Consider the following 57,671-nt stretch of genomic DNA (forward strand, 5'->3'; position numbering starts at 1 on the left):
GCCATTATTGTCTTTGCTGAATTTCTTTAACTTCGCATTGGCTTCTTTCACGACATCTACTGTGTTGGCATCATCTGCTTTCACTATAGATACACCGATAGACTCTTGTCCATTTGTTCGGGAAATGGATTCCGCTTTTTTATCAAGTTGAAGTTTCGCCACATCTTTTAGTGTAATTGTTGGTAATTGTGCAGGTTTTACTTGAGTTTGCGGCGCAGCTTGTCCTTGCATTTGACCTTGGCCTGCACTCTGTTGCATTTGGCTTTGTACAGGTATTTCAATATTTTCTAAATCATGGAGCGTTTTAATGTCTCCATTTACAGCGACCGATTGTTCTTGATTTCCAATGGTATACAAACCAAGCGGCATGGATACATTGGCCCCCTTAATCATGTTGGTCACTGTATCTTGAGTTAAACCATAGTGTTTTAATTTCTTATCGTCGAAAGTTAAAAGAATCTGACGTTGCTCTTGACCTGAAACGGTAACCGTTGAGATTCCATCTATGCCTTCAAGAGTAGGGACCAAATCATCTTCTACTTTAGACGTCAATTCTGAAAGTGATGCATTTTCATTAGAAACACTGACACTTAAAACAGGAAAAGCATTAAAATTAATTTTAGAGACATTTGGCGTCTCCACATTATCTGGTAAATCGATTTTATCAACAGCTTCTTTTACTTCTGTAACGGCTTTATCCATGTCTTTGTCGTAGTTATATTCGACTTGGATGGACGAGACATTGGCATTCGTTGTAGAGCTTACATTTTCAACCCCTGATAAATGACTGATCCTCTGTTCGATGGGTGTCGTAATTTTATCATTAATGTCTGTTGGTGTTCCTCCAGGATACATCGTGGTTATTGTAAGGACTGGAAAACTCATATTTGGCATGGTTTCCATCTTCATCTTAGAACCAGAATATAATCCAGCAACCACTACAATAATGGTGAGTAGCCAAAGGGCATACTTATTCTTTGTCGAAAAATTAATAATAGACTTCAATCTCTTCACCTCGGTAATAGAATCTAAATTTTCATATTAACAACTAAAATGTTGGTAACGAACATATTAATATAGCTATGTATTCACTTTTACTCATCTCATTACGTTTCTCCTCCTAAAAAAGTTTCATATTATTTAACTAAACGTGAGAATCATTACTTCATCATTATCTATAATAGAGTTAAATGACGTATGCAACTGTCGATTTAATTCAACATACAACTTAAGTCGTATTTTTATTTGTACTCTAGAGAACTTTGAAAAATAAGCATTCAACCACTATATATTTACTTAATCGATCGTAAGTCAGGTACATTTTTGGGTTGGTCCATATGCTTTTCTAAATGTTGACGTATTGAATCAGATAATGGTACCGACTCCCTACTTATAAAATCAAAACCAAGTAACGTCACACGTCCACGAGCACGACATTCACCATTTTTATCTATGATGGCATGTTCAGCATCAAAACTTGAACGACCTAGTCTACCAATCCATGTTAATACAGTCACTGTTTCTCCATATTTTATTTCTTGAATATAGTCACAATGAGTTGAAGCAACAATAATATTCCACTCGTCAAAATTTAAATTTGGATTAAACAATTCAAATATAGCCCTTTTCCCCTCTTCAAAATAGGTATAATACACGGCATTATTGACATGTCCCAACGAATCACAATCATTAAACCTAACAGTGATTTCTGTCGATATCATCTAAATTTCCTCCTAATTATTAGTCAAATTCCACGACTCTTAAAAATATATCAAAATAATCATAACACTTTTCATAGTTAATATCTCTTGCAGCTTTTTTCATAGAAAACGTAAAAAAATACCACAGATCCTATCATTGTGGTATTTTCGCAAGGTTTAAGATTATTTTTGTAAAAGAAGTTCTGGGGTAAGTTCTGGTTGAGTTTCTTTTTTTGTGTGATCTTCAACAACGTCACTCGCCAATGCCTCTGCTTGTTTCTTAGCTGCCAACGTTTCTCCTTTTGCGAGGTAGTAATACACTGCACCTACAAATAATCCTCCACCCAAAATATTACCTAACGTGACTGGGAGAATATTATAAAGAGCACCTTGTAATGTGATAGACGTTGGATGAGCAATAGATAACGCCAATGAGAATAAGGATAGGTTAGCAATAGAGTGTTCATAACCCGATGCAAAGAAAGTAAATACGAGTAAAATGATGGCAATAAGTTTAGCTGCATCACCTTTTAATCGCATTGGAATCCAGATTGCTAAACAAACGAGCCAGTTACAGAATATGGCACGAACAAATAATTGATCAACTGGGAGATACATTTTTTTGTTAACAACTTCAAACAAAAGATGATTGGATGCCAATTGATCAAAGATCCCAGTTCTCGAAAAGACGAGTGCAAATAGAACAGCACCTATGGCATTTCCTCCAAAACAAAATACCCAGTTTTTTATTAAATCACGAATTTGTGTTTCTTTTTTCAATGTACTAATGGTAAAAAACATCGTATTTCCTGTAAATAGTTCTCCACCACCATAAACGATAAGAATAAGGGCAATACCAAAGAAAATACCGCTCATAAGGGTGGTTGCTGGTGATTGAACAACGTTAAAACTGTCTCCTATTTTGAAACATAGAACAATGGCAAGACCTATGAACACACCTGCTAGACTAGCCCGAACAATATATTGTAACAACGAAGAATCAAGAATATTTTTTTTGAGCACTGCGGATTGAACTGCTTTTTCTAACGATTCATGCATTTTATTTCCCCTTTTCATTTTTGTGAATTATTTCACGTTTGATAGTAAAATATAACTTTGTGAATTTTTTCACATTTGATAGCAAAAATATTACTTTGTGATTATTTTCACATATGAAACTAATTAATATCGACCCTAGATTATTCATACATAAATACTAAGAAACTCTACCAAATCAATAATAAACCAATCTGTGGCTTTTCATTTAATAAATTAAAAGGAGCCCTTCCTTTAATATCGTATAAGTAACCACACAAACAAAATTCAAGGAGGACTCCATAATGAAATGTGTAATGGAACAAATTAGAAGGGTTACTGGCTAAGTACGCTGGCATCCTGCCAGAACGCCAGTACTAGCCCGTCCTGGGCGTCGGAGGGCTAAGAGCGGCGCCGTTTTGAGGACCAGAAAAACAAGTGGCCTCCAAGATTCGTAGCTTCTCATTTGGTGAACAACCTCTATAAGGAATTTGATGAACAGATTGGTTTAAGTAAGTCCCATGAAACCCTTCAAGTCAATGATGAAGTTAATCACCGGAATCACCCCAATCATGAGGTTGTCATCCATAAGGTTATCATCACATTACTGGTTATCATACGGATGACCATGCCGATGAGTTAAAGCATGAACCGATGTTCACCACGATTCTTAATAAGGATCGATTAGCTTCTCAGCCTTTCTTGTCACGTTTAAATAAGACGATGAAGTTGCTTCAACAAGTTAATCAGAGGTTAAATGACCGTATTCAACCATTAAGCCAAGCGTTCACTTTGTTTTTGATTTAGATTCGGCCAATTTCACCACCTGTGGTGATCAATATGAAACGAACTACAATGCCCACTATACGGGTGTAGTATGCCTTTTTTTGACCGTTTGGTATTAAATGGACTACCTAAGTGTAGGAGTTAGAATTAACTTTCGAGTTTATCTATTTTTGAAATTGGTTTTTGTAAATTAACTTTATTTTTGATAATAAACGGTTGAATTGTCCGTTCAAAAGTCAAACTATGAATAATTCAGGATCAAATACATTTCAACTAAATGTACCATCTATATTGTGTTAGTCATGTGATCTATCATAAATTAATCTGAGATCTGGTTTATGTGATTTGTTTCACATACCGTATGTATAGAAAATACTCCATTTCACTCTGATTTTCAATACCCTTTTCATGATGTTACGATTACTGTCAAATTTAACTTTATTAAACGGTTTCAAATGGTTGTATTTTTAAGTTTAGGTGTTCTTTTTATAAATTCAAAAGAAATCTAGAGTATATATTTCATTATTTTTTCCTATATTAAGCATAAAAACAATTTTTTATATTGGATATGCTATGTATTAAGTCCATATTTTTCCTATATAAATGTTGTCTATTTCTTAAAAGTAGGTGTTAAGGGGTTTGAGTAATCGGTTCTTATCTAAATTAGCAAATAATGAAAAAATTATTTTACTAATATCCTTTTGTATTATTGCAATCTATCTATTACCTTTGTACATATTCGGTGAAAATACGCACGTTCGAGTTCATGATAATTTAGATTCCAATGTAGCTTGGTATAAAACACTTATTAACAGTGGTCAACTCTTTGGCCCATTAGATGCTACCATTCCACAAATTATGAATGGAAACTTGCCGCGCGGGGCATTAGAATCGGAATTTAGTCTCATTGTTTGGTTATATGTCTTGTTTCCAACAATGGTGGCCTACGCAATCAGTCAAACCTTAACGCGTGTCTTTGCTTTTATCGGGATGTATCTACTTCTAAAGACACATGTCCTAAAAGATAAAAAATGGCTCATGATTAATGCCTTGGTCTCCGTTTGCTTTGCTTTAACACCATTTTGGCCATCAGGTATGCTCAGTACACTAGGGATGCCACTCGCTTTATGGGCCTTTTTAAGCATTCGTTCAGGAAAAGGGACGTGGAAACATTGGATCACCCTTATTTTACTTCCCTTTTATTCTAGTTTTGTGCTTGGTTTCTTCTTCTTTTTAACCGCTATAGGGATACTATGGCTCTATGATTTGATCACTAAAAAACGATTTAATATTCCGTTCTTTGGAAGTCTTTGTTTGATGACGGCTCTTTATCTCATTGTTGGCTATCGCCTTATGTCTTCACTCGTCATTAAAGGTGTCCCTAATAGTCGTCAGGAGTTTGTCTCTTCACGCTTGAGCTTAGCGAGTACTGTACGATTAACGTTTAAAAATTTCATCATTGGGCATACACATGACTTAACCATGCATACCTTTATTATCTTGCCTTTAACATTGATCATTCTCGGGCTCATTATTATCAATAAAAAATGGAAAGAAGAAAAAAGCTTCATCCTTTTATTTATACTCAATTTTGCTTTATCAACTTGGTATGCCTTTTGGTTTTTTAAAGGTTGGAGACCCATTAAAGAAAACATTACCTTCTTAAGAACTTTTAACTTTGCACGATTTCATTTTCTTAGACCATTAGTTATTTATGTAAGTTTTGCGATGGGATTGGGAATACTGTGGAAAATGGGAAGGTTTGGACGACAACTTGTTGTCCTCCTCCTCATCGCTCAGTTGGGAGTTCTCTTTTATTTCAATGATGCTTTTTTATACAAAAATCAACCAACAGTGAAACAATTTTTCGCCGTGAACCAATTTCAAGACATTAAAAAATACATAGGAAAAAACCCGTCGTCCTATCGCGTCATTAGTCTTGGGCTTCACCCATCCATCGCTCAATATAATGGGTTCTATACGTTAGATTCGTATAACAACTACTATCCACTAAGCTACAAATATGAATTTAGACAAATTATAGCGAGTGAGCTAGATAAAAAAGCATCATTGAAAAAATACTATGATACTTGGGGTAATCGTGTCTATCTTTTTTCATCCGAGTTAGGTAAAAAATACGATTACAGAAGTTATTCGAAAAAGAAAGTTAAACACTTGGAATTGAATTCGAGAGCCTTATGGCGTATGGGAGGGCGCTATGTCCTATCATCAGTCCCTATTTTAAATGCAAAGCAAAATAATCTTAGTTTATTAAAAACGTTTCACGATGCAGCCTCATCCACAGCTTGGAAAATTTATTTGTATCAGGTTCATCCAGAATAGGAGGTTAACATACTATGAATAAACCATTATTAACCATCGCAGTCCCTTGTTGCAATGAGGAAGAAGTTCTACAAGACACATCAACTCAGCTGATGAGAGTCCTTACCTCATTAATTAAAGATAATCTGATTCAGCCAGATAGTAAGATACTATTCATTGACGATGGAAGCCGTGACCACACTTGGGCTCTCATAGAAGCTTTGATCAAAAAGTCGACCTACTTTACGGGGTTGAAGTTGACACGTAATTTTGGGCATCAAAATGCCCTATTAGCTGGACTGCAAGTGGCTGGTAAATATTCAGACTGCATTATTACAATCGACGCAGATCTTCAAGATGATATTCAAGTTATACGGACATTTATCGAACGTTATCAAGAGGGATATGATATTGTTTATGGTGTACGAAGAAGCAGGAAAACCGATTCCTTCTTCAAACGAAACACAGCACAAGGATTTTATCGTTTTATGACGAAGCTCGGTATTAAAATGGTCTACAACCATGCAGACTTTCGTCTACTTAGCAAAAAGGCTCTAAAAGAACTCTCGCGTTACGGTGAACAAAACATGTTCTTACGTGGCATTATCCCTCTTCTTGGTCTAACTTCAACTGAAGTTCTATATGATCGAAAAGAGCGCATGGCAGGTGAAACAAAGTATCCTCTTAAAAAAATGCTATCGTTCGCTTTTAATGGCATTACGTCTTTTAGCATTGTGCCGATTCGTTTAATTATGACCGTTGGCATTATGGCCTTTTTCTTAAGTAGTCTCTTTGGCGTCTATGCCTTGTTTGCCAAATTCTTTGGCCATGCTGATTCAGGATGGACCTCCATTATGATCTCATTATGGTTCTTAGGCGGGCTTCTCCTTATTAGTGTAGGGCTCATTGGTGAATATATCGGGAAAATCTATGAAGAAACCAAGCATCGGCCGCGATTTTCTGTAGAGAATGATCTGTTTAGTACTTCTTTTAAAGAACGAAAAATACCAACGCCGATCGTAAAGAAAACAAGAATAAGGTAAATCAACTGCACGTTCATTTTGATGAACGTGTTTTTTTGTGCCGGCTTAGACAAAAGTTAATCCACCACATACTCCAAAAGCCGATCTGGTCGAATCGTTCAGACGGCACGTTTATTTTTTCAAATCCGCCCGCAGCCCTAGTTAATGCAAAAGCACGTTCTTGGTTTAAAGAGGCCATGAATGGAAGACGTTATGTCTCTGATCCCTATATTTCTGTTTTAACTAAGAGAAATTGCGTCACCCTATCCGTTCCAATTAAAGAGAACAATCAAATTATTGGAGTTCTAGGAGCTGATATTACGGTCTAATAACGAATGGATGAAGAGAGTTATAACAATAAAAAACCTAGGAGATAAGATTCTCCTAGGCCAAAATGATGACACATCCTCATTATTTTAAAACATTTGTTAATACAGGAACAATTTGTTTTTTACGTGAGACAACACCTTTTAGGACGGCAAGGTTTTGGTCTAATTTAACGTCATAAGCCTTTTCAACTGCTTGTGCTTCTTTACCAAGGACTAGAGCCGTTGAGTCATTCGTTAAAATATCCGTAATGGCAAACAAAAAGAGATCAAGACCTTTTTCTTTTACCGCATTGCCAATGACATCTTCGAGTTCAGCTTGACGTGAAAGAATATCTGCTGTATCTACCGTGTTCACTTGAGCGATTTCGACTTTGTGATCACCCATTTTGAATTCTTTTGCATCAAGTTTAATCCATTCGTCCGTTGGTTTACTGCTGAGATCGGCCCCTGCTTTTAACATATCTAAACCATATTCTTTAGGCTCAACTTCTGCAATAGCCGCCAATTCTTTTGCTGCTTGTACGTCTTCTTCGGTGCATGTAGGTGATTTGAATAATAACGAGTCTGAAATAATCGCTGAAAGCATAAGCCCCGCTATAGGTTTCGTTATTTCAACACCCTGTTCTTTATATAACTTGTTCAAGATTGTCGCTGTACAACCAACTGGTTCTGCACGATAATATAAAGGATCGCTTGTCTCAAAATTAGCAATACGGTGATGATCAATCACTTCTAATACACGAACTTCGTTAATATCGTCGGCGCTTTGTTGACGTTCATTATGATCGACTAAGATAACTTCATCCACTTCACTAGCCACTTTTTCTACAAATCGAGGAGTGGCGACTTTAAACGTATCTAAAGCAAATAACGTTTCGCCATTAACTTCTCCTAAACGCACAGGCTCGACATCGAGACCTAATTGTTGTTTTAAATGAGCATATGCTATAGCTGAACAAATTGTATCCGTATCTGGATTTTTATGTCCAAAAACAAGAACTTTTCCCATGACACTTCTCCTTTATCATTTTAATAAATGGTATCTCTACACTAGATTCTATTCTATCATAAATGACAAATCAATTTGTTTCTAACAAGATGATGACTTTTATATTAAGAACTTATTATATTCCTAAAATCAGTCAAAACCTCTTTATTTATTTTCCAAATCGATATATCATTTATAATGGTCAACTTTTTGTTACTGACCGGAAAAAAGCTGGTTGCAAGGTGGTGTTTATATCGTCTAAAAAACATAAAAACTACAAAGTACGTAAAGGTCGCTATGTTTTACAAAGCCTGATCTTTCTATTCGCTGTATGCATAGTATTTATGTGGTCCCTAATAGGCCCAAATCGAATCCTCTCACTCCTACCTGGCCATGAACCAGTAAGCCAAAATCAACTTCTTAAATATGAACCAACTATTTCACAAGAATTGAACAGTTATGGATTAAAATCGTATACACCTCTACTTCTTGCCATTATGTTACAGGAAAGTAAAGGAGAAGGAAGCGATCCCATGCAGGCATCGGAATCAGCCGGATTAAAAAGAAATCAAATCAAAAATCCTGAAACTAGTATAAAACAAGGTGTCTATCATTTTTCTGAAATGTATAAGTTTGGTAAACAAAAGCATGTTGACTTAGATACCATTATCCAAAGTTATAATATGGGACCTGGCTATATATCTTATGTAGCAGAACGAGGCCAGGAACATAAAGAAACGCTAGCCAAATCATATTCTAAGATGAAAGTCGAAAAGTCGCCTAATACGTATACCTGTGGAATTCGTGATACCTTTCGGGAGCCTTACTGTTATGGTGATTTCACGTATGCTGAAAAAGTGAATAAGCAACTAGCATTAGTTCAAACTATACTAAAAGACAAAGACTCTACGAAAAATGATTCAAAAGCGAAAACAAGTTTTGTTTCAAAGTAATACATTAATTTGATATGAATCAATGAAAAAAGCCATCACACTATAAAATGCCATTATAGGACCATTTTAATATGTGGCTGGCTTTTTTTGATAACACATCGATTATTTTATTTTTTCTTCTACAATCTCAATACGTTTTCTAGGTTTATGATGACTAATCAAACGTTTGTTTAAACTTTTCAAGAGCTACTCCATCCATTTGCAAACGTTTTCTTTGACCCCGCAACAATAAATGATATTATTTAAATATCTGCCTGTTTAAGTCATCGTCTCTAAAGACATCTTTACATTCATATTTAGGAAATGACTGACATTCTATAAATAAAATGAATTCATACATATTTAATTTTTCTTAGGTTCATTCCTTGAAAGTATGTTCTTACATTTATTTCATATATAATGATATCAACGACTGTTCATTTGTTAACTTTACAAATAAAAATAAATCAACATACTATTTACTTGTTCATATTAATAAATATATTCTTGAGTCCTCTTATCTTTTATCCCGCCTTAACGGGCAAGTAAAGACCCCCACCTCAAGATTCTGAGTATTCAAGGAAGATAGGGGGGATCAACTGCCCGTAAAGGCCCGATTGGTTCAGCTAACCATCAGTGGGGGATGAAGATAACCCCCACTGATGGAAGCTTCACTTTATTGTTTAACCAGAATATATATGACCATTCATCTTTCAATGGAAAGAAGGTTGTTTTATGAATATTGGTATTTTTACAGACACGTATTATCCACAAGTCAGTGGGGTATCGACTTCAATCATGATTCTTAAGAAAGAATTAGAAAAATTGGGTCATTGCGTTTATATTTTTACTTCTTCAGATTCAAAGGCTGATTTAACACAAGAAAAAGGATTCGTTTTTCGGTTTACAAGCTTCTCAGCCCTCATTGTCCCTGAGAGACGGCTCGCTATCTCTGGGTTTATTAAGGCTACCCAACTTGCTCAACGCCTTCAATTAGACGTTATTCATACACAAACGGAATTTTCAATGGGGTTAATTGGAAAACACGTTGCCAAAAAGTGCAACATTCCACTCATTCACACGTACCATACCATGTATGAAGATTACTTACATTATATTGCAAATGGGTGGATCATAACACCTAAGTTAGTTGAAAAATTAACCTGTCGCTTTTGTAAACAGGCGCATACCATTATCGCTCCTTCAGAAAAAGTATCTAATAAACTACGAACCTATGGGGTACAAAATCAGATTGAAATTGTTCCTACAGGCATTGACTTCTCAGTTTTTCAAACATCCGCAGATCAAGTTGAAAAACAAAGGCATCTGCGCAAACAAATAGGCCTAAAATTAGATGATATTGTGATTCTTTCTATTGGTAGACTTGCTGAAGAAAAAAATATAGACACCGTTATAAAAGCGATGCCTGAAGTTAAAAAGAATCATCGAGAAGCAAAACTTGTGATTGTTGGAGATGGGCCCTCGCGTTCAAAACTTGAACGTTTGACCCGAATTTTACATATTGAGGATACTGTCTTTTTTGTTGGAGAAAAAGAGTGGAAGGACATTCCTGCCTATTATCATCTTGGTGATGTCTTTGTCAGTGCATCGACGTCTGAAACGCAAGGACTCACTTATATTGAAGCCATGGCATCCGAAATACCTGTTATCGCAAAGAAAGATTCTAGTATTACCCCCCTCATTGAGACTCAAGTGACAGGATTTTTATTTAATGAGGATGATCAGTTGGCTCAAGCTATTATAAAGACATTAGATGCTCGTCAAAACTGGACTTCGGTCGTCGATAGAGCCAAATTACGCATTCATTCACTTTCAGCAGAACAATTTGGCAAACACATAGAGGCTATCTATTTAAACAGTCGGAATCAGGAACTCAGCCCAGCACAACCCCTATTAAGAAAAACAATCAATGGAATGACTGCCATTCATTCGTTGACCAAACTTAAGGGCAAATGGCTTAGAAGAGAGAGCCGGCATCATGATTAGACTCAATATGTTCTCATCAGCTGAAAAAGTCAAAGGGCAAGGTGTTGCCTCTGCTTACCGTGAGTTGGTTAATGTTATCCAATCACATTTAACGTCTATCAACATGACAATGAACAAATTTAGAAAGGCGGACATTACACTTTACCATACCATTGATTTTCGATTCTTCCTCTCGACTTTTTTAAGACATCGCTTAGGAATCAAAATAGGGTATGTCCACTTTCTTCCAGAGACCATCGATGACAGCTTATCTTTACCAAAACCTGTTCAAAAATTATTTTATCGTTATATCATTCTCTTTTATAAACGTATGGATGAATTAATTGTGGTAAATCCATCTTTTATACCCAAATTAATCGCTTATGGTATAGAAGACGATCGTATTCACTATATTCCTAACTTTGTATCGAATAAATCATTTTATCCGGTGAATGATAAAAAAGAAAAACAAGCCCTTCGTAAAGAACACGGATGGTCTATTGATTCATTTATCGTTATTGGTGTTGGACAAGTTCAATATCGAAAGGGCGTTCTTGATTTTATTGAGACAGCCAAAAGACTTCCACATCTAACGTTCATTTGGGCTGGTGGTTTTTCTTTTGGAAAAATCACAGCAGGATATGAGGAATTGAAACAAATCTATGATCATCCACCGAAAAATGTGCACTTTATCGGTATTGTTGATCGTGATAAAATGAATACCTATTACCAAATGGCTGATATGTTATTTTTACCTTCTTATAATGAACTCTTTCCAATGACGGTACTTGAGGCGATGAATTGTCAAATCCCGATACTCTTGCGTGATCTAGATCTATATCAATCTATATTAGATGGGTATTATCTAAAGGCATCTAATGTAGATGAATTTGTATCTTTAATTAGGCGGTTAGAAGGAGAATCAGCTGTCTACAAAGAGGCTGTTCACCGATCAAAGAGCGGGGCTGCTTATTATAGTGAAGAAAGAGTGGTCAAACTATGGAAAGATATGTATCTAACGTTGCATAACAGGAGACAACAGCATGACCAAACAAAACCGTAATATAGTCCTTCATATTCTAATTATTATCGTGATCAGCGCCCTATTTTTCTACTTTAAATTTCGTCATATTAATCTAGCTGATTTCTGGACAAGTATGAAAGAGATCAACGATGTATGGATTAGCCTATCTATGCTGGTCATGTTTTTGTATTGGTTATGTGAAGCAATAATCCTCTACCAAATGACAAAATCAATTGATCCAAGGTTCCGCTTTCGTTCTGCTTTGCAAATAACGATGGTTGGCCAGTTTTTCAACACCTTAACTCCACTACAAACGGGCGGGGGACCTGCACAATTATATATGCTAAAACAAAAAGGAACAGATATCGGCTCTGCAAGTTCCGTTTTATTAATTAAATTTATTATCTATCAGCTTGTTCTAGTGGTGAACTTCATTGTTATTTTATTCTTTAGTTATGACAATTTAATCAAACACTTTCCTCGTTTGTCTTACTTAGTCTTATTGGGTTTTATTTTTCATTTGTTTGTCATTATTGGATTACTCATTGTCGCCATCAGCAAAAAAACTGCTCATTTTCTAGCCCACCTTATTCTGAAGTCTTTATTCATTTTTATTAAAAAAGAAAAAAGGGTTAAATATGTACAAACCATCGATCACAAAATTGATACCTTTCATCATGAAAGCAGAAAAATGAGTCAACATAGATGGCTCTTAGTAAAAGGATGTCTATTAACAAGTATTCAGCTTTTTCTTTTTTTCAGCATTCCTTATTTTATATTTGAAGCAATTGGAATTTCACATGAAGGGTTAATTCTGGCTATGGCTTATCATGCCTTTATTATTATGTTTTCAAGTATCGTGCCTACGCCAAGTGGTACAGCTGGTGCAGAGTATAGTTTTACAATCCTTTTTGGCAGTTTAATGAATGGACAAGAATTATTGGTTACCCTTATCCTCTGGCGATTTATCTCTTCTTATAGCTGCCTTATTATCGGGGGGATCGCATTATCCTTTGGGTCAAAAAAATTGGCTCAACTAAAGTGAGTTCACGTGATCCTCTATCTCCCCAACTAGCCAATGACAAACTTCACTCAGTGGGGGGTTCTTCATCCCCACTGAGTGTAAGCCTAAACCTCATGCAGCCGTTATCCCCCACCTTGAAATTCTCGTGTACACTCGATACCTTGTCAATACTCGCCGTTAATGCGGGATAAATTCAAATAATTTGATATTCACATTCTATAATCACTAATATATAATAACATTATATATAACATTTGAATATTTGCTCATATATTATTTTATACGAGAGGTGTTTATATGATAAAAGATAACATCGTGCCAGATAATTGTGAGGAAACATGTAGCCAAACGATTATTCATAAAGATATTATTCAACTAGTAAGCGAACACATGTCAGATGATATCAGTTTAGATAATATGGCTGAGTTATTTAAATTGTTTGGAGACCGCACAAGAATCCGGATCCTTCATGCTCTCAATCAATCAGAAATGTGTGTCTGTGATCTGGCTTATTTACTTGGTATGACACAATCAGCCATCTCTCACCAATTACGTTTACTAAAACAAGCAAAATTGGTTAAGAACAGAAAAGAAGGAAAGATCGTCTATTATTCACTGGCAGATCGACATGTCATGCAGATCTTTGTGCAAGCCTTCGATCATGTTAAAGAATAAAAATGACATGGAGGAGATTAAATGGATCCTATAAAAACGAAAATAAATAAAGAACTTCTATTAGATGGGCTGGATTGTGCAGCGTGTGCAGCCAAGATAGAAAAAGGCGTTAGTGAGCTAAACGGTATATCAGCTTGTTCGGTTAACTTTATGACAAAGACACTGACAATGGAAACAGAACAAGGTCGTGAAGATGGAATCATAACAGAAGCCAAGAAACTCGTGAAGACATTAGAACCTCATATCGAGGTTAAAGAAAAACAAATTGGTACGAAGTCAGGGATTACTCCCTTATCTTTAAATGGATTAGATTGTGCTAATTGTGCAGCCAAAATAGAAAAAGAAGTAAGTTTGTTATCAGGTATAAAATCTTCGACTGTAGACTTTGTATCTAAAAAACTTATTATTGAACCCACAGGAACGATGAAAACAGACGACCTAGTGGCAGATATCAAAAAAATTGTTAAACGTATTGAACCTGAGGTCAATGTGACTTTAGAAACGCATAATAAAGTACAAGATAATGAACATAATCATGATCATGAAAACAACAAGATAAAAAGATTACTAATACGTTTAGGTGTTGGGGGTGTTTTAACTGCGGTTGCGGTTTTTTCAAACCTTCCATACATTCCAGAGCTTAGCCTCTTTCTTATTGCCTATTTCATTGTCGGCGGTGACATTGTCTATCGAGCGATAAGAAATATGACTAGAGGGCAAGTTTTCGATGAAAACTTTTTAATGGCGATCGCTACGATAGGTGCTTTTGCTGTCGGACAATTTCCTGAAGGCGTGGCTGTTATGCTCTTTTATCAAGTTGGAGAACTCTTCCAAGGCATTGCAGTCAATCGCTCACGGAAATCGATTAGTGCCCTTATGGATATACGTCCCGACTACGCTCACCTCAAAGTTGGTCAAGAAACGAAGAAAGTCTCACCAGAAGATGTAAATGTTGGGGACCTGATTATCATTAAGCCTGGGGAAAAAGTACCTTTAGATGGAAAAGTCATTGAAGGAAACTCAATGGTTGATACATCAGCTTTAACAGGGGAATCTGTCCCAAGAGAAATCGAGGTTGGTAGCGATGTTCTTAGTGGATTCATTAATAAAAATGGGCTCTTAACCATTGAAGTGACGAAATCATACAGTGAATCCACTGTTGCTAAAATTTTAGATCTCGTACAAAACGCAAGCAGTAGAAAAGCACCGACAGAAAATTTTATTACGAAATTTGCTCGTTATTACACACCGGTCGTGGTCATCACGGCTGCCGTTCTTGCCTTTATTCCACCACTTATTCTACAAGGGGCAACGTTCTCTGACTGGTTCTATCGAGCACTGGTATTCTTAGTGATCTCTTGTCCATGTGCTCTGGTGGTTTCCATTCCTCTTGGATTTTTCGGTGGGATTGGTGGAGCGTCTAAAAGTGGCATTCTCGTTAAAGGCAGTAATTACCTCGAAGCCTTAAATGATGTAAAAGTTGTTGTTTTTGATAAAACAGGAACATTAACAAAAGGGATTTTTGAGGTCACAAGTATTAATCCTTCAAATAGTTTAACAAAGGAAGAACTATTAGAATATGCGGCATTTGCAGAAGTTCATTCTAATCATCCGATCGCCCTTTCGATTCGTAAAGCGTATGGAAAAGAGATCGATGATAACCGTATTCAAGATTACAATGAAATTTCAGGACATGGAATCGAAGTCAAGGTTGATGGAAAAGAGATTTTAGCAGGTAATGCTAAATTAATGAAAAAAGAATCTATTTCATTTGAACTAAAAGATGTGGTGGGTACCCTTGTTCATGTGGCTATAGATGGGCAATATGGGGGTTATATTGTTATATCAGATGAAGTGAAGGAAGATGCTGCCAAAGCTATACAACAGTTAAAAGCTTTAGGTATAAAGAAAACAGTGATGTTAACCGGTGATGCAAAAACAGTTGGTAATGCTGTAGGAAACGAACTTGGCTTGGATGAGATACACGCTGAATTACTACCTCATCAGAAAGTGGAAGAGATAGAAAAATTAGACCGGGAAAAATCACCAAAGGAAAAGCTCATTTTCGTTGGCGATGGGATTAACGATACGCCTGTGTTAGCCAGGGCTGATGTGGGTATAGCTATGGGAGGACTAGGGTCTGATGCAGCTATTGAAGCAGCTGACGTCGTCATTATGACAGACGAGCCTTCAAAAATTGCGACAGCTATCAAAATTGCGAAACGAACTCGTGGCATTGTATGGCAAAACATTCTCTTTGCTTTAGGAGTAAAAACCATTTTCCTTTTGCTTGGCGCCTTTGGCATCGCGACGATGTGGGAAGCTGTCTTTTCAGATGTCGGTGTCACATTATTAGCTGTTCTAAATGCGATGCGTGTCTTACAAACTAAAAATATGTAAAACCAAAGTCAAATATATATGTCGTCATACCTTTGTATATTGGGCTTTCATTGAATATTAGAGAAAGAAGATGAACCAGATCAAGTATAACTTCTTATCCTTAATTTAGGAGAAGGTCATGCATAATCGTTGGTTTCACATGCAAGGCAAAAAGCTTTTTCAAAAATTAAATTTCAAGAAGGGCAACACATATTAGTAGTTGGGGTTGGAACGGGGATTGATATCCCCTTATAGCGTTGTTTAGGACCCTAATAAAAGTTAAAAAGGAATTAGGAGTTGATTATATGGGACATAATCATGGACATGAACACGGACATAATCATGCACCTGCATCATATAACAAGGCATTTACTATAGGCATCCTATTAAATACCTTATTTGTTATTATTGAAGCTGTTTATGGTATCATTGGCAACTCATTGGCGTTATTAGCCGATGCTGGACATAATTTAAGTGATGTATTGGGTCTACTTATTGCTTGGGTGGCTATGTGGTTAGGAAATAAAAAACCTTCAATGAAAAGAACTTATGGGTATAAACGTTCATCAATATTAGCAGCTCTATTTAATGCGATTTTTCTCTTAATAGCGATCGGTGGAATTGCATGGGAAGCCATACAAAGATTTGGCACGCCATCACCAGTCACAGGAATGACCGTTATCGTTGTGGCGGTTATTGGGATTGTTATAAACGCTATTACTGCCTTACTATTTATGTCCGGCAGAAAAGGAGATTTGAATATTAAAGGTGCCTTTTTACATATGGCAGCTGATGCTGGTGTTTCACTTGGTGTGGTCATTGCAGGTATGATTTTACTTTGGACAGGTTGGGAATGGATTGATCCTGTTGTGAGTCTAATGATTTCATTGGTTATCTTAATCGGAACATGGGGATTGCTGAAAGACTCATTTAATTTAGCTCTTGATGCCGTGCCAGAAGGCATTAATTTGAATGAAATAAAAAATTACCTTCAATCCATTCCAACAGTAATTGAAGTGCATGATCTACATGTTTGGGGAATGAGTACAACGGAAGCTGCCTTAACGGTACATTTGATAAGATCAGAAATAAAAGATAATGATGTCTTACTGCAAAAAATAAATAAAGAACTTCATGATCAATTTGACATTGAGCATGCAACGATTCAAATAGAAAAAGGAACATTTAGTTGTTCGCTTGCTTCAGAAGATTCCATCTAAATAATTCTTTACCCTCAGACAATTTCTATCCATGTAAAAAAGGTATCTAAGGAATAATATAAATTATTCCTTAGATACCTTTGACATTCACATTTTTATCTAGATTTTTTCAATCTTGAAAGCACTTTAAGCTTAAGCTCTCATTTTAGAAAAACTTAGGCTTTAAGTCACATTTTGCTAGCCTGAATCTCCACTATGTATGGTGGAGACGGTGGGAGTCGAACCCACGTCCAAAGATATTGTAATTTAAGCTTCTACGAGTGTAGTCGATATATTAGCATTTCGCCGATACATCGGCCTATCGACAGGCTTCCGTATGGCTATCCTGATTGTTCTCTTCCTTCGTCCTCAGGAGGCGGACAGCCGGCGTATCCCACTAAGTTGAGTCCCTTACCCTACCACATGGGCGATGGAGGGAGGAACCGCTAAGCTACTTAGGCAGCTAAAGCGAGGTTGTTGTTTTGTTTGCCAGTTATTGGCTTTGGCGTTTTAACGAGGCCGACCCCCTCGACTCGCCACTTAAATCCAACCTACCCCTGTCGAATCCGTAACGTCCCCATGATATAAGGACACAAAGGTTTGTCTTCATAAGTGTCACAAGGAATATACTAACACAAAACCAAATGAATTTCAACTCTTTTACATTTTTTGGCGATCTCTAAGCGCTCTATCCATTTCCCTTTGCGCTGATTTCCGTTTTAACGTTTCACGTTTATCATAGTTCTTCTTACCTTTGCCTAGACCGATAAGAATTTTTGCAAAACCATTTTTGATATAAATTTTCAAAGGAACAATTGCATAACCTGCTTCCTTTGTCTGACCAATCAATTTGTTGATTTGTTTCTTGTGAAGAAGCAATTTTCTTGTTCGAAGGGGATCATGATTATATCGGTTACCTTGTTCATATGGACTGACGTGCATATTATGGAGCATGAGTTCTCCATTCTCAACACGTGCAAACGCATCTTTAATACTCACGGATCCTTTACGTATGGATTTAATTTCAGTACCTTGAAGAACTAACCCCGCTTCAAACGTTTCTTCAATAAAATAATCATGACTTGCTTTACGATTCTGTGCAAGCACACGACTCTTTGTCTTTTCTTCTGTCAATTCAATTCACTCCTCGACGCTTGTTGACATTTCCCGCCTAATTATAGTATGTATTGATACGTATTATCAACTTTTCCCGGGAAATGTCGATATATCTCACTATTTCTTGGCATTCTCTCTTAAGAGTTCGTTTATCGCATAAGCAACGCCGTCTTCTTCACAACGTTTTGTAACCATTTGACATGTCTCTTTAATCTCTGGATAAGCATTTCCCATGGCAACACTAACGCCAGCTACTTCAAACATGGATAAATCATTATAATTATCCCCAATCGCAACCGTATCCTCTAATTTAATATTTAAATGATTGGCTAATAGTTTTAGACCATGGCCCTTCGAGACACCATTTGCCATAATTTCAAAGTTGCCTGTCCCTGATGTTACCATATTAATGTCTACTTGATGGCTAAAATGATGTCTCCCCTTAGCTAATTTTTCATCATCGTAAGAAAAGACGAGGACTTTGGTAATGTCAATGCGTGGATCTTGAAGTACATCCATACTATCAAGTGTGCGATAATATTCCCGTCTGGTGGCTTCTTGAAAACCTTCTGCTCTCTCTTCATGTTTCTTCAAATGATCAAGTTCTTCTTGTAACCAGTCTAGTCCATCAGTCGGAACAAAGATGATGTCTTGTGTATAGATTCCCATGTAAAAATGCTGATCTAAAAGCCATTTGATATCTTTCATAATTGTTGATTTATTTAACTTAGCTGAATAAAGAAGTTGGCCATCTTGCGTGTGAACCGAAGCGCCATTTGTACCAATAATATTGGCTTCCATTCCAATTTCACGCAGTTTGGTATTCACATCAAAGGAAGCTCTACCTGTTGCAATTGTTATTTGAATGTCTTGTTTTTGTGCTTCCTTTAAGGCTTTGATATTATTTTCACTTATTTTTCTTTCGCGAGTCAGTAACGTTCCGTCCAAATCAATCGCAATGAGTTTCATTTTATCCTCCTCATGAAAAGCTTATTATAAAATACTTTCCCTAAAACTCTGTGTAAAAATCCTGTTGGCCTATTAAAGTATACCTTATTGATGCTCCCTCCTTGCGAAATCGATAAATCGAAATTTATCCAGTCGATGCCTTGATTCCGTGTATTGAAATAGACGCGCATCATCAAGAAAAACCTGACTCTTAACAACAACGACTTGTTGATCATTTTTTAGTGTCATGTAGATTTTATCTTCATTAGTGATAGGATCAACTGAAAATTCTTTACGAGCAAAGCTAATCATTAAATCGCAATCCTCTTCAATAAATTGATACAAAGAATCTTCGCACGTCTCTTTTGTTAAAGTTGGAATAATATCTTGATTAATATAATCCTTATCTAAGATAATCGTTTCCCCATCCACTATTCTCGACCGGACAATTTTCCAAACGTAAGTCTTATCCGTTATTCGCAATTTATCTTTTATCTCATCACTGGGTTGGATTAAAGTCAGTTCATGAACACAGGTTGACCACGTCTTTCCCGATCTTTTCGCAACTTCCTTAAAACTGACAAGACCAGAAACAGGAAAATCGTATCTTCCTGCATCGAGAACAACAGATCCTTTTCCTCGGATTTTTTGAATATAACCATTTTGCGAAAGATAATTAAGGGCTTTCCGAATCGTTTCTCTAGAAACACCATAGTTAATGGCCAAGTCGTTTTCTGAAGGTAAGCAACTTCCAATTTGATACTTATTATGTTGGATCTTTTTCGATAAATCATTATAAATCATCATGAATTTATTGGACGCCATAGTTATATCACCAATTCTATTTTAACATGTTTGAAATTTGAATGTTACCAACAAGATTATATTTATGGTCTTCGTAGGAAACACCTCCTATTTTAAAACCTTAAATTACAAAACTCCCACTCAGGCTTTACAAGTGGGAGTCCCTTCATGGATGCGTTCACTTAGAAAGATAATAAACGATGGATTCATATGGTCTTAACGTGATGGTTTGGTCTAGCTTATTGGGTGAATCGATATAATTACTAAGCAACTGTTGAGTATTTTGATTCTGTATTTCCAAAGGACAGTTAAATTCTACTGTTCTATTATAGAAATTATTGACTACAAGCAATGTTTCCCCTTTCCACCTTCTTACATAGGAGAAAATAGAAGGATCATCTTCAAGTAACAGTTGATAATCGCCATACGTAATGATATCCATTTGCTTCCGTAAATCTATTAACTTTTTATAATGATAATAAACTGACTGATGGTTTAGAAGTGATCTCTTAACATTAATCGTTTGAAAGTTATTGGAGACATTGATCCATGGTGTTCCTTTTGTAAATCCTCCATTTTGCGATCCGTCCCATTGCATAGGTGTTCGACTATTGTCTCTTGATTTTTGTTTTAAGATAGAGATAATTTCTTGTTCGCTTTTTCCTTGTTGCTGTAAAATGGTATACATATTTAGGGACTCAACATCACGATAATCCGTTATTGAAGTGAAGTTGGGATTTGTCATGCCGATTTCTTCACCTTGATAGATATACGGTGTTCCTTGCATCATGTGGATGGTCGTTGCCAGCATTTTAGCTGATTGTTCTCTGTATTCACCTTCATCGCCAAATCTTGAAACGATCCGAGGCTGGTCATGATTACACCAGAATAGAGCCTGCCAACCGCCGCCTTCGTGCATTTTGACTTGCCAATTTGATAATAATTTCTTAAGTGCTAGGAAGTCAAAGTCCGCCATAGCCCACTTCTCACCGTTTGGATAGTCCACTTTCAAATGATGAAATTGGAAGATCATATCTAATTCTTGGTTTTCTGGTTTCGTATAATCAATGCAGTTAGGAATCGTAGTCGAAGACATTTCACCTACCGTCATCGAACGGTATTTCGAAAAGACATGTTTGTTTAACTCATGAATATATTCATGAATGCGTGGACCATCGGTATAATATTTTCGACCATCGGCTTGGGGTTTAGTTCGATCATCATCAAGGAAGCGTTGATCTTTAGAAATGAGATTAATCACATCTAATCTAAATCCATCTATACCCTTTTCAAACCAATAGTGCATCATTTTATAGATATCTTCTTTCATTGCGTCGTTTTCCCAATTTAAATCCGCTTGAGTTACGTCAAATAAATGTAGATAGTATTGTTCTGTTTTTTCATCATATGCCCAAGCTGATCCACCAAACTTAGATAGCCAATTCGTAGGTTCATCCCCACCGTTTTTACTATCTTTCCAGATATAATAATCACGATAAGGACTATTTTTATCTTTTCTTGCAGCTTTGAACCATTCATGTTCCGTAGACGTATGATTAACCACCATATCCATCACAATTTTGAGGCCCTTCGCATGAGCTTTTTCTAATAATTGATCGAAATCCTCCATAGTTCCAAATTCTTCTTGAATCTGATAATAATCACTAATATCATATCCATTGTCCTTTTGTGGCGATTTATAGATCGGTGTTAACCATAGAATATCGACACCTAAATCTTTCAGATAATCGAGTTTTTCTATAATTCCTTGTAGGTCACCGATACCATTTCCTGTTGTATCATAAAAACTTTTTGGATAAATTTGGTAAACCGTTGATCTTTTCCACCATGCTTCTTTCATTACTTACACCACCAATTTAAAAATATAAAGTAACCATTGTCTTGTTGTTAAACTAGGTGGAACAAGAATGTTCCACCTAATTGATTTATTTTAAGTTAAGCCTTGAATTGTTCATTTTTTATTACCGTTTTATCTCGTGATTTTTTCTTGAATCTTGAAAAGATAAAAGTCAAAGCAAACGGAACAACGATTGAAACAGCGATACCTAAGAAAAACACAGGCCATCCTTTTGGAAAAATAGAAAGGAAACCAGGTAACCCTCCAACCCCAATCGATGATGATCGAATATGGTTAACAGCTAGAATAGCGCCACCAACTGACGAACCAATAATTGCTGCAATGAATGGGTAACGAAATCGTAAGTTTACGCCGAACAATGCAGGCTCTGTAACGCCTAGCCAAGCAGAAATCGACGATGTGAAGGCTAAACCTTTTACTTTTTTGTCACGATTTATAACAAAGATAGCAAAAGCGGCGGCTCCTTGAGCGATATTAGATAGAGCTAATATTGGCCACAAATAAGTGCCTCCAGTACTTCCAATGAGTTGCAAATCTACCGCCAAAAACAGATGATGCATCCCGGTAATGACAAGAGGAGCATAGCATAAACCATACACTAAACCACCAATTATTGGGGCAACATGAAACAATCCAACAACGCCATTTGTAATTCCAGTAGCTATAAACATCGTTACTGGACCAATAACAATAAAAGCAAGGAATCCTGTTACAAGGAGACAAACTGGACCAACAACTAATAATTGAATAAAGTCCGAGACACGCTTTCTTAAAAAGATTTCGATTCTAGCAATCACATACGACGCGACAAGAACGGGCAATACTTGACCTTGATAGCCTACCTTATCGATGGTCAAGCCAAAAATATGCCATACAGGAACAGTCCCTTTAGTTCTTGCTTCAGCTAATCCATAAGCATTTAACAAGTCTGGGTGAACTAAAATTAATCCGAGTACAATTCCTAATATGGGACTTCCACCAAATTTCTTTACAGCTGACCACCCAATTAATGCTGGTAAAAATGTAAAAGCTGTATTTGCAATCAAATTGATCATATTGGCAAAGTCAGTCCATCCCGGATGAACTTCAATAAATGATGGCTTATAAAAGATCCCTGGGTTCGCTAAAATATTGTTGATCCCCATTAATAAACCAGCCGTTACGAGAGCAGGAAGGATAGGAATAAAAATATCGGCTAAATTTTTTACGCCTCTTTGTAAAATATTCATTTTCTCAGAGGCAAGATCTTTCACATCTTGTTTAGATGCTTCCCCAACACCCGTTAATTTTACAAATATATCATATACTTTATCCACGGTTCCTTGACCTATTACGACTTGAAACTGGCCATTTACAGAAAAAGACCCTTTTACCAAACTAATATCATTTAACTCGTCATGTTTAACTTCTTTCTCATCCTTTAAAATCAATCTTAGACGTGTTACGCAGTGTGTTGCAGCGGAAATATTCTCTTTTCCACCTACGGCATCAATAATACGTTGTACCTCATTCTCCTGTATTGCCAAGGTTGACACCCCCAATTATTATGAATAATCCAAAATGAAACGCTTTCATTTTTCATTATCTTATAAACTTGTATATACTAATTTATATGTTTATTTTAACTTGTATATACATATTAGTCAATAGATTCTGAGCAGAAAATGGAAACGCTTTATATTTTTTTATAAACATAAAGGAAAAAGGACAACTCATTCATAGTTGTCCCTAGCTTTAACGTCTTCTTTTTTTCTTTTTCTTTTTATTGTTATTCCCTTTTGGTTTTTCGCTAACGGCATCTCGAGTCGATTTATGATGCTTACGTGTTTTTTTACTTTTACCACCTGTATCTTTTCCTTGAATGACCTTAGGTTGTGCCCGTCTCTCGCGAGGTTTTCTTGGTTTCATTCCGACGATTTCAAAGTCAATCGACCGTTCATCTAGGTTAACTGAAATGACACGAACTTCAATTTCATCTCCAATACGAAAAATATTACCGGTTCTCTCTCCAATTAAAGCCATATGCTCTTCATGGTAATGGTAATAGTCATCCGTGAGATAGCTGATATGTACCAGCCCTTCTATGGTATTCGGTAATTCGACAAATAAACCGAAGTTCGTTACGCCACTGACAACTCCATCAAACGTTTCACCAATTTTATTTTCCATATATTCGGCTTTTTTCAAATCATCCGTTTCACGTTCTGCTTCAACTGCTCTTTGTTCACGTTCAGAAGTATGACGTGCAATTTCTGGCAGCTCTTTTTCATAGTAATACTTTGTATCCGGATCCACTTTCTTCTCAAATAAATACTTGCGAATAAGCCGATGCACCATAAGATCCGGATAACGCCGAATAGGTGATGTGAAATGCGTATAGAATTCCGTTGATAAACCAAAGTGTCCTAAACTTTCATGGTAATACTTGGCTTTTTGCATAGATCTTAGCATAACCGTGCTAATAACCGGTTCTTCAGGTTCACCTTTCACTTCTTCTAACAAGGACTGGAGAGTCCGTGGATGGATATTATCCACGCTGCCTTTTACAACATAGCCAAAGTTCACAACAAAATTATAGAACTTCGCTAATTTTTCAGGATTAGGTTCTTCGTGAATTCGATAAATAAAGGGCAATTCAAGCCAATGAAAATGTTCGGCAACTGTTTCGTTAGCACATAACATAAATTCTTCTATGAGTCGTTCGGCAACAGATCGTTCTCTTATCACAACATCCTTTGGTTTTCCATCTTCACCGACAATGATCTTTGCCTCAGTGAAATCAAAATCAATCGCCCCTCTTTGACGTCTCTTCTCGGTTAAAATACTGGAGAGTTCACCCATTAATTCAAAGAATGGAATGAGATCATGATAACGATCTAAAACGTCTTCATCTTCTTTAAGAAGAATCTTTCTAACATTCGTATAGGTCATTCGTTCTGTAGTCCGAATCACACTTGGAAATATTTCATGTCCGACGACCTTCCCTTGTGGCGTGATCTCCATTTCACAGCTAATGGTCAATCGATCCACTTGCGGGTTTAAACTACATATCCCGTTGGATAGACGATGTGGAATCATCGGTATGACTCGATCAACGAGGTAAACACTTGTACCTCGATCAAAGGCTTCTTCATCAAGTGGTGACCCTTCTTTTACATAATGACTCACATCAGCGATATGGACGCCTAACTTATAATTTCCATTTGAAAGTTTAACAACATTCACCGCATCATCTAAGTCTTTGGCATCTTCACCATCAATGGTGACAATCGTCTCATCTCTTAGATCACGCCGACCTTCGATATCTGCGGGATCAATGGTGTCTGGGACAGCTTTTGCTTGTTCAAGGACTTCCTCAGGAAACTCAAGCGGTAATCCATGTTTATAGATAATGGAAATGATATCAATTCCAGGGTCGTTCTTGTGACCTAAAATTTCTACAATTTTTCCTTCGGGACTCATTCTTCCTTCTGGATATTTGGTTATCTCAACAACCACCTTGTGACCTTCAGCGGCTCCATTGACGTTCTCTTTTGGAATGAATATATCACTGACTATTTTTTTATCATCCGGGATAACAAATCCATAGTGCTTGTTCGCACTGTATGTCCCAACCACTTTCGAAATACCTCGTTCAATAATGCGAATAACCGTACCTTCAGGACGTTCCCCGGAAGACTTCGCTGATAGTCTAACGATGACCGTATCACCATTCATGGCATTCCCTAAATCACCTGAGGCAACATAGACATCTGACAGACCTTCCTCTTCTGGAAGGATAAAGGCAAACCCTTTTGCATGAGCTTGAACCTTTCCTCGGATGAGATTCATTTTTTCTGGTAATCCATACCGATTACTTCTTGTACGTACAATTAAACCTCTATCTTCCATCTCATTTAATGTCTTTACAAATGCCTTAAAATCCTCTGATTGATTGAACTGAAAGACATCTTCTAACTCTGACAGTGTCATGGGTTTATATGCTTCTTTTTTCATATAGTCAAGAATTTCTTGAATGTGCTCTTCTGACAAAAATATGACCTCCTTAGGAGATGGACCAGTCCAAGCTTTCAAGAAATTCATAAATATCCTGATGGAGTTGATCCTTCTCCTCGCCTAATGTAATAACATGATTTGAATTTTCGTACCATTTTATTCGTTTCATGTCTGATTGTACTTCGTTATATATAATATCTGCACTATGTACGTCAATCATACTATCTTTTCTCGCTTGAACGACAAATGTTGGCGCATATATCATATCAACATGCTCCCTAACTTCTCGTATAAGAAGTTGTAAATCCACTAAAGTCGTCATGGGTTTAGCTTTGAAGTCTCTCATTTCTACTTCGATTTGTTCCTTCGATTTTCCTTCATAATGCTTATAATTTCTTGCATAGCGTAACACGCCTTCATATATTTGTTCTTTTGTTTTGGCATTCATTGGGGCACACATGGAAACAATACCCTTCACTGGGAAAGTGTAACCACATTTAAGGGAAAATACCCCTCCTAATGACAAACCAGCTACAGCAAATTCTCGATAACCTTTCGTATTCAATGTATCAATGGCCTGTTTAACATCTTCCCACCAATCTTTGGGACCTGTGTTTAGGATTTCTTCAGGAGGAACGCCGTGCCCTTTATAATGAGGCGCCAAGCAAGTATAGCCTTTCTTATGTAAAAACCTCCCTAACATTCGAACATCTGCAGAATGACCTGTGAATCCATGTAGGAGCAGGACAGCCCTCGATCCTCCCTCAAAAAAGAATGGTTTAGGTGGTCTTATTTTTGATGCCATATCGTCACCCTCTATTTATTTATTTTAATGTAAGTTTACCAATAAGTTTCCCAAGTTAACACATTAATGTCCTGATTTGTAGACTAAAAGTCTCAATCTCAGTATATGTGGATAATGGCTGATTTAAATTTTATTTATGTAAAATAAAACAGCTGTCCATATGGCAGCTGTAAATTCCGATCTCATTCATTCTTATTAAGCAAAGTAACCTAAAATAAAAGCACAAACAAAAAATACCACTGATAGAAAAATGGTAATACGATTTAAAACCGCATCAATTCCTCGTGCCTTTTGTTTACCAAATAATTGTTCGGCACCACCCGTAATAGCTCCAGATAAACCCTCACTTTTACTAGGTTGTAACAATACAAACAAGATAAGCCCTATTGACGTTACTATAAGAATCGTAAGCACTATTGAATGCAACATTTAATTCACTCCAATCCACCGTAAAACCACATTATTATAATTAATCCTATCACATTGATATCTTTCAAGCAAGACTGCTATTTTGAAAAAAAGAGGTATCCCTTTAAAAGGATACCTCTTTATATCATATCATGCTATAACTCAGACGTTTTTCAAGTTATAGAAAGCTGTTTTTCCTGCATATTTACCTTGTTCACCAAGTTCATCAGCAATGCGGATAAGTTGGTTATATTTAGCAACACGGTCAGTACGTGATGGAGCACCTGTTTTAAGTTGACCAGCGTTTGTTGCAACAGCGATATCAGCAAGAGTTGTATCTTCAGTTTCACCAGAACGGTGAGAAACGATGGCAGTATAACCTGCACGTTTAGCCATTTCGATCGCATTAAATGTTTCAGTAAGTGTACCGATTTGGTTCACTTTGATAAGGATTGAGTTACCAATTCCTTTTTCGATACCTTCAGCTAATTTATCCGTGTTTGTAACGAATAAGTCGTCACCAACGAGTTGAACTTGGTCGCCAAGCTCTGAAGTAAGTTTTTTCCAACCTTCCCAGTCGTTTTCATCAAGACCATCTTCGATTGAAACGATAGGGTATTTAGAGAGAAGTTCACGATAGAATTCGATCATTTCGTCAGAAGTTCTTGTGATACCTTCGCCTTTAAATTCATATTTACCATCTTTGTAAAGTTCTGAAGAAGCAACGTCCATAGCGATTTTAACTTGATCGCCTGGTTTGTAACCAGCAGCTTCAATAGCTTCGATGATAGTTTGAATAGCTTCTTCGTTAGAACCAAGGTTAGGAGCAAATCCGCCTTCGTCACCAACAGCCGTGTTGTAACCTTTCTTTTTCAATACTGTTTTAAGGTTATGGAAAATTTCAGCACCCATACGTACAGCTTCTGGGAACGTTTCAGCACCAACAGGCATGATCATGAATTCTTGGATATCCACGTTGTTATCAGCGTGTTCTCCACCATTCAAGATGTTCATCATTGGTGTAGGAAGGATTGTACCATTGAATCCACCAAGGTAACGATATAAAGGAACATCTAGGAATGCTGCAGCAGCATGAGCAACAGCCATAGACACACCAAGGATCGCATTGGCTCCAAGTTTACCTTTGTTAGGTGTACCATCAAGATCGATCATAGTTTGGTCAATAGCTACTTGATCAAGAGCATCAAGACCAACGAGTTCAGGAGCGATCACTTCATTTACGTTATCAACTGCTTTAAGAACACCTTTTCCTAAATAACGGTTTTTATCACCGTCACGAAGTTCAACTGCTTCGTATTCACCAGTTGAAGCACCACTTGGAACAAGTGCGCGACCAACTGCGCCAGATTCTAGATAAACTTCAACTTCTACTGTAGGGTTACCGCGGGAATCAAGAACCTCGCGACCGTATACATCAACGATTTGGGACATCGTTACATCTCTCCTTAAATATAGTTAGTATTATTGGTTGTTCAAACAGTCTGGGAAAAATAGCAGTCGAATTTCTATGTCGCAACAGCTGTAACCGGTGTTTTAGCTGTGCTTCCTTGAACTTCCGACGGCCTAGGATGGGCTAGTTTCTTTCGTTGCTGGCAGTATACTTAGCCAGTAATCCTATTTTTTTGTCCTCTTGTTTAAACATGTTCTATTAGTGATTAATTAATGTTTCGCCAGTCATTTCTTTAGGTTTATCAACATTGAGTAAATCAAGCAAGGTTGGTGTTAAATCAGCCAATTTACCATCTGTCCGCAATGTTTCACCTTTTTTCGTAACGATGACAGGAACTGGATTCGTTGTATGAGCTGTCATTGGTGTACCATCCAAACTCACGACTTCATCAGAGTTACCATGGTCAGCTGTTATAATCGCATCTCCGCCTTTGGCAAGAATAGCTTCAATAACGCGGCCCAGACATTCATCAACGGCTTCAATCGCTTTTACAGTTGGTTCAAGCATACCTGAGTGGCCAACCATATCAGGATTTGCAAAGTTCAAGATAATAGCGTCATGATTTCCTTCTTCAATATCTTTAACAAGAGCGTCCGTTACCTCGTACGCACTCATTTCAGGTTTCAAATCATAAGTGGCTACTTTTGGTGAAGGAATCAAGATGCGATCTTCGCCAGGGAATGGTTCTTCACGTCCACCACTAAAGAAGAACGTGACGTGTGGATATTTTTCAGTTTCAGCAATACGTAATTGTTTAAGATTGTTTTGAGAAACAACTTCACCAAACGTATTATCAAGGTTGGTTGGTTTGAATGCAACCGTTCCATGAACTGTTTCACTGAATTGTGTCATACAAACAAAGTGAACATCTTTAGGAGCCTTGTCGCCACGGTCAAATCCACGGAAGTCGTCGTTTGTGAAAACTTGAGAGATTTGAATCGCACGGTCAGGACGGAAGTTAAAGAAAATTACCGCATCGCCATCTTGAACCGTTGCAACAGGTGATCCGTCTTGACGTTTGATGACAGAAGGAAGAACGAATTCATCGTAAATATCATTTTTATATGAATCATCGATCACGTCATTAGGATTTGTGTAATCTGGTCCTTCACCATATACCATGGCACGATACGCTTTTTCGATTCGTTCCCAACGGTTATCTCGATCCATTGCATAATAACGACCAGAAAGGGTAGCAATTTCACCTACACCATATTCTTTTATTTTACCTTGCAAGGCGTCTATATAAGTTTTGGCAGATTTTTGACCGACGTCTCGGCCATCTGTGAAACCATGGATATAGACATTATCTACTTTTTGCTGCGCAGCAAGTTTTAGCAAAGCATACATATGGTCGATATGACTATGAATACCACCGTCTGAAAGTAGACCAATAATATGAAGATTTGTACCTTTTTCTTTAACGACATTCATGGCGTCAAGAAACGTTTGATTTTCAAAGAACTCACCATTTTTAATCGATAAATTCACACGAGTAAGACTTTGATAAACAACACGTCCAGCACCAATATTTAAGTGCCCAACTTCAGAGTTTCCCATTTGACCTTCTGGTAATCCTACATATTCACCATCAGCACGTAGTGTGGCATGTGGGTACTCATTCCAATACTTATCAAAATTAGGTTTTTTAGCGTGGGCTACAGCGTTCCCTTTCGTTTCAGAGCGCAAGCCAAATCCGTCAAGAATAATTAAAGCGTGTGGAGTTCTAGCCAACTTTAACACCCTCTAACAATTTCAAGAAAGATTCTGGATCAAGACTTGCCCCTCCAACTAATGCACCATCAATATCTGATTCAGCCATATATTGGCCGATGTTGTTAGGTTTTACGCTACCGCCATATTGAATACGTACTTGATCTGCCACTTCCTGAGAATAAAGATCAGCTAGAACTTTGCGAACATAAGCACAAACTTCGTTAGCATCTCCAATGGAAGCAGATTTTCCAGTACCAATAGCCCAAACCGGCTCATAAGCAACAACGACAGAAACAACTTGTTCAGCTGTTACGCCTTTCAATCCTTCTGTTACTTGAACTTTGACAACCTCTTGCCATTTGTCGCTTTCACGTTCTTCAAGTGTTTCACCTACACAAACGATTGGAAGAAGGTTGTGATTTAAAGCAGCATGCACTTTTTTATTCACCGTTTCATCTGTTTCAGCAAACATAGCACGTCGTTCGGAGTGACCGATAACGACATAGTTGACATTTGCAGCTTCGAGCATGACAGGGCTAATTTCTCCTGTGAATGCACCAGATTCTTCAAAGTGGACATTTTGTGCGCCAATTTTAAGATCTGTACCCTTTGCAGCTTTCACGATTTGATCAAGAACAATCGCTGGAGCGCAAACAACAGTATCTACAGTTGAAGCAGAAGGAACAGATCCTTTGACTTCATTTACAAAGTCTACAGCTTCTTGAACTGTTTTATTCATTTTCCAGTTACCTGCAATAATTGGTTTACGCATGGTAACACCATCCTTTCTGGTAAATCATGCTGTTAAATACTCCATTTGGACTATTTAACAAAATTTCGGCTTACTCAGCGTCATTCAAAGCATCCACACCAGGTAAAACTTTGCCTTCCATTAATTCAAGAGAAGCGCCGCCACCTGTCGAGATATGGCTCATTTTTTCTGCTAAGTGGAATTTTTCTACAGCTGCTGCTGAGTCTCCACCGCCGATAATAGAGTAGGCATCTGACTTAGCGAGAGCTTCAGCTACACCTTGTGTACCTTTAGCAAAGGCATCCATTTCAAACACACCCATAGGTCCGTTCCATACCACTAGCTTAGAACTAGCAATAACATCACTATAGAGAGCGACTGTTTTTGGTCCAATATCAAGACCCATCCAATCACTTGGAATGCTATCAACGTCAACCACTTTTGTATTTGCAGTCGCTGAAAATTCATCTGCAATCACTGTATCTACTGGTGTATAGAATTTCACACCTTTTGCTTCAGCTTTTTCTATGAATGATTTAGCAAGATCTAATTTCTCAGCTTCTAACAATGATTTACCGATATCGTAGCCTTTAGCTTTAATAAAGGTATAAGCAAGACCACCACCGACAATCAAATTGTCTACTTTATCTAAAAGGTTATCAATAACCCCAATTTTATCCGTAACTTTAGCACCACCGATAATGGCAGTAAATGGACGTTCAGGATTTTCCATAGCTTTGCCAAGAACATTCAATTCTTTTTCGAGAAGGAATCCGGCAACAGCTGGTAAGTATTCTGCAATCCCTGCTGTTGAAGCGTGTGCTCTGTGAGCAGCTCCAAATGCATCGTTGACGTAGACATCTGCAAGAGCAGCGAAGGCTTTTGCAAGTTCTGGGTCATTTTTCTTTTCGCCTTTAAGGAAACGAACGTTTTCAATAAGTAAAATGTCGCCGTCTTGAAGTTTGCTTACTGCCGCTTCAACTTCTGGTCCGACAACTTCATCTGTTTTTGCCACGTCTTTGCCGAGTAATTCGCCTAAACGTTTTGCAACAGGTGTTAATCTTAATGATTCTTTATTTTCTTCAGTTGGACGACCAAGGTGAGAAGCTAAAATAACTTTGGCACCTTGTTCGGTTAAGTATTTAATCGTAGGCACTGCCGCACGAATACGTGTATCATCTGTTATGGTTCCGTTATCTAAAGGAACATTGAAATCTACACGACAGAAAACGCGTTTCCCTTTGACGTCGATATCGCGGATCGTTTTCTTTGCCATGGATTGCACCTCCAAAAAGCCTTTTTTTTGAAATAGCGGAAACTTTCGCTTCCGCTATTTAATGTTGTTCAAAAAGTCCGGATTTGCCCTTTTTTTGAACATATTCTATCAACTTATAATCAGATTTTGCTTGCGAAGTATTTTACAGTTCTTACTAATTGAGAAGTGTAAGACATTTCGTTATCGTACCAAGCGACTGTTTTAACAAGTTGTTTGTCGCCAACAGTCATAACTTTTGTTTGAGTTGCATCGAATAATGAACCATAAGACATACCGATGATGTCAGAAGAAACGATTGGATCTTCAGTATAGCCGTAAGATTCGTTAACAGCATCTTTCATTGCTGCATTAACTTCTTCAACTGTCACTGTTTCGTTTAATACAGTAACAAGTTCAGTTAATGAACCAGATTTAACTGGTACACGTTGAGCAGCACCATCAAGTTTACCTTGAAGTTCTGGAATAACAAGACCGATAGCTTTTGCAGCACCAGTTGTGTTAGGGATGATGTTTTCAGCAGCTGCACGAGCACGACGGAAGTCACCTTTTCTGTGTGGAGCATCCAAAGTGTTTTGGTCGCCAGTGTAAGCGTGGATTGTAGTCATAAGACCTTCAACAATACCATATTTATCATTTAATACTTTAGCCATAGGAGCTAAGCAGTTAGTTGTACAAGAAGCACCAGAGATAACTGTTTCAGAACCATCTAAAACGTCATGGTTAGTGTTGTAAACAACAGTTTTCATGTCGCCAGAAGCAGGAGCTGAGATAACTACTTTTTTAGCGCCAGCTTTAAGGTGTAATTCAGCTTTTTCTTTAGTTGTGAAGAAACCAGTAGATTCAATTACGATATCTACACCGAGGTCACCCCATGGTAATTTAGAAGGATCAGCATCAGCTAAAGTTTTAACTTCTTTACCGTTAACGAGGAAATAACCATCGTGAACTTCTACTTCGCCTTTGAAAGGACCTTGAGTTGTATCATATTTTAATAAGTGAGCTAACATTTTAGTATCAGTTAAGTCATTGATAGCTACTACTTCAATATCGTTGTCATTTAATTCTGCAATTCTTCTAAACGCTAATCTTCCGATACGTCCAAAACCATTAATACCTACTTTTACTGTCATTTAAATACCCTCCTTGAAATTGGTCAATCAAAGTTTTAAAACTTCTCGTGCAGCCCCTTCATCAGTCACTAAGATTGAATTAGGTCCTTCCTTGAAATAGGCCTTTATCGCCTTAGCCTTAGATTTGCCTCCAGCTACGGCAATCACTGTTCGGTCATCATACAGGTTATCCAACTGAAGCCCAATTGTTTTCACCTTATGAATAACCTTCCCACAATGATCAAAAAAATAACCAAAAGCTTCTGCAACGGCATTCTCCGTCTCAATTTTCGTCAATAATGATTGACGTGAACCTCGACGAAGGGCCATTGTTCTTGCATCTCCAATTCCATGCACAACAATCGTTGCGGAATGAATAAGGTGCAAGACTTCATGGATACTGGGCTCTTCAATTAAGGTTTGATATGACTCTTCACTTAATTGATCAGGGACGTGGAGCAAACGATAGCGTCCTTCTGCTTTCGTGGCCATCTTAGCACAAATCGTATTCGCTTGATTCTCAACTTGTTCACCAAGACCGCCTCTACCCGATACAAAGAGTAAATCGCGTGATTTCTTTAATGGATACATCATTTCTGCAACCGCTGCCAAGGTTGTTCCACCCGTCACGGCGATAATGTTTTCCGCATTGATGTAGCGCTCCATTTCTCTAATACAGGCAAGCCCCATCTCATTTTTGACTAATGGATACTGATCGCTGTCACCGGATACAATAATGACGTTGGAAATGCCCAAAACCGCCTTTAATTGTTTCTCCATATCCTTAAGTCCGGAGACGTCTTTCATCATATCTTCAAGTAGATCGACAATTTCTTCTCCATCTGGGGTTAACTGCATACCACTTGAAGCCATGTGGATAAGCCCTTGTTTACTTAAATACGTAACTTCGCCTCGCAGCACACGTTCCGTCATCCCCAAACGTGCAGAAAGTGTACGTCTACCTATAGGTTGAAGAAAATGTAAAGATTGTAGGATACGATACCGGTTGGACATTATGTCTAAGACATCAGGGATAAGCTTCTTTTGGATATTAAGTAACCTTTCCACAATATCCCCCTTAAAAGCACCGGACCAAAATAGTCCCGCATAGTCAAATTTTGTCCCATCAGCACCAAACTTATAATAGCAACTTTTATATCTGTTTACAAGTAAAAACACCAAAATAAATTTTAAATAATTGTAAAAGACAATGATTTGTCAAACCTTAGATTTAAAACTAGCTTTAAATACTTTTTTGAATCTAAGTTAACTTAGATTTACGCAAAGAGGCCCCTTTACTCATTCAATCGTTAACAAATAAAATGTTCAGGATTCGATATTAATATGTATAATAATTCGACAAATTATTCATCATTTAAGGTAAATTAATCTATAAAAACACTCCCCTTCTAAAACTAAAGGGGAATGTTTTTTAGTCTTGCTTTTTTTTGACAATTTTTCTTTTCGAAGCTGCTAAATAACCACATTCCGTTCGATATTTACTAACCACTCGCCTTGACAAAGTGATCCCTTTATCGTTTAATGCTTCAACAATTTTTCGATCAGATAGGGGTTTCGATTTATCTTCATTTGTTATGATTTTCTGAATGAGCGATTTTATATAGAAAACAGAAACCTCTCCATCTGAAGAACTTAACCCCTTAGAAAATAATGAGCGATATGAAACAATTCCAAAAGGTGCCTGGATATATTTATTACTGACAGCTCTACTTATGGTGGATTCATGAACCTCTAACTGTTCAGCTATTTTCTTCATCGTTAATGGTTGGATCGATTCCCACTTTCCACTTTCAAAAAAAGCTCGTTGATAATTGACACATAATTCCGTTAGTTTAATTAGTGTTTGTTTTCTTTTTGTGATACCCATGAGAAGCCATTCAGCTTCTTTAAGTTTTTCTTTTAGATAGTGGTTTGTTTCTGGATCTGTATGCCCTTTTAATTCATCAACGTAATTTGAGTCAATGGATACATTGGGAATTTGGCCCATTTCATCGTTGATCTTAAGTTCATGACCTTCTTTTGTAATATATATATCGGGAATAATATATCGCTTTGCATCTCTAGTCTCCAATCCCGATACGATAGGAGTCGGATTCAACGCCCTTATATCCTGAAGAGCATCGTGAAGCTCTTCGTCTGACATATCGAGTGCTTCTTTGGCACGGACCCATTCACCCGTTATAAAACAATCAATATAGTGTGTGACGATATCCATGGCAAATGTTGAGTGATTTGTCTGCCGCTTAAGTTGTAAACTCAAACAATCTTTTAATGATTTTGCACCTATTCCGGGGGGATCGAGAGTGCGAACAATAGATAGAGCATTTTCTAGTTGTTTTATAGGGACTCTTAGAGCGTGGGATAAGGTTAACATGTCTTCCTCGAAGTAACCATTATCATTTAGACTGTCAATAATAAGGAAGCATGTTTTTTGAACTTCAGGACTAAGTGACATGACTTGGATTTGTGACCTGAGTTCTTCTCTAAAACCCGATCCATTTGCAATTGTTTGTTCTATAACATCGGTCGTTGATGTACTGTTATTCATGCCGTGACTTCCCACTCCATACATTGAAGAAGAACCAGACCAATCATGAATAGAGAGAAAGGGATTTATTTCTGCTTGCTCATGAATTAACTTCGTTAAGTCCTGTGTATTGTACTGTAGTAAGGAGATCGCTTGATATACGGCAGGTGTTAACTTAAGTTTCAGTGCCTGAACTTGACTTAGATTCATTCCCATCGCATCACCCTCTTACACCTATAAAGTCATTCTAGTTTAATAGATCAATTAACTTATAGTCTCTTTTCATTCTGTTTTACCTCATTTTATTATATCAAAGAGCGCGGCTGATTGAGGGTTGTGATGTAGAATTTTTTAGTATATTTCAATTTTTTCATACACAAAAACCAGCCTCACAAACCGAAGCTGGTCACAATTTCAGAAATACCTTTTTTTCCAAAAAATATACACTGTTGTACATGATAATAATAAAGAAATGACTAGTGGGACAACAAATCCATTGCCTAAATTTTCACCTGGAAAAGGAACATTCATACCATAAAAACTGAATACCATGGTAGGTAATGACAAAATAATCGTGAAAGCCGTTAAAAATTTCATAACCACATTCACATTATTGGAAATAACCGAGGCATACGCATCCATCATGCCACTTAATATATTACTATGAACTTCAGCCATTTCTGCGGCTTGTTTAATTTCGATAATAACATCTTCAAGTAAGTCCTGATCGTCTTCATACATTCGTAAAAATCGTTGTTTTGTCATTTTCTCCATCACGATATTATTTGCTTTTAATGACGTCATAAAATAAACAATGGTTTTTTCCAAACTAAGAAGCATAAATAATTCTCTATTCTTCATCGATTGATGAAGTTCACGTTCAATGATCGTTGTTTTTCGGTCAATATGTTTAAGATACCTTAAATAATAGCTTGCCACCGAATATAAAAGTTGTAAGGCAAATCGTGTTTTTTTGTAAGTAAAAAAGCCTTTAATTTTATTGTTAACGAAGTCACTAATAATCGGTGTTTCTCGTAAACACACCGTAACAAAGTAGGAAGGAGTTACAATAATACCAATAGGAATCGTATCGTATAAAGCTGAATCTGAATTATCTTCAACTAGTACTGGAACATCCACGATTGTGAGAACATTATCGTCTTCTTTTTCAATCCTGGATCGTTCATCATCATCTAGCGGATCTTTGATAAAATCTAATGGAATGTTTGTTTCGTCAATAACTCGTTTAACTTCTTCTTCGGTTGGATGAATGAGATTTACCCAGCAACCTTTTGTAAACGTGTCCGTTTTATTCATTTTCCCTAGTTCATCTGTTAAATAAATATCTAGCATAATAGCAACCTCCTCATTTTTCTGAGGAAAAAAGGCATACTACAATATTTTTAAATGGTCGATAACCTAATGAGCGACCATTTAAAGTCAGTATGAAAACTTCCTCTTTTTTTCTCTTGGGTGTGTGACTCCCCTCGGGTGTACTGTCTGAACTCATTAAGTTATCAACTCCTTTATAAGTTTCTTGTTTAAAATACGGTCCAAAATTTTTAAAAATAAATTACTCCAACATCTTTATCAGTAATCAACACTCCTTATCATACATTGGTTTACTAAATAAAACAAATTATGTATGTTTCAAATTTATTGGTGTTCTTGTCCAACTATGAGGTAAACCATCCATGTTCTAACTAAATGGGTTAAGTGAAGTAATCATCATGTAGCTTAAAAATAGTCATCAGTGTCCTTACACTGATGACTATTTCATTAACAAGATATATTTGGACGCCGAGGGCAACCGCATTGAACGTTTTTATGTTGAACATCGCAACAATGTGATACGGTGTGTGGGTAGTAATGTTGGTGTTCGTATAAATAGTGTGTTTGAATTTGAGTATGGGAAGGGTGGATGTGTTTAACGATCACAGGTTTATATACATGAGCGACATTCATTGTTTGTGGATCAACGATATCTTTACCACGTGTTGGCGGACAATAAACATTATTTGACTGTTGTCCCCATTTACTAGGCGCTGTTGGAAGTTCTGCACCTTTCATCATTTTTTTCTCATGCATCGGACCTTGTTTTGGGCACCCTTTCATACTTGGACCCATGTTAGCCTTTGCACTCGGTTTAGAATGGGGCATTGGCATAGCATCTGGGATTGACATTGGGCTAACATTAGGCATCGCATTCGGCTTTGACATTGGACTAACATTAGGCATCGCATTCGGCATTGACATTGGGCCAACGTTAGGCATCGCATTCGGCATTGACATCGGACTAACATCAGGCATCGCATTCGGCATTGACATCGGACTAACATCAGGCATCGCATTCGGCATTGACATCGGACTAACATTAGGCATCGCATTCGGCATTGACATCGGACTAACATCAGGCATCGCATTCGGCATTGACATTGGACTAACATTAGGCATCGCATTCGGCATTGACATCGGATTAATATTTGGCATTGAATTTGGATTCCATGTCATAAGTTTATTCCTCCTCATTTTTCGTACACTTATAGCCTATGTATTGGGGAATAGCCTTGTCATAATACGAATACCCATTTTATTCAAAAAGGGCGAATACCATCGTGATAGCCCTATTTTTTTAAAAACGACTAATTAATGTTCATGTGCCAATTTCAAAAATTAATTTTATATTTAAAAAAGGATTTAGCATAAAGTCTGCTAAACCCTTGATTTATGTATGTTTAAATGGCGCGCTCGGAGGGATTCGAACCCCCGGCAGACGTGGTACCGGAAACCACCGCTCTATCCAACTGAGCTACGAGCGCATAATTACATGACGACACGATAGTAATTATAACTTAATTTAACAATAAAATCAATAGAGTGAATCTAACTAACAGCATCTGATATGAATATTAAGCCACGTTAAAGACATTCTAATAGAATGAAGATGATTTCTAGACAGGGAGGAAACTAAGTTGAAATATCGTATTCTAAATTCATTTCTTATTATTTCATTAATTTGTGCGGGGCTTCTTTTTACGGAAAAATGGAAAAACACGCATTCGTCAACTGACCATATTATCTTTAACCATATTGATCTCCCTACCGCCAAAGATCAAAAACATCTGGATGTAACCGTCAATCATATACTTGGCATCAAGCATTATCAGTATCACCGCAATCAACACGCTATCTCGATTAACTATGACCACCACGTTATGAAACCGGAATGGATCGAAAAATCATTAAAAGCATCAGGTATTCAAACATCTGGTTATCAAATTTCACATAAATAACCGTTTAAAAAAAGGTCATTTCGGGAATGAATGTTTTTAGCAACTATAATTATAGTATAGCGTACATAGCCTGTTTATTTAGCAAATAGAACGACTTTCTAATACTTTTTCTAGACATACACGAATAACATTAAAACATAGGAAAAAGCCTGCAAAATCCATTAATATCTTCAATGATCAAAAAATTTGACCTATATTGACCATTGAGGTATGATGATTAAAGCAAGATCACTTATGATGAAAGATAAAAGGAGGGTGTTGTAATGCCATTAATTCCAACAGTCATTGAGCAAACAAATCGAGGGGAACGTGCCTATGACATTTATTCCCGTCTGTTAAAAGATCGTATTATTATGCTTGGAACTGCCATCGATGATAACGTGGCTAACGCCATTGTTGCCCAACTGCTTTTCTTGGCAGCAGAAGATCCTGAAAAAGATATTTCTATCTACATAAACAGTCCTGGCGGATCAATCACAGCGGGTATGGCTATTTATGATACGATGCAACACATTAAACCGAAAGTATCGACCATTTGTGTCGGTATGGCAGCTTCGATGGGTGCTTTTCTTCTAACAGCTGGAGAAATTGGCAAACGCTTTGCATTACCGAATAGTGAAATCATGATTCACCAACCTCTTGGTGGAACTCAAGGACAAGCAACAGATATTGAAATCCATGCTAAACGGATTATTAAAATGCGTGAAAAATTAAATCAAATCATGGCTGAACGTTCAGGTCAACCTATCGAGGTTATAAACCGTGATACAGAACGTGATAACTTCATGTCAGCAGATGATGCCAAAAAATATGGACTCATCGATGAAGTCTTAATTTCTAAATAAATGATTTGACAAAAAAGAAAGACTATCATTAGCATTTTGCTTTTGGTAGTCTTTTTTTGTTATCCATTTTCGTGAGAAGCAGAGAAATCACCTTTCATGAATTCTTAACTGTTTGTAATAAAATCAACGAGAGCCTGAGCTGCATCCGTCTCATCATTTCCTTCAGCGATCACTTTTACTTGCGTTCCTTCGCTTAAGGCAAGACTCATGATACCCATAATGCTTTTTGCGTTAACTCGTACGGATTGATATTCCAAAAATAAATCTGAATGATACTGATTTGCTTCCTGAACAAATTGAGCTGCTGCCCTCGCCTGAAGACCACCTGGAATAGCAATATAAGCCATTTTTTCCTCCAATATAATTGACCTCCTATTTTCTTTTATCCGTACTCATGAGTCTTAAGCCTCTTTATCTCTAGTAGGATTTCAAAGAAGTGGACAGAGGGGCTTATAATCCTCTAAAAAGGACGGAATTCATAGACTTAACTTCACTACCATTATGACCTATTTCTGCCTGAGTTGATTCGCTAATACTTCAATTTTTCGAAATCGATGATTTATTCCCGATTTACTAATATGTTCCCCTTGAACTAATTCACCAAGTTCTTTCATGGTGACATCTGGATGCTTCAATCGAACTTCTGCAATCTCACGAAGTTTATTTGGAAGTTTATCCAACCCCAATTTTTCTTCTATGATTTTAATGTTTTCAATTTGTTTCATTGCGGCACTCACTGTTTTATTAAGATTAGCTGTTTCACAATTAACCAGACGGTTAACCGAATTACGCATATCTTTAACAATACGTATGTCTTCAAAATAAAATAGGGCTTGGTGTGCTGCAATGATACTCAAAAAGTCGGTGATCTTCTCACTTTCCTTTAAGTATATAATGTAACCGTTCTTACGTGGTAGTATTTTGACATTTAAATTAAACTCATTCATTAAATGGGCCAATGAATGAGTGTGATCTTCATAATTCGAAAAGATTTCAAGATGGTAAGATGACTCTGGATGATTAAGTGATCCCCCTGCTAAAAATGCACCACGTAAATAAGATCTTTTACAACATGATTTTTTAATTAAATCAGGATCTATTTCACGTGTAAACATAAAATTTTCATCGACAATTTTCAATGAACGCAAGAAGTCTTTGGTATTTTCTTTCACTCTAACAATATAGACATTATTTTTCTTTAAACGCATCTTGCGTCGCACTAATATTTCAATCGGAAATGTATAGTTTTTCTTAATTAATACATAGATTCTTCTAGCTATAGCTGCATTCTCTGTGCAAATATCTAAACTCAATTGCTTATTTACAATTGAGATAAATCCGTTCATTCGAATGAGTGCAGCTAGTTCCGCTGTTGCACAACATGGTTTGACTTCCAGTTGTGTCAATTCTTTCTTTGTTTCTGCAGCAAAAGACATTTTGCCACACCCCCCCTTTAATTATTAGGTGGAAGTAGTTTTACAAGCCAATCACTAACCACTTTCTCATTATGACGGATGACTTGATGATCATAGGAAACAAGATCATCACTTATCACTTGTATACCTAGTGCTTCGCATCTTTTACTGTCACATAGGACTGGTTCCGCCTCTTCACGGGCATAATTTTCTAAGATGTCTTGATCAATTGTCTTATTATTAACGAGTATATAATCAAGAAATGGACTTGAACCATGATCTAATAACACTTTCACATGGTCAGCTGCCGTAAAGTAATCCGTTTCTCCTTTTTCAGTCATAATATTACAGATGTACACTTTCTTTGCTTTTGCCTTTTGAATTTCTTCCGCAAGTTCTGGCACTAAGATATTTGGAATAACACTGGTATATAAACTTCCTGGACCTAGTACAATTAAATCAGCCTGCTTAATCGCTTCAACGCTTTCTTGAAGAGGGGCTATATTTGAAGGTTCCAGAAAAACACGTTTAATTTTCTTGTCGCTTTCCCGAATCGTTGATTCACCTTTAACAATCGTCCCGTCTGTCATTATAGCGCCCAGTACAATACTTTGATTTGCCGCAGGGAGAACATTCCCATTTACATTTAGTATTCGGCTCATTTCTGCAACACCTTTAACAAAGTCTCCTGTAATGGACGTTAATGCGGCTATAAGCAAATTACCCAATGAATGACCATTTAATCCATTCCCATTTTTAAATCGGTGTTGCAAAAGTTGTTCAAACATTGGTTCAACGTCAGATAAAGCAACGAGAACGTTTCGAATATCCCCAGGTGGTGGAATTTGAAGTTCATTTCTTAACATACCCGAGCTTCCGCCATCATCGGCCACTGTAACGATGGCAGTAATGTCTAACGGATGTTTTTTAAGTCCTCTTAAAATCCTCGATAAACCTGTTCCACCACCGATGGCGACAATTTTTTGTTTTTTTATCATATTAGTAATTTCCTTTTTCAACATCTCGGTGCATCACACGAGAAGGATATACTTTAGATAACTCTTTACTAATATGCTCAGCCAAAGCAACTGAACGATGCCTTCCACCTGTACACCCAATGGCGATGACAAGTTGTCTCTTACCCTCTCTCTTATACTGAGGTAGCATAAAACGCAAGAGTTCGAGCAACTTCTGTAGGAATTGCTTCGTCTCACTCCACTTAAATACATAGTCCGCGACGTCTTTTTCAAGGCCTGTTCGAGGTCTCATATGTTCAATATAATAGGGATTAGGTAAAAATCGAACGTCAAAAACAAGGTCTGCATCAATCGGAATGCCATATTTAAAACCAAAGGAAAGGACATTTACCCGGAAGGACTGATCATTCTCATCACCAAATTGGGAAATAATCTTGTCTCTTAACTGTACAGGCTTCATGTCTGTTGTATCAATGTAATATTGAGCAAGCCCTCTGATTTCGTCTAACTTTTCTCGTTCAATCTTAATCCCCTCTAAAGGCAAGCCTCTAGGAGATAACGGATGAGAGCGTCTCGTTTCTTTATAACGTCTAACCAAAGTTTGGTCTTTTGCATCTAGGAATAGTATTTGAGGCTTAATTTTTTCATTTTTACTAAATGAATCAATGGATTCAAATAAAGAGTCAAATATTTCACGTCCCCTTAAATCCATCACAACGGCGAGTTTATTTAATTTTTCACCAGAATCTCCAACTAGATCGATGAATTTCGGCAGTAGCGATGGCGGCAGGTTATCAATGCAAAAGTACCCTAAATCTTCAAAGCTTTGAATAGCTACCGTTTTTCCTGCCCCTGACATCCCTGTAATGATGACTACCTGAATATTTTTCCCCATAATACCCGAACCTCCCTTTTCATCTCTTTTAATTTGGATCGAGTCTGTAACTTAACAATTCAAAATCTGGTGAATAATGAAATGTTCCAAAAATCATACCTCGTCCATGAAGGACGTAATCTAATAAATGGCGATCTCCTTCCGCCATTGGGAGCTCTTGAAATTCATCTGCATTCTGCCAAGAAAGCTCGCCCTCTTTACTATGTTCTAAAAGTTGGCCTTCATAATCATCCGCATAAAAAGTGAACATCATCCACTCGGATATTATTTTGTCTCCCTCTTTTATTATAAAGGTAAATACACCTTTTAGTTCTGGATTTTGCAAATACAGACCGGTTTCCTCACGAAATTCTCGAATGACTGTATCCTTAATGGATTCCCCGCTCTCCATTTTCCCGCCGGGTGCCACCCACCAGCCTCTTCTCGGTTTTTTTAATAACAATACTTTATCATCATGTCTTAACAAACAGTTCGTTACGCGCTGCAAAGCTACTCACCTCTATCTCATGTTACAACCATTTATCAAAAATACATTGTCTCTATTATATACGAGTCTATTCCATTTTTCATTTTATTTTACTTTGACTTAGCTAGTCCTGTCTATCTAGAGTCGCGCTATCATTTGTTCCATTTACTCAAAATCTTCCATTAACATGACTAAAGAGTATAAGGGTTTTGTATACTTTATCTACATGCAAAAGCAGCAACAGAGTGTGATCTGTTACTGCTTTATGACATTTTTAAACCCTCCGCTAATTATTTTCAGCCTTCAGCTCGGCCTCTATATATGACCTCTTCGATGACTCACCCATACGCCAATAAACAATAAAGCTAATAAAAATACAGATTGCTACGTAATAGAAAAATAACGATTCACTACCGATGCTTTTAAACCATAAGGCAACAAACTCAGCCGTCCCACCAAATATAGCAACAGTTAAACCATATGGCAATCCTACACCAAGAGCACGTATTTCTGTTGGAAATAGCTCTGCTTTAACGATCGCATTAATTGACGTATAACCTGTAACAATAATAAGGCCTAATAACATGAGTAGAAAGGCCGCAATGGCACTATGTGATTGCCTCATAAGTAGAAATATTGGCACCGTCAGTATTGTGCCGAATATACCGAAGCACATTAATAGTGGTCTACGTCCAATACGATCTGATAGCATTCCAGCTAGTGGTTGAAGTATGACAAAAATGAGTAGTGCAACAAAATTAATTAAACTAACAAGTTCCTTATTGAGACCAACTGAATTCACCATAAACTTCTGTAAATACGTCGTATACGTATAAAATGCAACGGTTCCACCAAGTGTTAATCCAACAACGGTTAACACTGCCTTAGGATACTTCATCAAAGCACGAATCGTTCCAGCCTTTTCTTTGTCATCCTTATCCATTTTATTGTATTGTTCCGATTCATCCATCGTACGACGAAGCCATAGTACCGTTAACGCACCTAATGCCCCAATCACAAACGGAATACGCCATCCCCATGCTCTCATTTCTGTTTCATTAAGTGATAATTGTAAAATAATTTGGACACCCAGTGCTATCATTTGCCCCGCAACAAGCGTCACATATTGAAAACTTGAGTAGAATCCACGTCGACCAGTATTGGCCATTTCAGACAAATACGTCGCTGACGTTCCGTATTCTCCTCCTAAGGACAATCCTTGGAGGAGCCTTGCAAGAACCAAAATAATAGGAGCAAATATCCCAATCGTTTGATAACTTGGCGTTACAGCAATGACAAGTGAACCACATGCCATAATAGTAATAGAAAGCGTCAGTGCTGCACGACGACCATAACGATCTGCATAACGTCCCAGTAACAAACTTCCCAATGGACGCATAAGAAAGCCAACGGCAAAAATCGCTGCCGTATTTAATAATTGGCTTGTTGTGTCCCCTTGTGGAAAAAATTCGGTTGAGAAATATACAGCAAACGCAGCATACACATACCAGTCATACCACTCAATCAAATTTCCTAACGAACCTTTAAAAATATTTCCCGCGATTCGACGTGTATTTGCATGTTCACTTGATTTAATCATGTAAAACATCCACCTTCTCTTTTTTTATATTGAAAAACAACAGAAATGTTATGTAGGCTTATTTCACTATTTTCTCTATTAATTAAAGAACAATACCCCATTTAACCGTAATTGGTTTTAGTTGAAATAAAAAATAATGTTGTCATTGGCATCATCTTAAGATCTAAATCTCAGATCTGTCATTAATTAAGAGTTTACACTAAAACAATGTTGAACCATTACATTAGGTTATGATTATAATAACATAAAGGGCATTAATATTCACCTGTTCACAATAATTTCTAAATAGTAAAACTATTTGGAGAGCACGACATTCAAAAAAAATGCATGAACTCTGAATGAGAGTTCATGCAAAAATGGTACATATATATAAGGGGGTCATTCTATACTTATCATACCCCATTTGTATGTCACTAAGATTACAATTCATTTAAGAAAACATGAAAAGAAATCAAAATCACATAGATAGTCTTCAGACTTTAGAAGCATCTTTAAGTTCTTCGACATATTTTTGAGCAGATTGTGCAGCGATACTTCCATCGCCCGTTGCCGTGACAATTTGACGTAATTCTTTTTCTCGGACGTCTCCTGCTGCAAATATTCCTGGTATACGCGTTTCCATTTCTTCGTTCGTTTCAATATATCCCGATTCGTTCGTAATACCAAGAGACTTAACGGCACCATTCAAAGGAAGTAACCCAATGTAAATAAAGACACCATCCGCTTTGACTTCTTTTTCAGTCCCATCTACCGTATTAACTAGTGTGACACTTCCAACTTTCCCGTCAGCTTCATGGATTTCTTTAACCGTGTGATTCCAAATAAAGTCTACTTTTTCGTTAGAAAACGCACGGTCTTGGAGAATTTTTTGAGCCCGAAGTTTATCACGGCGATGGACGATGGTCACCTTTGAGGCAAAACGAGTGAGATAAACACCTTCTTCAACAGCCGAATCTCCCCCGCCAATAACGAGAAGTTCTTTTTCTTTAAAGAACGCTCCATCACATACAGCGCAATAAGATACGCCTCGACCACCAAGTTCTTGTTCACCAGGGACACCAAGTTTTTTGTATTCAGCACCTGTCGCTACAATAATGGACAGCCCTTTGAATTCTTTGTTTCCTGCAATCACCGTTTTGTATTCTTTTCCATCTTTTATTTCCTTTATATCACCATATGCATATTCAGCGCCAAATTTTTTCGCATGCTCGAACATTTTATTGGATAAATCAGGTCCAAGAATAGACTCAAATCCAGGATAATTTTCTACTTCTTCAGTATTCGCCATTTGCCCCCCTGGAATCCCACGTTCAATCATCAAGGTAGATAAATTCGACCGTGAGGCGTAAACAGCTGCTGTCATTCCAGCCGGACCAGCACCAATGATAATCACATCATATATTTTTTCTTCTGTCATATGCTTTTCTCTCCTTTATCCTTAGTATTCCAACCTGAGCCTTGTTTTTACTATTGTAAAATAAATGAATAAATATCATTTTTAGTTTAATACTATATACATCTGATTATGTTATATAAAATACCCTTTAATAAAAACAATCATGAGTGGATTAGATTAAAATACACATTTATAATTCGTATTTGATTATACTTATTATAAATAACTCTGTAGAATCTATGCTATAAAAATATTCTTCATTCGTCTATATATATGCTCAAAAACACATCTTTCTCATAATAATCCATTCCGTTTGAGAATTTGGCCTAATTCTTGAATATGTTTTCTTATTCGATAAACCGATGTATGACAAAGTTTAGCTATTTCAGCTTGAGATGTATGTTGATTTTTTTCTTTCTTCCATAGGTAGATCAATGCTCCGGCCCACCCCTCAACATCAATCTCATCCTGCTTATCTAACATTTGGTAAACAACATACCAATAATCATATAACTCGGGATGTCTTACAACGGCTTTACCTTCAGATAGGCACAATTGGACATGCCACATAATGTTTAATCTGTGGTCCACATTTTGTGATTTATGGGCAAGATCCATGACCATTTCGCTTGCAATCGCTCTTATTGCAGGATCCTCATGATTTTTTGCTGTATCATTCAGCTCATCTTGGGCCGATAAATAATGAAGATAAAAAATAGCAAATAGCTGTTCAGCTTGGTCTGGATTGTATAGCTCGTGCTGAATTAATGAATGTACCATAAAATTATCATAGGCATTCTCATCTAAGAGCATATCTTGCACTTTTTCATATTGAAAAGGATGAAAAGGTGTTTCATCAAAGTAATGGACTTGGTTCCAAGCTCGTTTGGCTACAGTTAAACGACCAACTTTATAAGCAGCATAAGCCATCCAAAAATAAAAAACCTGGTCCCCATTTACGCCCGCTTTTTCAGCAGACGTGAGCCAACGACATGCCTTCTCGAAGTCACCTATAAACAGATATGTTGAGCCTAATTTACTTCTATGATCAGGAAAGTAAGGAAAGAGTTTATTTAATCGTGGAAGTATTGTATCGCGTAATTCTATTTCATTAGATTGATGATAGAACGTCACCAAGTTACATAATGCATGAATATTGCCTGAATCTCTTTCTAAAACATGGTGTAAAGTAGCATAAGCTTTATCCATCAATCTTAATGAAAAATAAGCAATTGCTAAATTATTATATGCTGCCCAAAACTCAGGTTCTTCTTTTATAACCTTTCGAAATAAGTTAATGGCTTTCTTATATTGACCGTTTTCTAACTGTTGACGGCCTTTTTTATGGTTCGAAATATACTGAGGTTCCTTGTCTATATCATACCCAACAGATTCCTCATTTATTAGATGAAGTAATTCTTTGGCATCCTGTACGAAAATGCCATGTGGTTCTTCTTGTAAATACAAATTGACTTCTCTTAAGGCATCTTGAAATTCGCCAAGATAAGCATAATTGTTTGCCATAAAGAAATGGCATTCTGTTAATCCTAAGTCAAGCTCTGTTACAATTCTATTTAAAATCCGATTAGATGATTTATAGTCTTCAAGTTCCGCTAATATAGATGCTTGTTGGCATAAATATTCAACTTCATTTGGTTCAAAAGCGATCGCACGATCAACATATTTATAGGCTTTATAAAGGTCGCCCTTCTGATAAGCCACCACGCCTTTTTGAAAATAGTACGAACCATTTGGGTTGAATGAAATGATGCGTGCCTTTTTAGACATCTTTTCTGATTTCATGTTTTCCTCCGTATTCATTCAGAATTTGTCCTTTGAAAAGTATAACACAGATTGTCCCATTTCGTTTTATAGAAACATGAAAAGGTGGTATTAATTTATGTCTTTGGTCTTTCAATGATTTAAGAAATTTAAAAAGCAGTTTTCAAAATGTGGCCATAACCAAATAAAACCATTCTAGAAAAGAAAAAAACGCCCATCCGGCGTCATTCATTTTGATTTTCCAGATCTCTTATTGAAGGCTAATTCAAACAACCCCGTTGATGATAGACCCGCTAATCCACCACCCCATAATCTCTCTAGACTATCTAGTTGAGGGGCAAAAGGTTGTGCTGCGAATCCAATTATGAGACCTATTATCAGAGCTATTAAAGGGATGATATTTTTTGGAATCGATACGGCTTGTTTTATCATCTGTGTAACAGCCGTTATGATAGGTAAAATAATCGTGGCAAACGTTAAAATTTCGTTCATTTTTCTCGCTCCCCTAGTTTTATACTAGGATATGCAAGTAGGAGGTAAGAAAACACTATAAGAGGTAGTTCAAAAAGTCACCAAATGATAAGCTACGAATCTCGGCGTTGGCTTGTTTTTTCGGTCCTCATGTAGTAAACACAAGAGGATCTTCAACTAAAATCGCTCACGTCCTGTGGCTGGCGCCTAAAGCCACCACATCCTGTGGAATGCCGGTCCTCAAAACGGCGCCGCCTTGACCTTCTTGCTTCTAATTTGTCACCTTTTTGAACACGTATTATAAGTGCCCATCATAGTGGGATCAGGGCAGAATTTGTCCAATAACAGGAATTAATCCACGCATGTCTACATATATACTCTATTATAGTATTTTTAAGGGTGGTGTTCCGTGCAAAAGAAAATCATAACCATAGCCTTTGCAAGTATTCTTATTGCTGTAGCTATAAATGGTTTTATCATTCCCTTACATCTATTAAATGGTGGGTTTTGGGGGATTAGTATTTTAGCTCATTACTTGTGGGGGTATAAAATAGCGCTGACCTTTGCCTGTCTGAATATTCCTATCTATCTTATTGCATTAAAATATAACAACGTCTTTTTCTTTAATGGCCTCCTTGGGACATGCTTTGTCACTGTTGCAACGGACCTTTTATCTCCTCTTCAGCATATGATTAACCTTTCATTTTTTACGAGTATTATCCTTGGTAGTATCATTTTAGGTATGGGTGTAGGCTTAATGCTAAAATTTCATACAAGCCCCGGCGGAATGGATCTTCTTGCTTTAATGTTATCAAAGTGGTTTAAGATAAATGTAGGGCTAATTATCTTTACACTAGATTTACTGATTATCGCTTCCGGTGTCATTCTTCTCCAGGATGAAAAAATATTCTACTCTCTCATTATCGTTTCCATGGTAGGGATCATTACAATGATGATGACCTCGATAAAGTCCATTATTTTTGAATAAAGTGAAACTTCCATCAGTGGGGGTTTTCTTCCCCCCACTGATGGTTAGCTGAACCAATCGGACCTTTACGGGCAGTTGATCCCCCACCTATCTTCTTTGAATACTCAGAATCTTGAGGTGGGGGTTTTACTGCCCGTTAAGGCGGGATAAACGTTTGTTTAAAAAGAAAGCTACTGACAAAGTCAATTACGGTAGCTTTCCACTGTTATTATTTAGTACTTAAAGTGATCATAAGACTACGAATCATCTTCATCCTCTTCATCAATCTCCGCATCTAGAGGCAGAAGCGTTAAGATTTCTTTAACGACATTATTAATACGTTCATTTATAACATTTGCCCCATATATTTTTTTGGCAATTTCAATCTTCTGAATCACATCTGGGTCAAATTCCACTATGGGTTCATCATCTTCAAGCTCATTAAACAGATTGATGATGGTGTCCAATGCCTTGTCAAATTTATCTCGTTCTTGATCGTTTGCTTTCATCTTTTATCACCCATTGTTAATATGAGTTAAAATGGATGTTTTTATAACTTGGTGAATTTTTTCAGAACAAAACCCCAACCTACATTCTGGTCCTCAGAAAATGCGTCGCCGTTATCTTCTTACTTGTCACCTTTTTAAGCACTATATTTGATGTTTTACTTCATTAATTTTAAATAACCCTTGAAATTGTTATCGTATGCACCGATACTATTGTATAGATAGCTAGTCTGTATAAAGATATTTTTTCTACTTAATCCCAAGTATAAACTAATATCGTTTGCTAGTTATGGTTTATATTTTAAAAGGGGGGCGATGCAATGAATAAACGAATCCTTGTCCTTTTTGGTGGGATTTCAATCATTCTACTCATAATCGGCATAGTCATAGGAAATCAAACAGCAAAAGTGGATCTAAATCAACAAAAGATCAGTGCCGAGAATTTACAAAAAGAAATTTCTCAATTAAAAGATCAGAAAAAAGACCTTTCTACTTCAACCTCTAAACTCAACGATGTCAATAAACAGATAACAGATGCAGAGGCAAAGTTAGATGATCTCAATAAGCAGAATCAAGATGTATTAGATTTAGTTAAAGATAAAGATGACTTGAAAAAAGAATACGATAAAGCAGCTAGTCAACTTTCAGATATTAAAAAACAACTAAGTAAAGCTAAATCAGATTTGAATAGCACAAATGATCAAGTTGAAAAGGCAAGTGGCACCCTTCAGCAAGCAAAAGGAGAACCTAAGACGTTAAGTGCAGGTAATTATGTTGTCGGAAGTGATCTTCCAGCCGGACGTTATAAAGCCGTCCCAGTTGGTGATGGAAGTAATTTCTTCGTTCGAGATCCTGGTGGGTCGGCCTATGTTAATACAATATTAGGTAGCGACGGCGAAGCATCTTATACGTTCGAATGTTCTAACGGTGATACAATAGAAACAGAATCATCAGTGAAATTGATTCCAGTAAAATAGTGACAAAGAAGAATCAATATATAAAAAGAGAGTGTGACAAGGTTACTCACCTAACACACTCTCTTTAATTTTAAGGGACCATTTAAATCACCATGCGAACCTGGATTGCACCACTCTGCCGTTTATTTGCACCACTTTGAACCCAGATTGCACTACTCTGCCGTTAATTGCACCACTTTGAACCCAGATTGCACCACTCTGCCGTTTATTGCACCACTCCGAACCTGGATTGCACCGCTCTGCCGTTTATTGCACCACTTCAAACATGAATTGCACCACTCCGAACCTGGATTGCACCGCTCTGCCGTTAATGCAGATCACCGAGTTTCATTTACTTATAGTGTAAAAAATAGCAATGATCCTCCATTAGATTACGATAAAATGGCCATAATGATCGCCCCTGTTAAAGTACACTTAATTCACGTTTTATCGATTTCTTATAACTGTAATTGAAATGTATACCTCATGCTTATTAATTACGAGTCATTTCCATACTGACAGATACTTTTTTCGATATTTACTGTCTTCCTCTAACTCTATTAGTTCCATTGCTTTTTGCTTGATCTGTTCATCTTTAACTGCATCATATAAATTTTTTAGGCCTTGAATCATATCATAGCGAATTAAAGTATAATTTTTCTCATTAGTACCATTTTTAAATCGATCCGTGAAATGATCAATGACCATGGTTTTCTGCTTTTGTCCAGCTAAACCAACCTTCCAAATGGATTGAAGTGCATGCCTCGCAGTAACAAACTTCGGATCTTTTGTTACCTCCCAGAGTGCCAGAAAATCATTCAGCATCCGCTGTTCAGGATCACTAATAGCTAAACCGGCAAGAAATTGAGCCGCTCTCGACCTGCGATGATTATCGGGATCGGTTAACCAATTTACCAGTTGATCCCAAACATCATATGACCAATCAACTTTATTTTTTATAGCTTCTAAAATGTGATTGAAAGCTTCATATTGAACTTCTTTATTTTTAGCTTCTAAGTTTTCAAAATGTGATTGTATGAACGGGTCCATTGGTATCATCCTTTTCTCTAGAAATAGCTAACATTATCAATATTCATTCCCTAATGTTTCTGATTGTATCGCTTCGACCAAAACACATTGATCTGGAAAATGCTGACGAATATCAGTCCACTTCATTAACATTCGCCTCCGATTCATTAGTGATTTGAATTCGTTATATTCTAGGTTTCTGAATTGCAAGCTAAAAGATTTTATAGTAATTTTGCATAATAAATGAATTTCTTCCTTTTCCATTAAGTTGATCAAGATATCCAAGTAACATTCTTAATTGATTATTTGTATAACCCATTCTTGTTCTTATATCCCTAGTAGTATCACTAGGTCTTTTAATATTTGATATTTTTGTCATTTCATTAACATCAAATTGCGTTTTAAAAGCCATAAATTGTGATAAATAATTTGATATATTAACTTCGTGAATAATATCTTTTTGTCCATCCCACTTAAAAATATAGATTTGTTTTTGAAACAAATCTATATTATTTTCTTCAATTAGAAAGCGATAAATAAGATCGCTCTTAATGATTGGTTTATCGTCATTAGTATTTAAATATGACTTCTCCATTAGAAAGACAACAATTCCCATAAATAAATCAACTATTTGGAGAGGAATAGATTTATGTGATTCTTTATACCAAGCTTTATTAACATAGTATTTCATACCACGATAAATTGCATGTGCATTCATTTGCTGTTTTAATTTTGAATATACTCTCATTCTTCCATATTCAGGACTGTGATCAACTACAATTTCAACTGTTCTATAATCATTTGAAAGACCTCTAGTTAATCCATAAAAGAGCCTTTCTGGAATTTTAACATAAAATAAATTACGTAATTCTGTAACTGTGATGTCAGCATTTCTAGCAAACTTAAATGCAATATCATTATCTACGACAAATATATTAATTTGTAAGTTTGTTTTTAAGAAATGGTGTAAACAATATATGTACGGAGTAAGATCCTTATCATTGTTATATTCCGTAAAATGGTATTCACTTTTCTTACCAGTCATTCTTAAAACTTTGTTTATATCTGCTACTATGCCATCACACTTAGATTGCTCAACACCACATGCGCCATAATAAGAATATTGTTTCTCCGCATCTAATTTATTAGACTCATCGAAAAAGATATTGTATTTCAAAAGTCATCACCTTCTTGACTATAAATGAATATTTGTTTATAATTTACATATAGTATACCATGTATTACTTCCAGTCACCGTTTTGATAGGGAGTTTTTTAGAAAAGACCACCCAGTCACCGATTTGACAGGAGTGGTCTTTTTTCTGTCTCACCTGAGATCTCACAGGTCTAGAGTATTGGTGATTTAACCTGTAATAGTAAATCATGCACCCCAAGAAACAAGCATATATGTAAAAACAAGTTATTTGAACTACTACCAACAGTATTAATAAAATTAGGTGTCTTTGGTTCTCTTAATTTAAGGGTTTTATCGGAGTAGTTAAAACTTCCTTATAGCCTGCATAATTGTCGAGAGCTTTGCTGCTTTTATCTAGATATTCTTGTACTAATTCTTCTAGCCAAGTTATTATTGAAAGTTTTTTTATCTTCATGGGAAGTTAAACCTATACTAAGTTCTTCAATTTCTCCCTCTATTTCTTTAATTACCTCATTATAATCTGTATAAAGAGTTTTATCTTCAAAAAGTTCAAGTTACACAATTTCTCCAAGCAGTGTTTGATAATTTCTTATGTTTTTCTGGTTTGTGCTCTTAAACCTTCTGTCGTCTAAAAAATCCTAAAACTCAAATTTGAGCAACAAAAAACCACTCCCTAAATTTTTATAGGAAGTGGTTATTGCTATTGAAAATAATTTATTCCATGACTACATCTCAATAGGATTGAAAAATGGGGGAAGAAATTGCGATAATCAATTCTCCAATGTATGGCTCAATGCCTTACATCATGCCGCCCATTCCACCCATTCCGCCCATAGCGCCCATGTCAGGTGCGCCACCAGCGTTTTCTTCAGGTTTGTCAGCTACAACTGCTTCAGTTGTTAAGAACATTGAAGAAACAGATGCTGCGTTTTGAAGCGCAGAACGTGTAACTTTAGTAGGGTCTACGATACCCGCATCGAACATGTTTACCCATGTATCTTTTGCGGCATCATAACCGATACCAACTTCTTCGTTTTTAAGTTTTTCAACGATGACAGAGCCTTCAAGACCTGCGTTTTTCGCAATTTGACGGATTGGTTCTTCAAGGGCACGAAGAACAATGCTTACGCCCGTTGCTTCATCGCCTTCAGCTTGAACAGCTTCAACAGCTTTGATTACGTTAACGAGTGCTGTACCACCACCGGAAACGATACCTTCTTCTACAGCAGCACGTGTAGAGTTAAGAGCGTCTTCAATGCGAAGTTTACGTTCTTTAAGTTCTGTTTCAGTTGCAGCACCGACTTTAACAACCGCTACACCGCCAGCAAGTTTTGCTAAGCGTTCTTGAAGTTTTTCTTTATCAAATTCAGATGTTGTTTCTTCAAGTTGAGCACGGATTTGGCTTACGCGGCTTGCGATTTGATCTGATTCACCTGCACCATCAACAACGGTTGTGTTTTCTTTAGTTACAACAACTTTAGCAGCCGTACCTAATTGATCAACTGTTGCTGATTTAAGATCTAATCCAAGATCTTCCGTGATTACTTGTGCACCTGTTAATACAGCAAGGTCTTCAAGCATAGCTTTACGACGATCACCAAAGCCAGGAGCTTTAACAGCTACGGCATTGAACGTACCACGAAGTTTGTTAAGTACAAGTGTTGAGAGAGCTTCGCCTTCAACGTCTTCAGCAATGATGAGAAGAGATTTACCTTGTTGAACAACTTGTTCAAGAACTGGCAATACTTCTTGAATGTTAGAGATTTTTTTATCTGTGATTAAGATATAAGGTTTTTCAAGAACAGCTTCCATTTTATCTGAATCAGTAACCATGTAAGCAGATGCATAACCACGGTCGAATTGCATACCTTCAACCACTTCAAGTTCGGTGTTGAAGCCTTTTGATTCTTCGATAGTGATTACACCGTCGTTACCCACACGTTCCATTGCTTCAGCAATGATTTGACCTACTTCTTCGTCTGCTGCAGAAATTGCGGCAACTTGTGCGATAGAAGCTTTACCTTCGATAGGTTTTGAGATTGTTTTGAGTTCAGCAATCGCTGCTTTTGTTGCTTTTTCAATACCACGGCGGATAACCATTGGGTTAGCGCCTGAAGTGACGTTTTTAAGCCCTTCACGGATCATGGCTTGTGCAAGAACCGTTGCGGTTGTTGTACCATCACCTGCAACGTCGTTTGTTTTGCTTGCTACTTCGGAAACAAGTTGTGCTCCCATGTTTTCAAAACGATCTTCAAGTTCGATTTCTTTAGCAATCGTTACACCATCATTTGTGATAAGTGGTGAACCGAATTTTTTATCTAGGACAACATTACGGCCCTTTGGTCCAAGTGTTACTTTAACTGCATTTGCTAATGTATCAACCCCACGAAGCATTGCACGACGAGCTTCTTCACTAAATTTAATCTCTTTAGCCATGTTCAGTTAGCCTCCTTGTTTTTATATGTAAAATCAATTAACCGATGATGGCAAGAATGTCATCTTGACGTAAGATGAGATACTCTTTTCCGTCATACTTAACTTCAGTACCTGCATATTTTGAGAAGATCACACTATCACCCTCTGATACTTCAAGAGCAATACGTTCGCCGTTGTCAGTTACTTTACCAGTACCTATTGCAACAACTCGACCTTCTTGTGGTTTTTCTTTTGCTGAATCTGGAAGAACAATACCACTTGCTGTTTTTTCTTCCTTTTCAACGGTTTCAATAATGACACGATCACCTAAAGGCTTTAACATTGATAACCCTCCCTGATTCATTATACTAATTTTTTATTAGCACTCTAAACAGGTGAGTGCTAATCCAGTTAATATAATAATCAATCTTGAACAATTTTGCAAGCCATTCGATTAAAAAAATGTATTTTTTCAGGCACAAACATTTCTCTTTTCTATTAAGATTGGTAATTGATCGTATAATGTTTAAAAACTAATCTTATATGACGATCCAATAAGAAAAAAGTCTTTCTTTAAACGTTTATTTTGATAGAGTCACCCTTATTCTCTTTTATTTGCTCCTTTCTTAGGTATAATAAAAGCTAACCTAAAAGGGCATTTCTGCTAAATGATAAGAATATATATAGCACTCTTAAAGGTTATCTTAATACTGTCCACATTATGCCTAAAATTTTATCAAGGGAGCGATTATTTTGTTTAAAAATTATATATGGATTGTTATTACATATGCTGCTTGCTATTTCTCAGGTTATATTCCCCGCTATTTTCCAGAAGTTCTTGACTTTGTACCTGCTTCCCAGCGCTCAGCTGTTTGGACTGTTGCGGCATTTGGAATTGCTTTTATCATCATTGTTCTCCTACTTTTGCCCGAAAGAAAATTAGATTATCGCCATCGATTATCCCTTAGAAAGTCTCTTTCTTGGGCGATTGCAGGACCTTTTTTGCTATTTTTCACCCAGATTATTATTAATATCATCATCATTAAACTATTTAATATTAATCCAAAATCTCAAAACACGACAAATATTATTAATATGACGAGAAATTCTCTATATTTGGTTCTTTTTATTAGTATTATTGGTCCTATACTTGAAGAAATTGTCTTTCGAAAAATTATTTTTGGCATTATTTATCGAAAAACAAATTTTATCATTGCCGGTTTGATCAGTTCTCTGATTTTTGCTTTTGCCCATCGTGACTATCTCTATCTTGTC

At 36.9% G+C, this 57,671-nt stretch carries 52 protein-coding genes, 1 tRNA gene, 1 other RNA gene and 2 pseudogenes (2 of these 56 only partly in view); 18 read left to right on the forward strand and 38 right to left on the reverse strand.

Annotated features, from left to right (window positions below):
- The 3 genes from GMB86_RS01965 to GMB86_RS01975 form a co-directional block, all read right to left on the reverse strand.
- On the reverse strand, positions 1–1,005 hold the 5' portion of the coding sequence (locus tag GMB86_RS01965) for an efflux RND transporter permease subunit (protein ID WP_155216287.1). Its footprint begins 2,127 nt before the window's first position; the window shows 1,005 of its 3,132 coding nt (coding positions 1–1,005); it begins with the start codon at positions 1,003–1,005; its stop codon lies beyond the left edge, outside the window.
- 287 nt (positions 1,006–1,292) lie between these two features.
- The gene (locus tag GMB86_RS01970) at positions 1,293–1,721 is read right to left on the reverse strand and encodes an acyl-CoA thioesterase (protein ID WP_155216289.1); all 429 of its coding nucleotides are present in this window, start codon (positions 1,719–1,721) and stop codon (positions 1,293–1,295) included.
- A gap of 162 nt (positions 1,722–1,883) precedes the next feature.
- Entirely contained in the window at positions 1,884–2,759 is an 876-nt protein-coding gene (locus GMB86_RS01975; RefSeq protein WP_155216291.1) for a formate/nitrite transporter family protein, read from the reverse strand.
- A gap of 445 nt (positions 2,760–3,204) precedes the next feature.
- Between GMB86_RS01975 and GMB86_RS15435 the strand changes: the two genes are divergently transcribed.
- The 5 genes and pseudogenes from GMB86_RS15435 to GMB86_RS01995 all read left to right on the forward strand — a co-directional run.
- Positions 3,205–3,378: a hypothetical protein gene (locus tag GMB86_RS15435; RefSeq protein ID WP_196220095.1), complete on the forward strand. Its 174-nt coding sequence runs from the start codon at positions 3,205–3,207 to the stop codon at positions 3,376–3,378.
- A gap of 11 nt (positions 3,379–3,389) precedes the next feature.
- The gene (locus tag GMB86_RS01980) at positions 3,390–3,542 is read left to right on the forward strand and encodes a hypothetical protein (protein ID WP_230458953.1); all 153 of its coding nucleotides are present in this window, start codon (positions 3,390–3,392) and stop codon (positions 3,540–3,542) included.
- A gap of 618 nt (positions 3,543–4,160) precedes the next feature.
- Positions 4,161–5,864, forward strand: coding sequence for a DUF6044 family protein (locus GMB86_RS01985; protein ID WP_155216293.1), 1,704 nt, complete (start codon positions 4,161–4,163; stop codon positions 5,862–5,864).
- Between the two features lie 14 nt (positions 5,865–5,878).
- Positions 5,879–6,886, forward strand: coding sequence for a glycosyltransferase family 2 protein (locus tag GMB86_RS01990; protein WP_155216295.1), 1,008 nt, complete (start codon positions 5,879–5,881; stop codon positions 6,884–6,886).
- A gap of 83 nt (positions 6,887–6,969) precedes the next feature.
- Positions 6,970–7,194: pseudogene (locus GMB86_RS01995) on the forward strand (cache domain-containing protein); the annotation flags it as partial.
- Between the two features lie 82 nt (positions 7,195–7,276).
- Here GMB86_RS01995 and GMB86_RS02000 read toward each other — a convergent pair.
- On the reverse strand, positions 7,277–8,203 hold the full coding sequence (locus tag GMB86_RS02000; protein ID WP_155216299.1) for a manganese-dependent inorganic pyrophosphatase: 927 nt from the start codon (positions 8,201–8,203) through the stop codon (positions 7,277–7,279).
- A gap of 62 nt (positions 8,204–8,265) precedes the next feature.
- Between GMB86_RS02000 and GMB86_RS02005 the strand changes: the two genes are divergently transcribed.
- The 7 genes from GMB86_RS02005 (at position 8,266) to GMB86_RS02035 (ending at position 17,422) form a co-directional block, all read left to right on the forward strand.
- The gene (locus tag GMB86_RS02005; RefSeq protein ID WP_408033821.1) at positions 8,266–9,135 is read left to right on the forward strand and encodes a lysozyme family protein; all 870 of its coding nucleotides are present in this window, start codon (positions 8,266–8,268) and stop codon (positions 9,133–9,135) included.
- Positions 9,136–9,849: 714 nt separating this feature from the next.
- On the forward strand, positions 9,850–11,121 hold the full coding sequence (locus GMB86_RS02010; protein ID WP_155216301.1) for a glycosyltransferase family 4 protein: 1,272 nt from the start codon (positions 9,850–9,852) through the stop codon (positions 11,119–11,121).
- Complete coding sequence (locus GMB86_RS02015; protein ID WP_155216303.1) at positions 11,114–12,163, forward strand: glycosyltransferase family 4 protein; 1,050 nt, start codon at positions 11,114–11,116, stop codon at positions 12,161–12,163. Before GMB86_RS02010 ends, GMB86_RS02015 begins: the two co-directional genes overlap by 8 nt.
- Positions 12,144–13,169 (forward strand): lysylphosphatidylglycerol synthase transmembrane domain-containing protein, encoded by a 1,026-nt coding sequence (locus GMB86_RS02020; RefSeq protein WP_155216305.1) that lies wholly within the window; start codon positions 12,144–12,146, stop codon positions 13,167–13,169. Before GMB86_RS02015 ends, GMB86_RS02020 begins: the two co-directional genes overlap by 20 nt.
- A 276-nt stretch (positions 13,170–13,445) precedes the next feature.
- Positions 13,446–13,823 (forward strand): ArsR/SmtB family transcription factor, encoded by a 378-nt coding sequence (locus GMB86_RS02025; RefSeq protein ID WP_155216307.1) that lies wholly within the window; start codon positions 13,446–13,448, stop codon positions 13,821–13,823.
- A gap of 21 nt (positions 13,824–13,844) precedes the next feature.
- Positions 13,845–16,223, forward strand: a complete 2,379-nt coding sequence (locus GMB86_RS02030) for a heavy metal translocating P-type ATPase (protein ID WP_155216309.1) — start codon at positions 13,845–13,847, stop codon at positions 16,221–16,223.
- A gap of 284 nt (positions 16,224–16,507) precedes the next feature.
- Positions 16,508–17,422, forward strand: coding sequence for a cation diffusion facilitator family transporter (locus tag GMB86_RS02035; protein WP_155216311.1), 915 nt, complete (start codon positions 16,508–16,510; stop codon positions 17,420–17,422).
- Positions 17,423–17,622: 200 nt separating this feature from the next.
- Here the strand turns inward: GMB86_RS02035 and ssrA are convergent.
- The 19 genes from ssrA to GMB86_RS02130 all read right to left on the reverse strand — a co-directional run bounded on the left by ssrA (position 17,623) and on the right by GMB86_RS02130 (position 39,047).
- Positions 17,623–17,980, reverse strand: a transfer-messenger RNA (tmRNA) gene (gene ssrA, locus GMB86_RS02040).
- Between the two features lie 81 nt (positions 17,981–18,061).
- Positions 18,062–18,535 carry an SsrA-binding protein SmpB gene (gene smpB, locus GMB86_RS02045; RefSeq protein WP_155216313.1) on the reverse strand — a complete coding sequence of 158 codons (474 nt, stop codon included), beginning with the start codon at positions 18,533–18,535 and terminating at the stop codon, positions 18,062–18,064.
- A 99-nt stretch (positions 18,536–18,634) separates the two neighbouring features.
- Positions 18,635–19,486 (reverse strand): Cof-type HAD-IIB family hydrolase, encoded by an 852-nt coding sequence (locus tag GMB86_RS02050; RefSeq protein WP_155216315.1) that lies wholly within the window; start codon positions 19,484–19,486, stop codon positions 18,635–18,637.
- Positions 19,487–19,570: 84 nt separating this feature from the next.
- Positions 19,571–20,290, reverse strand: coding sequence for a trehalose operon repressor (gene treR, locus GMB86_RS02055; RefSeq protein WP_155216317.1), 720 nt, complete (start codon positions 20,288–20,290; stop codon positions 19,571–19,573).
- 157 nt (positions 20,291–20,447) lie between these two features.
- A complete protein-coding gene (gene treC, locus GMB86_RS02060; RefSeq protein WP_155216319.1) occupies positions 20,448–22,130 on the reverse strand; it encodes an alpha,alpha-phosphotrehalase in 1,683 nt (560 codons plus the stop codon).
- Positions 22,131–22,225: 95 nt separating this feature from the next.
- On the reverse strand, positions 22,226–23,674 hold the full coding sequence (treP, locus tag GMB86_RS02065; RefSeq protein WP_155216321.1) for a PTS system trehalose-specific EIIBC component: 1,449 nt from the start codon (positions 23,672–23,674) through the stop codon (positions 22,226–22,228).
- Between the two features lie 208 nt (positions 23,675–23,882).
- A complete protein-coding gene (gene rnr, locus GMB86_RS02070; RefSeq protein ID WP_268987278.1) occupies positions 23,883–26,180 on the reverse strand; it encodes a ribonuclease R in 2,298 nt (765 codons plus the stop codon).
- 13 nt (positions 26,181–26,193) lie between these two features.
- On the reverse strand, positions 26,194–26,949 hold the full coding sequence (locus tag GMB86_RS02075; protein ID WP_155216325.1) for an alpha/beta hydrolase: 756 nt from the start codon (positions 26,947–26,949) through the stop codon (positions 26,194–26,196).
- A 195-nt stretch (positions 26,950–27,144) separates the two neighbouring features.
- The gene (gene secG / locus GMB86_RS02080; protein ID WP_155216417.1) at positions 27,145–27,375 is read right to left on the reverse strand and encodes a preprotein translocase subunit SecG; all 231 of its coding nucleotides are present in this window, start codon (positions 27,373–27,375) and stop codon (positions 27,145–27,147) included.
- 144 nt (positions 27,376–27,519) lie between these two features.
- Complete coding sequence (gene eno, locus GMB86_RS02085) at positions 27,520–28,809, reverse strand: phosphopyruvate hydratase (RefSeq protein WP_155216327.1); 1,290 nt, start codon at positions 28,807–28,809, stop codon at positions 27,520–27,522.
- A 217-nt stretch (positions 28,810–29,026) separates the two neighbouring features.
- Positions 29,027–30,562: a 2,3-bisphosphoglycerate-independent phosphoglycerate mutase gene (gene gpmI, locus GMB86_RS02090; protein WP_155216329.1), complete on the reverse strand. Its 1,536-nt coding sequence runs from the start codon at positions 30,560–30,562 to the stop codon at positions 29,027–29,029.
- On the reverse strand, positions 30,555–31,316 hold the full coding sequence (gene tpiA, locus GMB86_RS02095; protein WP_155216331.1) for a triose-phosphate isomerase: 762 nt from the start codon (positions 31,314–31,316) through the stop codon (positions 30,555–30,557). The genes gpmI and tpiA overlap by 8 nt, the downstream gene beginning before the upstream one ends.
- Before the next feature lie 70 nt (positions 31,317–31,386).
- The gene (locus GMB86_RS02100) at positions 31,387–32,571 is read right to left on the reverse strand and encodes a phosphoglycerate kinase (protein ID WP_155216333.1); all 1,185 of its coding nucleotides are present in this window, start codon (positions 32,569–32,571) and stop codon (positions 31,387–31,389) included.
- A 119-nt stretch (positions 32,572–32,690) separates the two neighbouring features.
- Positions 32,691–33,701 carry a type I glyceraldehyde-3-phosphate dehydrogenase gene (gap, locus tag GMB86_RS02105; RefSeq protein WP_155216336.1) on the reverse strand — a complete coding sequence of 337 codons (1,011 nt, stop codon included), beginning with the start codon at positions 33,699–33,701 and terminating at the stop codon, positions 32,691–32,693.
- 27 nt (positions 33,702–33,728) lie between these two features.
- Positions 33,729–34,748 carry a sugar-binding transcriptional regulator gene (locus tag GMB86_RS02110; protein ID WP_329602708.1) on the reverse strand — a complete coding sequence of 340 codons (1,020 nt, stop codon included), beginning with the start codon at positions 34,746–34,748 and terminating at the stop codon, positions 33,729–33,731.
- A gap of 364 nt (positions 34,749–35,112) precedes the next feature.
- The gene (gene rpoN, locus GMB86_RS02115; RefSeq protein ID WP_155216338.1) at positions 35,113–36,444 is read right to left on the reverse strand and encodes an RNA polymerase factor sigma-54; all 1,332 of its coding nucleotides are present in this window, start codon (positions 36,442–36,444) and stop codon (positions 35,113–35,115) included.
- 198 nt (positions 36,445–36,642) lie between these two features.
- Positions 36,643–37,581 carry a magnesium transporter CorA family protein gene (locus tag GMB86_RS02120; RefSeq protein WP_155216340.1) on the reverse strand — a complete coding sequence of 313 codons (939 nt, stop codon included), beginning with the start codon at positions 37,579–37,581 and terminating at the stop codon, positions 36,643–36,645.
- A gap of 426 nt (positions 37,582–38,007) precedes the next feature.
- Positions 38,008–38,739 carry a CotD family spore coat protein gene (locus GMB86_RS15660; RefSeq protein WP_230458954.1) on the reverse strand — a complete coding sequence of 244 codons (732 nt, stop codon included), beginning with the start codon at positions 38,737–38,739 and terminating at the stop codon, positions 38,008–38,010.
- Positions 38,740–38,968: 229 nt separating this feature from the next.
- A tRNA-Arg gene (locus GMB86_RS02130) sits at positions 38,969–39,047 on the reverse strand.
- Positions 39,048–39,200: 153 nt separating this feature from the next.
- On the opposite strand from GMB86_RS02130, the gene GMB86_RS02135 reads away from it, so the two are divergent.
- Together GMB86_RS02135 and clpP are read left to right on the forward strand one after the other, a co-directional pair.
- The gene (locus GMB86_RS02135) at positions 39,201–39,521 is read left to right on the forward strand and encodes a hypothetical protein (protein WP_155216342.1); all 321 of its coding nucleotides are present in this window, start codon (positions 39,201–39,203) and stop codon (positions 39,519–39,521) included.
- A 263-nt stretch (positions 39,522–39,784) separates the two neighbouring features.
- Complete coding sequence (gene clpP, locus GMB86_RS02140; protein ID WP_155216344.1) at positions 39,785–40,366, forward strand: ATP-dependent Clp endopeptidase proteolytic subunit ClpP; 582 nt, start codon at positions 39,785–39,787, stop codon at positions 40,364–40,366.
- 104 nt (positions 40,367–40,470) lie between these two features.
- Here clpP and GMB86_RS02145 read toward each other — a convergent pair whose 3' ends face one another.
- From GMB86_RS02145 to GMB86_RS02185, 9 genes are all read right to left on the reverse strand, one after another.
- On the reverse strand, positions 40,471–40,713 hold the full coding sequence (locus GMB86_RS02145; RefSeq protein ID WP_155216423.1) for an HPr family phosphocarrier protein: 243 nt from the start codon (positions 40,711–40,713) through the stop codon (positions 40,471–40,473).
- Between the two features lie 159 nt (positions 40,714–40,872).
- Complete coding sequence (gene whiA / locus GMB86_RS02150) at positions 40,873–41,802, reverse strand: DNA-binding protein WhiA (protein ID WP_155216346.1); 930 nt, start codon at positions 41,800–41,802, stop codon at positions 40,873–40,875.
- Positions 41,803–41,819: 17 nt separating this feature from the next.
- Positions 41,820–42,779, reverse strand: coding sequence for a gluconeogenesis factor YvcK family protein (locus GMB86_RS02155; protein ID WP_155216348.1), 960 nt, complete (start codon positions 42,777–42,779; stop codon positions 41,820–41,822).
- Position 42,780: 1 nt separating this feature from the next.
- A complete protein-coding gene (rapZ, locus tag GMB86_RS02160) occupies positions 42,781–43,653 on the reverse strand; it encodes an RNase adapter RapZ (RefSeq protein ID WP_155216350.1) in 873 nt (290 codons plus the stop codon).
- Between the two features lie 28 nt (positions 43,654–43,681).
- A complete protein-coding gene (locus GMB86_RS02165; RefSeq protein ID WP_155216352.1) occupies positions 43,682–44,140 on the reverse strand; it encodes an 8-oxo-dGTP diphosphatase in 459 nt (152 codons plus the stop codon).
- 265 nt (positions 44,141–44,405) lie between these two features.
- Entirely contained in the window at positions 44,406–45,719 is a 1,314-nt protein-coding gene (locus tag GMB86_RS02170) for an MFS transporter (protein WP_155216354.1), read from the reverse strand.
- 472 nt (positions 45,720–46,191) lie between these two features.
- Complete coding sequence (gene trxB, locus GMB86_RS02175) at positions 46,192–47,136, reverse strand: thioredoxin-disulfide reductase (RefSeq protein ID WP_155216356.1); 945 nt, start codon at positions 47,134–47,136, stop codon at positions 46,192–46,194.
- A gap of 273 nt (positions 47,137–47,409) precedes the next feature.
- Positions 47,410–48,918, reverse strand: coding sequence for a tetratricopeptide repeat protein (locus GMB86_RS02180; RefSeq protein WP_196220096.1), 1,509 nt, complete (start codon positions 48,916–48,918; stop codon positions 47,410–47,412).
- Positions 48,919–49,125: 207 nt separating this feature from the next.
- Positions 49,126–49,389: a holin gene (locus GMB86_RS02185; protein ID WP_155216360.1), complete on the reverse strand. Its 264-nt coding sequence runs from the start codon at positions 49,387–49,389 to the stop codon at positions 49,126–49,128.
- 388 nt (positions 49,390–49,777) lie between these two features.
- On the opposite strand from GMB86_RS02185, the gene GMB86_RS02190 reads away from it, so the two are divergent.
- Positions 49,778–50,356, forward strand: coding sequence for a YitT family protein (locus tag GMB86_RS02190; RefSeq protein WP_155216362.1), 579 nt, complete (start codon positions 49,778–49,780; stop codon positions 50,354–50,356).
- A gap of 236 nt (positions 50,357–50,592) precedes the next feature.
- On the opposite strand, the gene GMB86_RS02195 is transcribed toward GMB86_RS02190, so the two are convergent.
- Complete coding sequence (locus GMB86_RS02195; RefSeq protein WP_155216364.1) at positions 50,593–50,844, reverse strand: atypical membrane-integrating protein (Mistic protein); 252 nt, start codon at positions 50,842–50,844, stop codon at positions 50,593–50,595.
- Positions 50,845–51,161: 317 nt separating this feature from the next.
- Between GMB86_RS02195 and GMB86_RS15665 the strand changes: the two genes are divergently transcribed.
- Complete coding sequence (locus GMB86_RS15665) at positions 51,162–51,818, forward strand: hypothetical protein (RefSeq protein WP_230458955.1); 657 nt, start codon at positions 51,162–51,164, stop codon at positions 51,816–51,818.
- 177 nt (positions 51,819–51,995) lie between these two features.
- Positions 51,996–52,271 (forward strand): hypothetical protein, encoded by a 276-nt coding sequence (locus GMB86_RS15440; RefSeq protein ID WP_196220097.1) that lies wholly within the window; start codon positions 51,996–51,998, stop codon positions 52,269–52,271.
- A 30-nt stretch (positions 52,272–52,301) separates the two neighbouring features.
- Here the strand turns inward: GMB86_RS15440 and GMB86_RS02205 are convergent, their stop codons facing one another.
- The 5 genes and pseudogenes from GMB86_RS02205 to groES form a co-directional block, all read right to left on the reverse strand.
- On the reverse strand, positions 52,302–52,847 hold the full coding sequence (locus GMB86_RS02205; protein ID WP_155216366.1) for a hypothetical protein: 546 nt from the start codon (positions 52,845–52,847) through the stop codon (positions 52,302–52,304).
- 190 nt (positions 52,848–53,037) lie between these two features.
- Positions 53,038–54,003 (reverse strand): DUF3800 domain-containing protein, encoded by a 966-nt coding sequence (locus GMB86_RS02210; RefSeq protein WP_155216368.1) that lies wholly within the window; start codon positions 54,001–54,003, stop codon positions 53,038–53,040.
- A 169-nt stretch (positions 54,004–54,172) separates the two neighbouring features.
- A pseudogene (locus GMB86_RS16130) lies at positions 54,173–54,319 on the reverse strand (DUF3732 domain-containing protein); the annotation flags it as partial.
- A gap of 460 nt (positions 54,320–54,779) precedes the next feature.
- Positions 54,780–56,417 carry a chaperonin GroEL gene (groL, locus tag GMB86_RS02220; RefSeq protein WP_155216370.1) on the reverse strand — a complete coding sequence of 546 codons (1,638 nt, stop codon included), beginning with the start codon at positions 56,415–56,417 and terminating at the stop codon, positions 54,780–54,782.
- A 37-nt stretch (positions 56,418–56,454) separates the two neighbouring features.
- Positions 56,455–56,739, reverse strand: a complete 285-nt coding sequence (gene groES / locus GMB86_RS02225; RefSeq protein WP_155216372.1) for a co-chaperone GroES — start codon at positions 56,737–56,739, stop codon at positions 56,455–56,457.
- A gap of 410 nt (positions 56,740–57,149) precedes the next feature.
- Here groES and GMB86_RS02230 point away from each other — a divergent pair, with 410 nt between their 5' ends.
- Positions 57,150–57,671, forward strand: partial view of a CPBP family intramembrane glutamic endopeptidase gene (locus GMB86_RS02230; protein WP_155216374.1) — the 5' portion only. Its footprint extends 186 nt past the window's final position; 522 of the gene's 708 nt are visible here — the first part of the coding sequence; it begins with the start codon at positions 57,150–57,152; the stop codon falls past the right edge of the window.

The sequence above is a fragment of the Terrilactibacillus tamarindi genome, assembly GCF_009718825.1.
Taxonomy (GTDB): Bacteria; Bacillota; Bacilli; order Bacillales; family Sporolactobacillaceae; genus Terrilactibacillus; species Terrilactibacillus tamarindi.

Bases quoted from the DNA above. Each gene is read 5' to 3' on its own strand.
- GMB86_RS02050 (WP_155216315.1), bottom strand. From the start codon at position 19,486: ATGAAACTCATTGCGATTGATTTGGACGGAACGTTACTGACTCGCGAA.
- GMB86_RS02180 (WP_196220096.1), bottom strand. From the start codon at position 48,918: ATGAAATCAGAAAAGATGTCTAAAAAGGCACGCATCATTTCATTCAAC.
- GMB86_RS02000 (WP_155216299.1), bottom strand. From the start codon at position 8,203: ATGGGAAAAGTTCTTGTTTTTGGACATAAAAATCCAGATACGGATACA.
- gap (WP_155216336.1), bottom strand. From the start codon at position 33,701: ATGACAGTAAAAGTAGGTATTAATGGTTTTGGACGTATCGGAAGATTA.
- GMB86_RS01980 (WP_230458953.1), top strand. From the start codon at position 3,390: ATGTTCACCACGATTCTTAATAAGGATCGATTAGCTTCTCAGCCTTTC.
- GMB86_RS02030 (WP_155216309.1), top strand. From the start codon at position 13,845: ATGGATCCTATAAAAACGAAAATAAATAAAGAACTTCTATTAGATGGG.
- GMB86_RS02185 (WP_155216360.1), bottom strand. From the start codon at position 49,389: ATGAACGAAATTTTAACGTTTGCCACGATTATTTTACCTATCATAACG.
- GMB86_RS02145 (WP_155216423.1), bottom strand. From the start codon at position 40,713: ATGGCTTATATTGCTATTCCAGGTGGTCTTCAGGCGAGGGCAGCAGCT.
- GMB86_RS01990 (WP_155216295.1), top strand. From the start codon at position 5,879: ATGAATAAACCATTATTAACCATCGCAGTCCCTTGTTGCAATGAGGAA.
- GMB86_RS02015 (WP_155216303.1), top strand. From the start codon at position 11,114: ATGATTAGACTCAATATGTTCTCATCAGCTGAAAAAGTCAAAGGGCAA.
- tpiA (WP_155216331.1), bottom strand. From the start codon at position 31,316: ATGCGTAAACCAATTATTGCAGGTAACTGGAAAATGAATAAAACAGTT.
- treR (WP_155216317.1), bottom strand. From the start codon at position 20,290: ATGGCGTCCAATAAATTCATGATGATTTATAATGATTTATCGAAAAAG.
- GMB86_RS02025 (WP_155216307.1), top strand. From the start codon at position 13,446: ATGATAAAAGATAACATCGTGCCAGATAATTGTGAGGAAACATGTAGC.
- GMB86_RS15660 (WP_230458954.1), bottom strand. From the start codon at position 38,739: ATGACATGGAATCCAAATTCAATGCCAAATATTAATCCGATGTCAATG.
- GMB86_RS02075 (WP_155216325.1), bottom strand. From the start codon at position 26,949: ATGGCATCAAAAATAAGACCACCTAAACCATTCTTTTTTGAGGGAGGA.
- GMB86_RS02010 (WP_155216301.1), top strand. From the start codon at position 9,850: ATGAATATTGGTATTTTTACAGACACGTATTATCCACAAGTCAGTGGG.
- GMB86_RS02100 (WP_155216333.1), bottom strand. From the start codon at position 32,571: ATGGCAAAGAAAACGATCCGCGATATCGACGTCAAAGGGAAACGCGTT.
- trxB (WP_155216356.1), bottom strand. From the start codon at position 47,136: ATGACAGAAGAAAAAATATATGATGTGATTATCATTGGTGCTGGTCCG.
- GMB86_RS02205 (WP_155216366.1), bottom strand. From the start codon at position 52,847: ATGGACCCGTTCATACAATCACATTTTGAAAACTTAGAAGCTAAAAAT.
- GMB86_RS02120 (WP_155216340.1), bottom strand. From the start codon at position 37,581: ATGCTAGATATTTATTTAACAGATGAACTAGGGAAAATGAATAAAACG.
- GMB86_RS02020 (WP_155216305.1), top strand. From the start codon at position 12,144: ATGACCAAACAAAACCGTAATATAGTCCTTCATATTCTAATTATTATC.
- eno (WP_155216327.1), bottom strand. From the start codon at position 28,809: ATGTCCCAAATCGTTGATGTATACGGTCGCGAGGTTCTTGATTCCCGC.
- GMB86_RS02035 (WP_155216311.1), top strand. From the start codon at position 16,508: ATGGGACATAATCATGGACATGAACACGGACATAATCATGCACCTGCA.
- GMB86_RS01970 (WP_155216289.1), bottom strand. From the start codon at position 1,721: ATGATATCGACAGAAATCACTGTTAGGTTTAATGATTGTGATTCGTTG.
- GMB86_RS15665 (WP_230458955.1), top strand. From the start codon at position 51,162: ATGAATAAACGAATCCTTGTCCTTTTTGGTGGGATTTCAATCATTCTA.
- clpP (WP_155216344.1), top strand. From the start codon at position 39,785: ATGCCATTAATTCCAACAGTCATTGAGCAAACAAATCGAGGGGAACGT.
- rapZ (WP_155216350.1), bottom strand. From the start codon at position 43,653: ATGGGGAAAAATATTCAGGTAGTCATCATTACAGGGATGTCAGGGGCA.
- groES (WP_155216372.1), bottom strand. From the start codon at position 56,739: ATGTTAAAGCCTTTAGGTGATCGTGTCATTATTGAAACCGTTGAAAAG.
- rpoN (WP_155216338.1), bottom strand. From the start codon at position 36,444: ATGGGAATGAATCTAAGTCAAGTTCAGGCACTGAAACTTAAGTTAACA.
- GMB86_RS02195 (WP_155216364.1), bottom strand. From the start codon at position 50,844: ATGAAAGCAAACGATCAAGAACGAGATAAATTTGACAAGGCATTGGAC.
- treC (WP_155216319.1), bottom strand. From the start codon at position 22,130: ATGAAAGAAGCATGGTGGAAAAGATCAACGGTTTACCAAATTTATCCA.
- groL (WP_155216370.1), bottom strand. From the start codon at position 56,417: ATGGCTAAAGAGATTAAATTTAGTGAAGAAGCTCGTCGTGCAATGCTT.
- GMB86_RS02155 (WP_155216348.1), bottom strand. From the start codon at position 42,779: ATGATAAAAAAACAAAAAATTGTCGCCATCGGTGGTGGAACAGGTTTA.
- GMB86_RS01975 (WP_155216291.1), bottom strand. From the start codon at position 2,759: ATGCATGAATCGTTAGAAAAAGCAGTTCAATCCGCAGTGCTCAAAAAA.
- whiA (WP_155216346.1), bottom strand. From the start codon at position 41,802: ATGTCTTTTGCTGCAGAAACAAAGAAAGAATTGACACAACTGGAAGTC.
- GMB86_RS02170 (WP_155216354.1), bottom strand. From the start codon at position 45,719: ATGATTAAATCAAGTGAACATGCAAATACACGTCGAATCGCGGGAAAT.
- GMB86_RS02005 (WP_408033821.1), top strand. From the start codon at position 8,266: ATGACAAATCAATTTGTTTCTAACAAGATGATGACTTTTATATTAAGA.